General features: G+C 44.7%; 50 protein-coding genes and 1 pseudogene (1 of these 51 running past the window's edge). 30 read left to right on the forward strand and 21 right to left on the reverse strand.

Annotation, left to right across the window (positions count from 1 at the left end):
- Positions 1-316: transposase (locus tag K339_RS0100005; RefSeq protein WP_028521763.1), on the forward strand; the 316-nt coding region annotated here is incomplete at its 5' end.
- Here K339_RS0100005 and K339_RS32155 read toward each other — a convergent pair.
- From K339_RS32155 to K339_RS0100025, 4 genes are all read right to left on the reverse strand, one after another.
- Positions 295-963 carry an IS110 family transposase gene (locus K339_RS32155; protein WP_051397702.1) on the reverse strand — a complete coding sequence of 223 codons (669 nt, stop codon included), beginning with the start codon at positions 961-963 and terminating at the stop codon, positions 295-297. The two genes, K339_RS0100005 and K339_RS32155, sit on opposite strands and share 22 nt — an antisense overlap.
- Positions 964-1,342: 379 nt before the next feature.
- On the reverse strand, positions 1,343-2,050 hold the full coding sequence (locus tag K339_RS0100015) for an NUDIX hydrolase (RefSeq protein ID WP_028521764.1): 708 nt from the start codon (positions 2,048-2,050) through the stop codon (positions 1,343-1,345).
- 50 nt (positions 2,051-2,100) lie between these two features.
- Positions 2,101-3,003 carry a 30S ribosomal protein S6--L-glutamate ligase gene (gene rimK, locus K339_RS0100020; protein WP_028521765.1) on the reverse strand — a complete coding sequence of 301 codons (903 nt, stop codon included), beginning with the start codon at positions 3,001-3,003 and terminating at the stop codon, positions 2,101-2,103.
- 117 nt (positions 3,004-3,120) lie between these two features.
- Positions 3,121-3,591 carry an ATP-dependent zinc protease family protein gene (locus K339_RS0100025; protein ID WP_028521766.1) on the reverse strand — a complete coding sequence of 157 codons (471 nt, stop codon included), beginning with the start codon at positions 3,589-3,591 and terminating at the stop codon, positions 3,121-3,123.
- Positions 3,592-4,109: 518 nt separating this feature from the next.
- Here K339_RS0100025 and K339_RS0100030 point away from each other — a divergent pair.
- From K339_RS0100030 to K339_RS0100065, 7 genes and pseudogenes are all read left to right on the forward strand, one after another.
- The gene (locus K339_RS0100030) at positions 4,110-7,370 is read left to right on the forward strand and encodes a SusC/RagA family TonB-linked outer membrane protein (RefSeq protein ID WP_229598669.1); all 3,261 of its coding nucleotides are present in this window, start codon (positions 4,110-4,112) and stop codon (positions 7,368-7,370) included.
- 19 nt (positions 7,371-7,389) lie between these two features.
- Positions 7,390-9,326 (forward strand): annotated as a pseudogene (locus K339_RS32160) (RagB/SusD family nutrient uptake outer membrane protein).
- Positions 9,327-9,415: 89 nt separating this feature from the next.
- A complete protein-coding gene (locus K339_RS0100040) occupies positions 9,416-10,180 on the forward strand; it encodes a glycosyltransferase family 2 protein (protein WP_028521768.1) in 765 nt (254 codons plus the stop codon).
- 8 nt (positions 10,181-10,188) lie between these two features.
- On the forward strand, positions 10,189-10,890 hold the full coding sequence (locus tag K339_RS0100045; RefSeq protein WP_157607423.1) for a hypothetical protein: 702 nt from the start codon (positions 10,189-10,191) through the stop codon (positions 10,888-10,890).
- Positions 10,891-10,914: 24 nt separating this feature from the next.
- Positions 10,915-14,313 carry a VCBS repeat-containing protein gene (locus K339_RS0100050; RefSeq protein ID WP_051397703.1) on the forward strand — a complete coding sequence of 1,133 codons (3,399 nt, stop codon included), beginning with the start codon at positions 10,915-10,917 and terminating at the stop codon, positions 14,311-14,313.
- Between the two features lie 207 nt (positions 14,314-14,520).
- Entirely contained in the window at positions 14,521-15,171 is a 651-nt protein-coding gene (locus tag K339_RS0100055; protein WP_028521771.1) for a hypothetical protein, read from the forward strand.
- Between the two features lie 283 nt (positions 15,172-15,454).
- Positions 15,455-16,027, forward strand: coding sequence for a hypothetical protein (locus K339_RS0100065; RefSeq protein WP_028521772.1), 573 nt, complete (start codon positions 15,455-15,457; stop codon positions 16,025-16,027).
- 98 nt (positions 16,028-16,125) lie between these two features.
- Here K339_RS0100065 and K339_RS0100070 read toward each other — a convergent pair whose 3' ends face one another.
- Positions 16,126-17,244 (reverse strand): DNA polymerase III subunit, encoded by a 1,119-nt coding sequence (locus K339_RS0100070; RefSeq protein WP_028521773.1) that lies wholly within the window; start codon positions 17,242-17,244, stop codon positions 16,126-16,128.
- 282 nt (positions 17,245-17,526) lie between these two features.
- Here K339_RS0100070 and K339_RS0100075 point away from each other — a divergent pair, with 282 nt between their 5' ends.
- From K339_RS0100075 to K339_RS0100095, 5 genes are all read left to right on the forward strand, one after another.
- Positions 17,527-18,537, forward strand: coding sequence for a bestrophin family protein (locus K339_RS0100075; RefSeq protein WP_028521774.1), 1,011 nt, complete (start codon positions 17,527-17,529; stop codon positions 18,535-18,537).
- Positions 18,538-18,555: 18 nt separating this feature from the next.
- The gene (locus K339_RS0100080; RefSeq protein WP_028521775.1) at positions 18,556-19,302 is read left to right on the forward strand and encodes an LCIB family protein; all 747 of its coding nucleotides are present in this window, start codon (positions 18,556-18,558) and stop codon (positions 19,300-19,302) included.
- Between the two features lie 28 nt (positions 19,303-19,330).
- A complete protein-coding gene (locus tag K339_RS0100085) occupies positions 19,331-19,657 on the forward strand; it encodes a HopJ type III effector protein (RefSeq protein ID WP_028521776.1) in 327 nt (108 codons plus the stop codon).
- A 99-nt stretch (positions 19,658-19,756) separates the two neighbouring features.
- Positions 19,757-20,863 (forward strand): alcohol dehydrogenase catalytic domain-containing protein, encoded by a 1,107-nt coding sequence (locus tag K339_RS0100090; RefSeq protein WP_028521777.1) that lies wholly within the window; start codon positions 19,757-19,759, stop codon positions 20,861-20,863.
- A gap of 12 nt (positions 20,864-20,875) precedes the next feature.
- Complete coding sequence (locus tag K339_RS0100095) at positions 20,876-21,655, forward strand: alpha/beta hydrolase (protein ID WP_028521778.1); 780 nt, start codon at positions 20,876-20,878, stop codon at positions 21,653-21,655.
- A gap of 11 nt (positions 21,656-21,666) precedes the next feature.
- Here K339_RS0100095 and K339_RS0100100 read toward each other — a convergent pair whose 3' ends face one another.
- Entirely contained in the window at positions 21,667-22,014 is a 348-nt protein-coding gene (locus K339_RS0100100; protein WP_028521779.1) for a winged helix-turn-helix transcriptional regulator, read from the reverse strand.
- Positions 22,015-22,405: 391 nt separating this feature from the next.
- Between K339_RS0100100 and K339_RS0100105 the strand changes: the two genes are divergently transcribed.
- Entirely contained in the window at positions 22,406-23,170 is a 765-nt protein-coding gene (locus tag K339_RS0100105) for a type 1 glutamine amidotransferase domain-containing protein (protein ID WP_028521780.1), read from the forward strand.
- Positions 23,171-23,442: 272 nt separating this feature from the next.
- Here the strand turns inward: K339_RS0100105 and K339_RS0100110 are convergent, their stop codons facing one another.
- Positions 23,443-23,820, reverse strand: a complete 378-nt coding sequence (locus tag K339_RS0100110; RefSeq protein ID WP_028521781.1) for a GxxExxY protein — start codon at positions 23,818-23,820, stop codon at positions 23,443-23,445.
- A gap of 151 nt (positions 23,821-23,971) precedes the next feature.
- Between K339_RS0100110 and K339_RS0100115 the strand changes: the two genes are divergently transcribed.
- On the forward strand, positions 23,972-24,910 hold the full coding sequence (locus tag K339_RS0100115) for a bestrophin family protein (RefSeq protein ID WP_028521782.1): 939 nt from the start codon (positions 23,972-23,974) through the stop codon (positions 24,908-24,910).
- 19 nt (positions 24,911-24,929) lie between these two features.
- Positions 24,930-25,550: an NADPH-dependent F420 reductase gene (locus tag K339_RS0100120; protein ID WP_028521783.1), complete on the forward strand. Its 621-nt coding sequence runs from the start codon at positions 24,930-24,932 to the stop codon at positions 25,548-25,550.
- Positions 25,551-25,648: 98 nt separating this feature from the next.
- On the opposite strand, the gene K339_RS0100125 is transcribed toward K339_RS0100120, so the two are convergent.
- The gene (locus tag K339_RS0100125) at positions 25,649-25,876 is read right to left on the reverse strand and encodes a hypothetical protein (protein WP_028521784.1); all 228 of its coding nucleotides are present in this window, start codon (positions 25,874-25,876) and stop codon (positions 25,649-25,651) included.
- 159 nt (positions 25,877-26,035) lie between these two features.
- Here K339_RS0100125 and K339_RS0100130 point away from each other — a divergent pair, with 159 nt between their 5' ends.
- The 3 genes from K339_RS0100130 to K339_RS0100140 are packed head-to-tail and all read left to right on the forward strand — an operon-like array spanning position 26,036 to position 29,228.
- Positions 26,036-27,298 (forward strand): sensor histidine kinase, encoded by a 1,263-nt coding sequence (locus K339_RS0100130; protein WP_028521785.1) that lies wholly within the window; start codon positions 26,036-26,038, stop codon positions 27,296-27,298.
- 18 nt (positions 27,299-27,316) lie between these two features.
- A complete protein-coding gene (locus tag K339_RS32165; RefSeq protein WP_037298749.1) occupies positions 27,317-28,048 on the forward strand; it encodes a response regulator transcription factor in 732 nt (243 codons plus the stop codon).
- Between the two features lie 52 nt (positions 28,049-28,100).
- On the forward strand, positions 28,101-29,228 hold the full coding sequence (locus tag K339_RS0100140) for a DNA alkylation repair protein (RefSeq protein WP_028521786.1): 1,128 nt from the start codon (positions 28,101-28,103) through the stop codon (positions 29,226-29,228).
- 11 nt (positions 29,229-29,239) lie between these two features.
- On the opposite strand, the gene K339_RS0100145 is transcribed toward K339_RS0100140, so the two are convergent.
- The gene (locus K339_RS0100145) at positions 29,240-32,350 is read right to left on the reverse strand and encodes a cyclic nucleotide-binding domain-containing protein (protein WP_028521787.1); all 3,111 of its coding nucleotides are present in this window, start codon (positions 32,348-32,350) and stop codon (positions 29,240-29,242) included.
- 105 nt (positions 32,351-32,455) lie between these two features.
- Here K339_RS0100145 and K339_RS0100150 point away from each other — a divergent pair, with 105 nt between their 5' ends.
- From K339_RS0100150 to K339_RS32175, 4 genes are read left to right on the forward strand one after another with little or no spacing between them, the layout of a single operon-like run.
- Positions 32,456-33,823, forward strand: coding sequence for an ATP-binding protein (locus K339_RS0100150; RefSeq protein ID WP_028521788.1), 1,368 nt, complete (start codon positions 32,456-32,458; stop codon positions 33,821-33,823).
- Positions 33,823-35,943, forward strand: a complete 2,121-nt coding sequence (locus K339_RS37810) for a sensor histidine kinase (RefSeq protein ID WP_037298751.1) — start codon at positions 33,823-33,825, stop codon at positions 35,941-35,943. The genes K339_RS0100150 and K339_RS37810 overlap by 1 nt, the downstream gene beginning before the upstream one ends.
- Before the next feature lie 11 nt (positions 35,944-35,954).
- The gene (locus tag K339_RS37815; RefSeq protein WP_028521790.1) at positions 35,955-38,147 is read left to right on the forward strand and encodes an ATP-binding protein; all 2,193 of its coding nucleotides are present in this window, start codon (positions 35,955-35,957) and stop codon (positions 38,145-38,147) included.
- A gap of 35 nt (positions 38,148-38,182) precedes the next feature.
- Entirely contained in the window at positions 38,183-40,375 is a 2,193-nt protein-coding gene (locus K339_RS32175; protein ID WP_037298754.1) for a sensor histidine kinase, read from the forward strand.
- Positions 40,376-40,434: 59 nt separating this feature from the next.
- On the opposite strand, the gene K339_RS0100170 is transcribed toward K339_RS32175, so the two are convergent.
- Positions 40,435-41,751, reverse strand: coding sequence for a hypothetical protein (locus K339_RS0100170; protein ID WP_028521791.1), 1,317 nt, complete (start codon positions 41,749-41,751; stop codon positions 40,435-40,437).
- Between the two features lie 149 nt (positions 41,752-41,900).
- Here K339_RS0100170 and K339_RS0100175 point away from each other — a divergent pair, with 149 nt between their 5' ends.
- From K339_RS0100175 to K339_RS0100190, 4 genes are all read left to right on the forward strand, one after another.
- Complete coding sequence (locus K339_RS0100175; RefSeq protein ID WP_028521792.1) at positions 41,901-42,629, forward strand: hypothetical protein; 729 nt, start codon at positions 41,901-41,903, stop codon at positions 42,627-42,629.
- Between the two features lie 115 nt (positions 42,630-42,744).
- The gene (locus K339_RS0100180; RefSeq protein WP_028521793.1) at positions 42,745-44,070 is read left to right on the forward strand and encodes a M20/M25/M40 family metallo-hydrolase; all 1,326 of its coding nucleotides are present in this window, start codon (positions 42,745-42,747) and stop codon (positions 44,068-44,070) included.
- Between the two features lie 23 nt (positions 44,071-44,093).
- Positions 44,094-45,116 (forward strand): alpha/beta hydrolase family protein, encoded by a 1,023-nt coding sequence (locus tag K339_RS0100185; protein ID WP_028521794.1) that lies wholly within the window; start codon positions 44,094-44,096, stop codon positions 45,114-45,116.
- Between the two features lie 64 nt (positions 45,117-45,180).
- Entirely contained in the window at positions 45,181-46,269 is a 1,089-nt protein-coding gene (locus K339_RS0100190; RefSeq protein WP_028521795.1) for a hypothetical protein, read from the forward strand.
- Here the strand turns inward: K339_RS0100190 and K339_RS32180 are convergent.
- The 6 genes from K339_RS32180 to K339_RS0100220 all read right to left on the reverse strand — a co-directional run bounded on the left by K339_RS32180 (position 46,262) and on the right by K339_RS0100220 (position 50,076).
- Positions 46,262-46,852 carry a Pycsar system effector family protein gene (locus K339_RS32180; RefSeq protein WP_051397704.1) on the reverse strand — a complete coding sequence of 197 codons (591 nt, stop codon included), beginning with the start codon at positions 46,850-46,852 and terminating at the stop codon, positions 46,262-46,264. The two genes, K339_RS0100190 and K339_RS32180, sit on opposite strands and share 8 nt — an antisense overlap.
- Positions 46,853-46,863: 11 nt before the next feature.
- Complete coding sequence (locus K339_RS0100200) at positions 46,864-47,319, reverse strand: DinB family protein (protein ID WP_028521796.1); 456 nt, start codon at positions 47,317-47,319, stop codon at positions 46,864-46,866.
- Between the two features lie 43 nt (positions 47,320-47,362).
- Positions 47,363-48,364, reverse strand: coding sequence for a 3-oxoacyl-ACP synthase III family protein (locus K339_RS0100205; RefSeq protein WP_028521797.1), 1,002 nt, complete (start codon positions 48,362-48,364; stop codon positions 47,363-47,365).
- Between the two features lie 66 nt (positions 48,365-48,430).
- Entirely contained in the window at positions 48,431-48,682 is a 252-nt protein-coding gene (gene purS / locus K339_RS0100210) for a phosphoribosylformylglycinamidine synthase subunit PurS (RefSeq protein ID WP_028521798.1), read from the reverse strand.
- A gap of 43 nt (positions 48,683-48,725) precedes the next feature.
- On the reverse strand, positions 48,726-49,433 hold the full coding sequence (pssA, locus tag K339_RS0100215) for a CDP-diacylglycerol--serine O-phosphatidyltransferase (protein WP_028521799.1): 708 nt from the start codon (positions 49,431-49,433) through the stop codon (positions 48,726-48,728).
- A gap of 4 nt (positions 49,434-49,437) precedes the next feature.
- Positions 49,438-50,076: an MBL fold metallo-hydrolase gene (locus tag K339_RS0100220; protein WP_028521800.1), complete on the reverse strand. Its 639-nt coding sequence runs from the start codon at positions 50,074-50,076 to the stop codon at positions 49,438-49,440.
- Positions 50,077-50,135: 59 nt separating this feature from the next.
- Between K339_RS0100220 and K339_RS0100225 the strand changes: the two genes are divergently transcribed.
- The 3 genes from K339_RS0100225 (at position 50,136) to K339_RS0100235 (ending at position 53,295) form a co-directional block, all read left to right on the forward strand.
- Entirely contained in the window at positions 50,136-50,885 is a 750-nt protein-coding gene (locus K339_RS0100225; protein ID WP_028521801.1) for an LOG family protein, read from the forward strand.
- A gap of 125 nt (positions 50,886-51,010) precedes the next feature.
- The gene (locus K339_RS0100230; RefSeq protein WP_229598670.1) at positions 51,011-52,096 is read left to right on the forward strand and encodes a GRAS family protein; all 1,086 of its coding nucleotides are present in this window, start codon (positions 51,011-51,013) and stop codon (positions 52,094-52,096) included.
- Positions 52,097-52,164: 68 nt separating this feature from the next.
- Entirely contained in the window at positions 52,165-53,295 is a 1,131-nt protein-coding gene (locus K339_RS0100235; RefSeq protein ID WP_028521803.1) for a pyridoxal phosphate-dependent aminotransferase, read from the forward strand.
- A gap of 16 nt (positions 53,296-53,311) precedes the next feature.
- Here the strand turns inward: K339_RS0100235 and K339_RS0100240 are convergent, their stop codons facing one another.
- The 5 genes from K339_RS0100240 to K339_RS0100260 form a co-directional block, all read right to left on the reverse strand.
- Positions 53,312-53,680, reverse strand: coding sequence for an SxtJ family membrane protein (locus K339_RS0100240; RefSeq protein ID WP_028521804.1), 369 nt, complete (start codon positions 53,678-53,680; stop codon positions 53,312-53,314).
- A 75-nt stretch (positions 53,681-53,755) separates the two neighbouring features.
- On the reverse strand, positions 53,756-53,905 hold the full coding sequence (locus K339_RS37425) for a DUF5989 family protein (RefSeq protein ID WP_169731800.1): 150 nt from the start codon (positions 53,903-53,905) through the stop codon (positions 53,756-53,758).
- A 108-nt stretch (positions 53,906-54,013) separates the two neighbouring features.
- A complete protein-coding gene (locus K339_RS0100250; protein WP_028521805.1) occupies positions 54,014-55,081 on the reverse strand; it encodes a hypothetical protein in 1,068 nt (355 codons plus the stop codon).
- Positions 55,065-56,198: an SGNH/GDSL hydrolase family protein gene (locus tag K339_RS0100255; protein ID WP_028521806.1), complete on the reverse strand. Its 1,134-nt coding sequence runs from the start codon at positions 56,196-56,198 to the stop codon at positions 55,065-55,067. The genes K339_RS0100250 and K339_RS0100255 overlap by 17 nt, the downstream gene beginning before the upstream one ends.
- Before the next feature lie 3 nt (positions 56,199-56,201).
- A protein-coding gene (locus K339_RS0100260) for a carbamoyltransferase family protein (RefSeq protein ID WP_028521807.1) crosses the window boundary here: on the reverse strand, positions 56,202-57,671 show its 3' portion. It continues 393 nt past the right edge of the window; 1,470 of the gene's 1,863 nt are visible here — the last part of the coding sequence; the start codon falls outside the window, past its right edge; the stop codon is at positions 56,202-56,204.

The following is a 57,671-nucleotide window of genomic DNA, read 5'->3' on the forward strand; positions in this document are numbered from 1 at the left end:
CATTACTGATCCCAAAAAATTAGCCTGTCATGCAGGGGTTGCTCCTTTTGAATACCAATCTGGCAGTAGCATTAGAGGAAAAACCAAGGTTAACCATCATGCCCGAAAACGGTTAAAAAGCCTTTTTCATTTAGGAGCTATGTCCGCCATTCGAGTCAAAGGCGAAATTCAAGACTATTATTTGAGAAAGGTCGCCGAAGGCAAGAACAAAATGTCAGTTTTGAATGCCGTTCGCAACAAACTCATTCATCGCATCTGCTCGGTGGTGCATCACCAGCAAAAATATGACAAAAATTATACTCGCACGCTTGCATAAACCATAGAAATCCGTGCGGTGATATTTTCAAATAGAGGCTTCAAATATGGGTCTGAGTCTATGAGTTCTTTAATCTGTTTTTCGAGTGATTGCAAGTCTGTATCGACTCCTTTGAGTGTATGAGCAGAGTACTTTTTAGTGTCTTTTGATAAAGTTTTATTGGCCTCACAAGACTGCTGCTCATTCAAGGCTGTTAAACAAATTTGACGCACTTTTACTAATCTGTCACGAACGTCAAGTAGATTGTCCAATTGGTCAATGATAGCCCTTGGAGGCACATAAAGCTTGATTTCGTCGCGATTTTTGTAAGCATAACGGGCGATACGTTGAGCATCAACAACGTCGTTCTTGCCTCTAACATCGCCCATCGAATATTTGATTTGAGAACCCGACTCCAGCCAAATTGATGCTTTTCGACTTTGTAAGTATTTTAGTAAGCGAGAATGATAAATGCCTGTGTGTTCCATGCAGAAAACGGCGGCTGGAATCTTGAACTTTAACGCTCGCTGTATGCTTAGTATCGTTTTGGTTATGCTCTTTATGTCGTTGCCTGAGACCAGTTCTAACACAATTTTATTGGCACTGCAAACAGCCCAGTTCAAGCTTTCTTTGGAGATGTCGATACCGATAAAATACTGCGTTTCCATGATGATTGATGTTAAGAGTTTGAGTATTTTTACGAACCGTTGTTGAGATTTTATCCGCCATCACCACGCCACGGGGCGCCCCGCTTGGCTAATGGGTTTTACCCAGATTTCTATTTGATGTTTGGATAAAGACAGGATATAGGTCGGAGTGCCGATGCACTTCAATCCCGTGGTGGGTTCTACCCATGCGGCCCCTTAAAGTGCCTATATCCTGCTCAACAACTGGAAAGTAAACTTACCAGTTTCTTGGTTTTGTTCAATCATACAAATCTAAAGGCGGCCCCGTCCGAAGCAAAAATTAAAAAATATCCTTCTTACTACAAATGTTTCGCCTCTACCGAGGCTACTTTGAGTTACTCTAGAACTTTTACTCAACCACTCAAAACTCAGGATTTGAGACAAAATTCAGGAAAGAATTACTGTACGTTTTGTACTTTTCTTCGTTGACTTGATACAGGTACGCTCCTTTTTTAGAAGACTTTTGCTTTTCCTTTAACTTCACCAACAAATGCGTTGAAAGGATTTTACGGCTAAAATTCCGCTTATCGAAGGTCGTTTGAAAGATGGCTTCGTACAGTTTTTGAAGCTGAGGAATTGTAAATTTTTCGGGTAAAAGCTCAAAGCCAAGCGGGTGCAAAGCTGCTTTGTAGCGTAGCTTCTGAATCGCCAAGTCTATCATTTGACGGTGGTCAAACAAAATCTCGTCGGGCATTTGGCTCACTGGAAACCACTGCGCATGATGCACTTCGGAAACGCTCGAATCATAATGTTCGACATTAATCAGGGCAAAATACGCCACCGAAACCGTCCGTGCGATGGGATCACGGTGAATGTCCCCAAAAGTGTATAATTGTTCGAGATAGACCTCCTTCAGTCCCGTAAGTTCGTACAAAATCCGCTCGGCCGACAGTTCGAGATTTTCATTTTCGGCCAGCCACCCTCCCATCAGCGACCAAGTGTCGATGGTAGAATCAGGCCCACGTTTTACCAGAAGGATATTCAGCTGGTTGCCATCAAACCCAAAAATAATGGAGTCAAGCGCAACAAGGTATTTAGTTTGTTTACTGTAGGATGCTATATCGAGCATAGAGTACTTTTTTCATCATAGGTTCAAAGTCGAAAAATAGCACATTTTACCTATACCCCAATCGTATCCCCTTCATCCATCGGTTTTTTTTCTTCAATATACCCAATTATCAAGTCTGCGACATTAATACCTGTTACCTTTTCGATACCCTCTAATCCTGGCGAAGAGTTTACTTCCATAATCATCGGCCCCCGATTCGACCGAATCATATCAACTCCTGCCACCCGCACCCCAAGTGCTTTGGCTGCTTGCAAAGCCGCTTTTTCTTCTTCTGGTGGCAGCAAAATGGCTTCTGCTTTTCCCCCACGGTGAAGGTTTGAACGAAACTCCCCCGTCGTTCCTTGACGTTTCATGGCAGCTACCACCTTGTTACCCACCACAAACGCCCGAATATCGGCTCCGTTTGCTTCCGCAATGTATTCTTGAATCAAAACGTTGGTTTTTAGCCCATAAAAAGCTTCAATCGTCGATTTGGCTGCTTTATTAGATTCCGCCAGCACAACCCCTACGCCTTGGGTACCTTCCAATAACTTAATAATAACAGGCGGACCATCCACCAATTTAATCAGGCTATCAATATCTTTTGCTTGATTGGCAAAAACTGTTTTGGGAATTTGAACCCCAGCTTTAGAAAGAATTTGAAGGCTTCGCAATTTATTTCGCGACCGCATGATGGCCTGCGACTTCACCGTCGTAAAGACTTTCATCATCTCAAACTGTCGCACTATGGCACTTCCATAGTCGGTCACGGATGCGCCGATTCGGGGGATGACGGCGTCGATTCCCTCAATCTCTTTGTTTTTATACAAAATAACAGGCTTTTCTTCTTCGATGAGTACATGGCACAACGCGTGATTAATCACCACAGCCTCGTGGCCGCGTTTCTCGATGGCCTCGACTAGCATTCGAGTAGAATATAACTTAGCATTGGTTGATAAAACCGCAATTTTCATAATTGGAAAGGCAAACAATTGAACTTGCAGCGAGGCTTCCTTTTACCCTAGCATTTTAAGTTCCTACGTGACAAAATTATAAGGAAGTACGTTGAGACAATATTACGTTTTTGTTAACTACGCTTTGGTCCTACTTTTGCGTTGCATAAAATCGTAGGATAAATTTTCGAGAGAGACATCCACCAAAAACCGACTACGCAGCAATTTTCGGCCTAAAAGCACGGGATAACGCATCTGAGAGCGGTCAGCCAGCGAAAACTCGGTTTTGATGATTTTGCCAAACAACAGCACTTTGGTTTTGATGACATACCGCATTTCAGTTTGGCCAAAGGAGTTTTTGATGGCTTTTAGCTCAAATTGGTCGGTGGTAAATTGTTGATGTTTTTCGCTGCGATGAGCAGGCAAGAAAAAAGAAAGTACTCCTTCTTCTACGCTTATTTTAAAACAATGGATAGACGAAGTATAAGCGCCCGTGTCAATTTTAACGCGCACGTTCGTCAACCCCAAGTCAGGGAAATCTATTATGTCGTTACGGCCGATGGCCCGTTTTTCGGTCGGGCTAGGCTTTTTTTTCTTCTTGACTGCCATCGTAACAAAAGTACAGCAAAAAGTTAACTTGTTACAACACGTTTTATCTGTTTTTAATGGTAAAATTCCTTACAATTTTGGTAGTATCTTAACCAAAAATAGGACAAAAACGCTTTTTATTTGCACACTCAAACTAATTTCAACCAAGTGCTAAACTCAAAAAACTTTATTGAACCATATCAACATAAAAGAAAATTACATATTTATCAACTAAGAATAGTTTGCTTAAAAATTATAAAAAAATCGCTTTTTCAGTCAAAATATAGTCAGTATTTGCAAAAAACAGCTAAGTTTTTTGCACTATATCAGTATATATTTGTACATTATATCATGTAAGAGATTTTATCGTCGCCTTACGCCTATCTATCAACCTAAACATGCTTTATGACCCACTGATACTCAGCTTCTTGAGGAGTATTTTTAGGCTGCTACAGCCTCTTCGTCCCAACTCCAAAAATTGATTTTCTCTAATACCGAATTTTTTTATTTTATCTATCAATTCATAATCCCAATTTCTTATGACAAAAGTGAGCTACAAACTCAGTTTGCTAAGAATGCCTCTGGCGATGCTACTCGTGGGTCACACGATTAGCAGTTATGCCCAAGAAGCAACTCGGTGGCAAGCACGTCAAGAAAGCAAATCGGTGGTATTTGCTAAACTCCAACCTGAGCGCAACTCAGGGAACCTGGCGATTACCGTCAAAGGTAAAATCACAGACGAGCAAGGGCAGCCTTTGCCTGGCGTAAGTGTGGTGGTCAAAGGAACCTCGGTGGGTACATCCAGCGACATCAACGGCGCTTACTCTATCAACGTCACGGATGAAAAAAGTGCCACGTTGGTATTCTCCTTTATTGGTTATCTTTCTCAAGAAATCCCAGTAAGCAACCGTTCAAGCGTCAATGTCACTTTGGCAGTTGACGTAAAATCCCTCAATGAAGTTGTAGTTGTAGGTTACGGTGTTCAAAAGAAAGAAACTGTAACAGGGTCAGTTGTGAGCGTAAAAGGGGGTGACTTGGTAAAATCGCCAGCCGTTAACCTTTCACAATCACTCGCAGGACGTTTGCCAGGGGTTGTTGCTACCAACCGTAGCGGTGAGCCAGGGTACGACGGGGCAGGTATTCGTATCCGTGGTTCAAACACCTTAGGAAACAACTCTGCTTTGGTCGTAATCGATGGTATTCCTGGTCGTGAGGGGGGCTTAGACCGTATCAACCCGAATGACATCGAAAGTATCTCCGTTTTGAAAGATGCTTCGGCAGCGATTTACGGAGCGCGTGCGGCGAACGGGGTTATTTTGATCACCACTAAGCGTGGTAAGTCAGGTAAACCAGAGCTTTCGTATTCGTTGAACCAAGGTTGGTCTCAGCCTACGAAACTTCCATCGTTGGCCAATGCGTCTCAGTATGCTGAAATGTTGAACGACTTAGACATTTATGGCTTACCATCATCAGAATGGGCTGCTGCTACGGCTGCTTACAAATCGGCGGGGGTTTATACAACCGCTGCTGGTGCACAACGTAAGGCACCTTATCAGCCTGACGATTTCAAAAAATACAATGACGGCTCTGATCCATGGGGACACCCAGATACTGATTGGTATAGCGCTACGCTCAAAAACTGGTCGCCACAGATACGCCACAACGTACAATTGAATGGTGGCAGCGAAAACGTAAAATACTTAGCATCATTGGGTTATCAAAACCAAACTGGTAACTACATCAACTCTGCAACGGGTTATAAGCAGTACGATTTCCGTATCAACCTTGATGCAAAAGTTAACAAGTTTATCAACGTAAACTTAGGGGTAACGGGCCGCCAAGAATACCGTTTCTTCCCAACGAAAGGTGCTGGCGCCATTTTCCGTATGTTGATGCGTGGTAAGCCAAACCAACCTGCTTACTGGCCAAACGGTCTTCCAGGTCCTGACATCGAAAACGGTGAAAACCCAGTAACAATCACGACCAACGCCACTGGTTACGACCAAGATAAACGTAACTACTTGCAAACCAATGGTCAGTTGGACATCAAAATCCCTGGTGTTGAAGGGTTGAAATTTACAGGAACAGCTTCAATCGACGTTTTGTCAAGAAACCAACGTCGTTGGGAAACACCTTGGACACTCTACGAACGCGGAACTGGCTTTGAAGCAGACGGCGTAACGCCAAAACTCATCGCAAGTAAGCGTGGACCAGCTGAACCACGTTTGACATTGACCAATACCAACCAGCTCAACGTCTTGTTGGGAGGAGTTCTCTCTTACGAGCGTAATTTTGGAGGTCATGGTGTTACTGTTTTGGCGGGTACCAACAAAGAAACTATCCAAGGTGATAACTTCAATGCGTACCGTCGTTATTTCCTTTCTACTGCCCTTGACCAAATCTTTGCGGGTGGTGACTTGGAGAAAAACAACGGTGGTGGCGCTTTCGAGCGCGCTCGTTTGAACTACTTCGGTCGGGTTGCTTACAACTATAAAGAGAAATATTTGGCTGAGTTCTTGTGGCGTTACGACGGTTCAGACATGTTCCCTTCTGCAACACGTTATGGTTTCTTCCCTGGAGCCATGGTGGGCTGGGTGCTTTCTGAAGAGGAGTTCATCAAAAAATCACTTCCAATTTTCAACTATTTGAAACTTCGTGCGTCATACGGACAAATGGGTAACGACCAAGTGTATTTGCCAAATACTGAAACTCTTGCAACTTACCAGTACTTGTCAACCTACGGTTTCCGCAGCTATATTATCAACAACACGGAAACAAAAACGTTGTTCGAAACACGTGTACCTAACAATACCATCACTTGGGAAGTGGCAAACAATGCTGACATTGGTTTGGAAGGTCAGTTGTTGGGCGGCAAAATCAGTTTTGAATTTGACGTATTTTCTAACAAGCGTACCAATATCTTATGGTTTAAAAACGCATCGGTTCCTCAATCAACTGGTTTGACATTGCCAGCTCAAAACATCGGTGAAGTATCAAACAAAGGATGGGAATTCAGCATTGGCTACCGTAGCCAATCTGGGCCGTTCAAGTACAGTGCAAACGTAAATGGTGGTTATGCTCAAAACAAAATCTTGTTCTGGGACGAAGCTCCAGGAGCTCCTGACTGGCAACGTACTACTGGCAAACCTATCAATGCCGTACAAGCTTATGTTTATGACGGCGTATTTAAAGATCAGCAAGAAATCAATGAAAACAAAATTGATTACAAGGCTATCGTAAATACACTCCGCCCTGGTGATATGAAATACCTTGACTACAACGGTGACGGTAAAATCACTCCAGACGACCAAGTACGTACTACGTTCAACAACATTCCTAAATTCCAAGGAGGTATCAGCTTGATGGGTAGCTACAAAGGCTTTGACGTAAACATCTTGTTCCAAGGTTCTACAGGGGCAAAACAATACGTTAGTCCAGGAGAAATGGGTAACATCGGTAACTACTTGTTAAATATGTACACTGACCGTTGGACAGTAGAAAACCCAAGCAGCGTTCACCCTCGTATCGCTAACCGTAGCGACCAGTACTTCTCAGGAGGTAACACCTACTGGTTTAAGAACCGTGACTATATTCGTTTGAAAAACTTTGAAGTAGGTTATACGCTTCCGTTTTCTCTAACAAACAAGGTAGGAATGAATAATTTCCGCTTGTATGTCAATGGTCTTAACTTGTTCACAATCAGCAAATTTAAGGATTTTGACCCAGAATCAGATTCTACAACAGGTCAATACTATCCACAACAACGGATTATCAACGCTGGTTTATCAGTTACATTCTAATTTCTTTGACAGAAACAACATGAAAGGATTCAACTATTTATCTATCACTGCCGTTTCAGCCGCTTTATTTCTTTCTAGCTGCAATGGCGATTTTGTCAATACCAAACCTTTAGATCAGCTTTCTGAATCGACGGTATGGACTGACGCGGCTTTAAGTGAAGCCTTTGTAACCGAAATTTACGCAGGACTAGGACAGGGTGGTTTTAATGAGCAAATGCTCGCCTCTCTAACCGATGAAACCATCTTTACTCACCCTGGTCGTAGCATTACGACCATCACGGAATCTCGTTCTAACCCTGCCGATCCAGGATGGATCAACGGTACCCTTAGCTGGCAGCAAATGTTCATTCGTATTCGTGCTTGTAACTTAGCACTTAGCAAACTTGAAAAGCCTCTATTTACTGACGCAACGCTAGTCGAGCGCTTGAAAGGAGAAGCCAAGTTTTTACGCGCTTACTACAACCACCAATTGGTGCGCTACTACGGAGGTTTTCCAGTAGTAGAGCGTCCAAAGGAGAAGCCAAGTTTTTACGCGCTTACTACAACCACCAATTGGTGCGCTACTACGGAGGTTTTCCAGTAGTAGAGCGTCCATACGAATTGGGCGAGGCAGATTACCTAGCAGAGCGTAGCACATTTGAACAATGTGTAAACGCGATTGTCAAAGATTGTGACGAAGCTGCTACGTTATTGAATGGAAAATCACTTGCGGCTGGCCGTGCCAACCGTGCGGCGGCTTTGGCCCTTAAAGCACGTATCCTTACGTATGCGGCCAGTGATTTGCACGATATGACAAAAGCAAAAGCAAAGTCAACAGTATTGGCAAGCTTCTCAAAACCAGAATTAGTCGGTTATACGAGCGGTAGCCAAGCTGATCGTTGGCAAAAAGCAAAAGATGCTGCCAAAGCAGTATTGGATTTGTCTGGCTATGGCTATGCACTTACACTATCGGCACCAGCTTCAAAAGACGACGGGTTCAACAACTACCATAACATTGCAATGGCAAGAAACGGTGGTGAAAAAGAGCTTTTGATGGCGCGCTATTTTATCAATGCAAAACAAGAAGACGGTGGCCGCCAAGGTCTTTTCAACGGCCCTAACGGTTATCACAACTGGGCAGGAAATACGCCTATTCAGTTGATGGTGGATGACTACGAAATGATGGACGGTAGCAAGTTTGACTGGAGCAAAGCAGAACACGCTGCTAAACCTTACGACAACCGCGACCCACGTTTCTACGCTTCTATTCTTTACGATGGCTCTAACTGGAAACCACGTACGGCCGACGTAGCCGCGAAAGATCCCGTTAACCAAATCCAAACAGGAACGTACGAAATCACAAGTGGTAGCTCTAAAGTACCTGTTTTCGGGCTCGACACTCGTAAATCGTCGGTAGAAGACTGGAACGGTAGCTACACAGGTTATTACGTTCGTAAGTTTGTGGATCCTAACCCAGCGATTGTTGACCAAAATACGTGGCAGCAAATTCCTTGGCCAGTATTGCGCTACACCGAAGCGGTATTCAACTATGCCGAAGCGTGTATTGAACTTGGCCAAGATGCCGAAGCTCGTACATGGCTCAACAAAATCCGTTTCCGTTCGGGTATGCCAGCACTCACTGAGTCTGGAGATGCGCTTCGTCAGCGTTTACGCAACGAAAAACGCGTTGAAATGTACTTGGAAGAGCAACGCTACCACGATACTCGTCGTTGGATGATTGCTCCAACAACCCTCGGACGTAAAGCCAACGGTATCAACGTAACGGGTACGCTCAAAGCAGGTAAAACTGTTACGCTTTATAAGTACGACCCAACTAGCTACGATTACACTTACAAAGTATTTGAAATCGACCCTGGTAAGGAAAACCGTGCTTGGTTGGATAAGATGTATTATTTGCCAATTCACCGCGATGAAATGAACCGTAACAGCAAGTTGGTTCAAAACCCTGGTTACTAGGCCATTTCATAGCAGTTATCTATTTGAAAAAATCTACCTCTGCTTTAGAGGTAGATTTTTTCTTTTATTTTTGAGAAAATGTACGTTTCATGGTGCGGCAATTGTCTATCATTACCATTACTTATAATGCGGAAGCTTTCTTAGAACGAACCCTCAAGAGTATCTCCGCTAACTTGGCTTCCATTGTTGATGAGCAACGCTCCCTTGTCGAATACATCATCATCGACGGTGCTTCCAAAGACAATACATTGGCCATCGCGCAACCGTATCATGCGATGATTAATACACTTGTTTCCGAACCCGACAAAGGCTTATACGATGCCATGAATAAAGGTTTACAGCACGCAACGGGCGAGTATGTTTGGTTCATGAACGCAGGGGATGAAATTCGAGACAGTAAGGTGCTTTCAAAATTATTACCCTTGTTGGCAAAAAAAGCAGATGTGTATTACAGCGATGCCATGTTTGTCAATGACGATGGCACTGAGGTAGGACTACGCTCGCAAGTTACTCCGCATCGGCTTCCACAGCAACTCACTTGGCAAGACATGGCGCTTGGAATGAAAGTTTGTCACCAAGCATTTATTGCCAAAAAAGCCTTGACACCACTGTACGATGTACAAAATCTCAGCGCCGATATTGGCTGGGAAATTGAAATTTTAAAAAAATCAACTCGAAATTATTACCTAGATTTTTTATTGTGCAATTACCTCACGGGAGGAGTATCAGTGCAGAAACATCGTCAATCACTCCAAGATAGGTTTAAAGTACTAGCCAAACACTTTGGTTTTCTTCCGACCCTCTGGAATCACGTTTTGATTGTGCTAAGAAGTATTTTACGAAAAATAAAATAACTATGACCATGAAGGCAGTTAGTTTATTCTTAGTAATGCTGTTCTTCATTCATCCAATGAAGGCACAAGAGTTTTTTAAGGTAAAGGCAGGGGAAGACCCCAAAAAAGCCATTCCCACCGCTGTGCAATACTTTTACCCCCAATTTCAACCAGGAAAGGTTATTTTTTATAATGGGCATACCACAAACGCCCAGCTTAACTATAACTTGCTTTTGGGAGAAATTCATTTCGTAGGGGCACAAAAAGACACGCTGTCACTTGCCAATGAGCAACTGATTAAAATGATTGTTGTAGGGAAACAACCTTTTGTTTTTGCCCCCAAATATGGTTACTTGCTTATCGAAGCCAACGATTCTTCGTCCGTTCGGCTTGGCCGAAAACAGCAATTTAGGTTAGCTAATCTGGAAAAAATTGGGGCATATCAACAATCAACAGGAGTCTCTTCTATACGAACATTTACTGTTTTTTCCAACGGCAATGGCTCTGTCCAAAAGCTTGACCCCAAAGGCGATGTTGTCTTCAGTAAAAACACTACTTATTACTTTGTTGACAAGAACAACAGTTGCTATAAAGCGGCAAAATCATCGCTTTTCAAAATACTCCCTAAGTATAAAAAACAGATTACGAATTACTTACAAGAAAACAGACCCGACTTTAGAAATGAAAAAGACCTAAAAGATATTATTCAATTTTGTCGTCAGTTTCCCTAATTTACCTTCGATTCCTACTTTTTTATGAAGCTAACATCTACTCTTTATATTGCTTGTTTCACCTTTTTTCTTGCCAGCTGTACCAACACGTCCAACGAACAAGGCGAACAAGCATCCAGCGAACCCACACTTTTTACGCAGCTAACCGCCGAACAAACAGGCGTTGATTTTCAAAACGTCATCAACGAAGGCCTCAATACCAACGTGTTGATGTACGAGTATTTCTACAACGGCGGTGGCGTGGCCGTGGGTGACCTCAACGGCGATAAACTAGAAGACCTGTATTTTACGGCCAACATGAGCGATAATAAACTGTACCTCAACCGTGGCAATATGAAATTTGAGGACATTACGCTTCCGTCGGGAGCGGGAGGTCGGCCAGGGCCTTGGAAAACAGGCGTAACCATGGCCGACGTCAACGGCGATGGTCGCTTGGATATTTACGTGTGCCACTCGGGAAACTTAATGCCCGAAAAGAAGGCCAACGAGCTGTTTATCAACCAAGGAAACAATGCCCAAGGTATTCCAACTTTCGTAGAGCAAGCCGCTGAATACGGCCTCAATAGCCTCGCTTCAAGTACCAACGCCTACTTTTTTGACTACGACCGCGATGGCGATTTGGATTTGTTTTTGCTCAACCACAACATCAAATCTTTGCCCGTTCTGAACGAGTCGAACAGTGCGGAATGGATAAAATTAAACGATGACGTAAGCGGCTCGCGGCTTTTTAGAAATGATACTAAAAAATTTACAGACATCACCACTCAATCGGGTATCAATAGTTCGCCCCTTTCGTACGGTTTGGGAGCGGGTATCGCCGACTTTAACCAAGACGGCTGGCCAGATATTTACGTGAGTAATGACTATACCATTCCCGACCGTTTGTACATCAACAATCAAAAGGGAGGATTTACTGACCAACTTGGGCAATCAATTGGGCATATTTCACAGTTTTCGATGGGAAATGACGTAGCCGACATCAACAACGACGCCTTACCTGATATTTTCACCCTCGATATGCTCCCCGAGGAGAACCGCCGTCAAAAATTGCTCATGGCTCCCGACAACTACGAGAAGTTTGACATGACCGTGCGGTCGGGTTTCTATAAGCAGTTTATGCGGAATATGCTGCAACTTAACCTCACCCCCTGTCCCCCTCTCCTTGCAGGAGAAGGGGTATTGAACCCTCGCCTGAAAGGAGAGGGCAGGGTGAGGTTTTCCGAAATCGGCCAAATGGCGGGGATTTCCAACACCGATTGGAGCTGGGCGGCCTTATTTGCTGATTATGACAACGACGGTTGGAAGGACCTTTACATTACGAATGGCTACCTCCGCGACTATACCAACCTCGATTTTCTGAAATACATGAACGAGTTTCAGCAAAATGCGACCAACGTAACCCGCGACGACGTCATGAAGCTCGTGCAACAAATGCCTGCCTCGAACGTGGTCAATTACGCCTATAAAAACAACAAAGACCTGACGTTCAAAAACGTAGGCAGTGCTTGGGGACTAGCGCAAAACTCCAATAGCAACGGAGCCGTTTATGCCGACTTGGACAACGACGGAGATTTGGATTTGGTGGTCAACAACATCAATGCCCCTGCCTTTATTTACCAAAACGATGCCAACAAAAAACTCCAAAACCATTACCTCAAAATCAGTTTGGTTGGCTCCGATAACAACCGATTTGGGATTGGAACAAAAGTGACTATTTTCCAAAAAGGCCAAACTCAATACCTCGAACAAATGCCCATGCGTGGCTACCAGTCGAGCGTATCGGGTATTCTTCATTTTGGGTTGGGGGCGGCTACGACCGTCGATTCGCTACATGTCACTTGGCCCAACGGCAAACAGCAACGCCTTGCCAATCTTAAAGGTGACCAATGGCTGACGCTCAATGAGAAAGACGCGGCGTCGAATCCTTTCAAGGCTACCTCTCCCGCGCCGCTTTTTCAACCTACCTCCTCGCCCATCGCGTACCAACAACCTTCGACGGCTTACAATGACTTCAAACGTCAGATTTTGATGGTCAATCCACAGTCGTACATAGGCCCTTGCCTCACCAAAGGCGACGTTAACGCTGATGGGTTGGAAGATGTTTTTGTAGGCGGGGGCAATGGCCAAGCGGGGGCTTTGTTTATCCAGCAAAAAGGCGGAAGCGGTTCAGCCCCTCAATTTGTCAAAAAAGCCCAACCTGCGTTTGAGGCCGATGCCAAGAGCGACGCTTCCGATGCAGTGTTTTTTGATGCCGATGGCGATAAAGACCTTGATTTGTACGTATGTCACGGTGGCTACGCCAATTTTCAAGCCAATGACCCGCTTCTGCAAGATGCGCTTTATCTGAACGATGGCCAAGGAAACTTCACCAAAAATGTCGCCGCACTTCCTTCTATGCCCGTTAGTAGCAGCTGCGTTCGGGTAGCTGACGTGAACGGTGACGGCAAACCTGATTTGTTTGTGGGTGGGCGAGTAGTGCCAGGAAGTTATCCCGAGACTCCGCAAAGTTATCTCTTACTTAATAGCCCCTCAGGGGGAGTAAAATATTCCCCCGTTGCGGGCTGGGGAACTGGACTTGGCATGGTCACGGATGCTGCTTGGCTTGACCTCAACGGCGATAAAAAGCCTGAGTTAATCGTCGTTGGCGAATGGATGCCAGTGACGGTGTTTGAAAACGTAAATGGTAAATTGGAAGATAAAACGGATAGCTATTTTGCCCAAAAATATAGCGGTTGGTGGAACAAACTACTAGTGGACGATTTCAACGGCGATGGCAAAATGGACTTGGTTGTAGGGAATTTGGGCTTAAACTCGCAAGTGAAAGCCTCGAAAGAACAACCTGCCGAATTGTATTTCAAAGACTTTGACCAAAACGGCCGAATTGATCCTATTTTGTGTACATACATTCAAGGAAAAAGCTACCCGTACATCACGCGTGATGAGTTGATTGGCCAATTGCCAATTATGGGAAAACGCTACACGGACTACAAAACGTACGCCGATGCGACGCTGCAAGATGTTTTTGATTCGTCGGAATTAAGTGGTGCAGGGCATTTGGAAGCCAATCATCTTGCTACTACTTTGTTTATCCGTGGTACCGACGGAAAATTTGCCGTACAAGCCCTTCCGCTCGAAGTCCAAGCGTCGCCCGTTCATGCGTTGGTAGCTTTGGATTACGACAAAGACGGTAAAAAAGACTTATTGTTCTGCGGAAATCAGCTTCATACCCGTCTGCGCTTTGGCCACTACGATGCCAATTTTGGGGTGTTGTTACACAACGATGGCCAAGGCAAATTCAATTATGTACCGCAAGCTCGTTCGGGCTTTATGTTACAAGGCGAAGTACGAAGTGCCATTTCTGTCAACAATTACCTCTTTTTTGGTATTAATCAGCAGGGCGTTGTTTCATATAAAAGCAATTAAGTCACGTCAGAGACGTGAATCCATGTGCGCCCCGAGTCGTAGTTCGGGGCGTGCTTAGATGGCGCGAACGTCCCGTTCGTACTACAGACTCAGAGGCTTCCAGCCTAGCTAGGACAGCAAAATGGCTGGAAGCCTTTCAATAATGAACACGAGGTTGAGACTCGCGCTAGCGGGGTATTTTTTAAGGACCTCTAATACAAATCTATTATGTATAAATTTATTCGGTGGAATCCTGATTCGACTATTAGCGGTGCTGATGTAGGTGGCAAGGCCTTTTTGAAGGCATTGGGTCAAGAAGCTGAGTTCAAGCAATATTATTCTATTGCTGATAAGAATTTTGAGTATATCGAACTTGGCTACCGAGCAAGAGCCAACGATTTTATGGAATTTTATAGAAGCCCTGGTTTTTATTTTAGTCAAAAACTCAATGATTTAATCAGACAGTACCTAATAGCTCCCAATGAGTATATAGACGTAAAATTGGCAAAGAAAGATAAAGAGTTGGGGCAGTATTACTGGTATATTTTTGAGAATCAAAGCCAATTAGTGGATATTAAAAATTCAATTTTCATTTGTCGTGTAAGAAAAGACAATAAACATGAAGTGATTAATGGTTTATCATTTAATTCTTACGAAGGTTTTGTAGAGTTTTTTAGAGATGATGCTAATAAAGTATCAGGAAAACGGCCAACCACCCTTAGTCTTACAAAGGAAGCTACTCAATACGATATACTCTACTTACCAAACATTAAAAGCCTTTGCCTGCTCGTAAGTAATCGTCTGCTTCAAAAAATGGAGGAAAATAAAATAACAGGCTATGAAATTTTTCTCGAAGACTGTCAAATCAATATTAGTTAAACAGCATTTATATATGATTTTACCAAAATGCTTTTTCAACACATTCAATAATTTCTTTTCATTTAGCCATTCACACCCAGTAGCACAAACGTCCCGTTCGTGCTAAGAATTCAGAGGCTTCCAGCCTAGCTAGGACAGCAAAATGGCTGGAAGCCTTTCGATAATAATCACGAGGTTGAGACTCGCGCTAGCGGGAGTAGGATAAATTGATTTGGGTAAAATTGGAGCGTTGAGTTGTTTTAAACGTATCCATTTTATCCAACCATTTATTCCTAAAAAACGCATGAAAACGCCTACTGTTTCTCTCTTTTACTATTTATTCCTGCTCTTTGTGTGTAGTTGTTGTACCCGTTCTTTTACAATTTCGGGGAAAGTGAATGCCCATCGCTGGTACGGGGCAGGGCAAGGAAATATTATTCCTCCCGAAAGATTACCCAATTGCGACGTTCAACGATTTGGTTTCGGAGCTACTACCGATATTCCTTTTGACGGGACTAAGACTTCAAAAATAACGGGCTGCTCCACCAACTGCCATCCCAAACAACACATTGATTTTTATGCAATTCCGCTGAAAGAAGGCAAGTATGATTTAATGATAAATGACGCTTGTTTACCGACCCTCGCTTCAAAAGCAAGGCTTATCCATTTTAAAAGTAACCCCGACGGTGCTCATATCATTAAAGGAGAGAGTGTGAGCGTTATTAATGACTTTGAAACGGTAGGTGACAGCTGGTTACATATCACAAAGTATGACACCACCAACGGTCAGGTTAAAGGTAAGTTTGAGCTACATCTGGTCAATAAAAAAGGCGACCAACTTCATTTTCGTAAAGGGCGTTTCAATGTAAAGTTATGAGCATTGATTATACTGATTATTCAGCATTTTTCTTACTCTCCTCTTCAAACAAGCGCATGGCAAGGAGGCCATTTCCGACTACTAAAAAAGAAGAATCCCTACCCTCTCATACTCCGCGCCGCCGTCAATGAAATATCCAAAAAAAGCACTTTAGCGCGGGCATTTCGCTCAAGGTGGTAATACCCGTCGGTAATTTCTTGAATGAGCAATTCGATGGCGGAAGGTGCCACGGCTTTCCCAAATTTCTGCACAAAACTCAGTTCTTCATCTTGTAGTCTCAATAAATCCTCCACGCCGTTTTGCCACAAAAACAAATCGCGAAATAAATTGAGGGTATAGTCAAAAATACCTTTTTGTTTTTCTTTGCCCAAACCATCAAACTCATCCGCCAACTTAACCAAAGCGGCAAAATCACGCGAGTAGCACTTCCGCATCCAGTTGGCAAACCACGCGTGGCGGTCGTCTTCGGTTTCGTGGGTCAAGCGCACCGCTTCCGACAAGTTGCCTTCGCACAAGTACGCAATTTGCCGCGCACGGCGCTCATCCACACCCTTTTGAGTCAAAAACTGCGTCACTTCGTCGTCGTCAAAGGCCCGAACAGCTACCCGTTGTGTCCGCGAAATGATGGTCGTCAACAATTTATCCGATTGGCTCGACACCAGCAAAAACAGCGTTTTTTCGGGAGGTTCTTCTAAGATTTTCAAAAGTGCATTGGCGGCGGCGATATTGAGCAATTCAGGTTGCCAAAACAACATGATTTTGTACTCTCCCTCAAACGCTTTGAGCGAAAGCTTATTGATAATTCCGCGAGATTCTCGAATGGGAATAATTCCCTGTTGGTTGCCAGTGGCATTGATGTACGCCAACCATTCCGACAGTGTGCGGTAGGGTTGCGCTTCCAAAAAAGATCGCCATTTGGGAGTAAGCTCGGCCAATAAATCTTCACCGTCTTTGGGTGTACGGGGCAGCGGAAAAATATGATACACGTCAGGGTGGACGAGTTTACGCATTTTGACGCACGACGGACAGCGTCCACAAGAATCCTCGGGCTGTCGGTCTTCGCAGTTGACGTAAGTGGCAAAAGCCCACGCCAACGCCACTCCTGCGCCTCCCACAGGCCCATCAAAAAGCTGCGCATGGGCTACGTGGTTGGTTTGTACCGAACGAAGCAGTGCGCGCTTGGTTTCGTCGTGACCGATAATATCTCTAAACAGCAAAACAGAACTAGGTTTGATATTGGCTGTAAAATTAAAGAAAGGCAACTTGTATTAGACATCTATCTGATAATTTCTATAAATCAGGCACGCACCAGGTAACATTTTTCACCGAACGTCGTCTAACTCAATGGGGGCTGTGTGGTGGATTTGATTCATTTTTCTACGAAGATTTAGCTCCTCTGGAGCAATGAACAGCCACTCTATATTTTAATGCGTTCAAACTGAATTTTATTGAAAGGATAAAATAATTTGTACATTCATTCCAAAACCCAACATACACTCATGCACGCAGGAAAAAGATACACAACCGCAGAACTTCTCGTCTGGACTCGTTCCAACATCATCAAATTTTTCTTTTTGGGCGCAATTCCCGTCATTTTATACGAATACTTAGGTTTAGACTGGCTGGCGCTGCCATGGACTGTAGTGGCGTTGTTAGGTACAGCCACTGCGTTTATTGTCGGGTTTAAAAATACCCAAACCTACAACCGAACCTGGGAAGCTCGCCAAATATGGGGTAGCATTTTGAACAGTAGCCGCGCTTGGGGCGTCATGGCGCGCGATTTTTTGGACAACCCCGCCCAAACCCAGCAGCTCGTCTATCGGCATTTTGCGTGGCTAACCGCCCTGCGTTATGCCATGCGCGATAGTCGCTCGTGGGAAGCCCAAGCCCTCCAGCACAACCAAGACTACCAAAACAGCCATTACACTATTCCAGAAAAACAGAGTTCGTTGGACAGCGAGCTGGAAAAATACCTTTCGAAGGAGGAGCTTTCGTATATTATGGGTACCAAAAACAAGGCGGCTCAAGTACTAAGTTTACAAAGCAAAACCATCAAGGAGCTTTACAAAAGCAACCAAATTGACAGCATTCAATTTGTCGAAATGCAACGCGCCATCAAGGATTTATACGACCAGCAAGGCCGAAGCGAGCGCATCAAGAACTTCCCTTACCCACGTCAGTTTGCGACCATCAACACCGTTTTTATTCGCATTTTCTGCATTTTGCTCCCCTACGGAATGCTCAAAGATTTTGACAAACTCAACGAGAGTATTTCAGGAGTGTTACAAGGGCACATGATTTGGTTTGTCGTTCCTTTTAGTATCCTGATTTGCTGGATGTACACCACCCTCGACCAAGTAGGCGAAAGTACCGAAAACCCGTTTGAAGGTAGCCCCAACGATGTTCCTATTTCGCAAATGAGCCGCACGATTGAAATTGACATGCGTGAAATGCTCGGCGAAACCGACCTTCCACCCGCCATTCAACCCCAAAATAATATTGTTTTATAACCCAAATTCGCAAAAATCATGCTTAAGAAAGAGAAATTAAAAATCATTCGTCAGTGGTACCCCAACGCCATTACGACCATCGACAGTGTCAACCGTTTTATTGATTTTATTGAAGAACACCTTGACCTCGAACCCGAGCAAGTAATGCTTGCCGACAGCGTTTGCAGCGACGACGTCAACAGTATTCAGTATCCCGCGCGTACCAAAGAACTGCTCGGCCCCTTCAAAATGGGTGGCCTAGACGGATTTCCTTTTACGGGACTGACGGGCATGGGCGCTTTTGCCAGCCACGTCCCCGACAACGGCGCCGTCTTTATCTACTACGGCCCGCACATCGGGATTACCAAAACGGGAACCATTGGAGAAATTCACCGATTTGGTCAGCACAAAAATAGCGGCTGCTGCGGGGCTGCTAAAGGGGCCTTGGCCAAATTAATGAACGACCAAATTGTGGAAGGGAATGTCACTGATTTGGATTACCAAATGAATACCCTTGAACAGATATTGCTCAAACAAAAAGAACGTATTCTCTCCGCCCCAACTCCGCTGTTTGAGGCTACCGAAGTAATTTACGAAGCCATCGACGCTCGTATTTGCGAACTGGTTTCAAAAACTTCCTACAATTGCAAATACGTGATTTTAATGGGGGCAGTTCTCATTAATAGTGATACCGACATGGGGTCTTATACCTCCGCCAAACGATTTGAGTTAATCAACTTAGAATCGGGTCAAAAACGTGATTTGATGGAATTGCTGACCGTATAATTCCTACCTTTGTGGCAAAAAAAGACCCATGATTTTAGATCAAATTAAAGCCAACGAAGTAAGTTTCCAAGAAGTGATTGCCCACATTGAGGCAAATTTTGACTTTACCCCTACGGCATTCAAGAACGGAGACACCTACAATGCAGCAGGGCAAAACTCAGGTTCGTGCAAAGTTTTTTCTTTTGCCAAATTATCAGGTTTAAGCCAACAAGATACCCTCCACTGCTTTGGTGATTTTTACAAAAAAGACGTCCTCGGCAACCCTGATAGCACCGACCACCAAAACATCCGCAACTTTATCAAGTACGGATGGGACGGAATTCAGTTTGAGGGAGAAGCGTTGAAAGCCCACTAATTCAAGTAAATGAGCATAGTTAATCGCGCTAAGTTTTTGATATTCAATACAGTTAATGATTAACTATGCCTAGCACTTAACATTTATAAGCCTAGACCCATGTTACACTCCAAAGCAGCCGTTGCTGATGGTAACGGACAATTTTCGATTCAAACCATCACCTTAGCCGACCCGCAAGGCGATGAAGTCTTGGTAGAAATCAAAGCCGCAGGCGTATGCCATACCGATTGGGATTCGCAGTCGTGGGGGAAACCACTGGTGATGGGACACGAAGGGGCTGGGATTGTAAAAAAAGTTGGAAATCGGGTCAAATCCCTGCAAGTAGGCGATAAAGTAATGCTCAACTGGGCCATTCCGTGCTACGAATGTTTCCAATGCCAAGAAGGCAACCAACACATCTGCGAACGCAACTCAGCCGTAACGGCGGGCAATAAACTGAGCGAAGGGCACGCCACGTTTAGTTCTACTACCTACAATGGTGTGCCTATTGAACGGGCATTTAGCCTCGGAACCATGTCGGAGTACACCCTTGTACGAGAAGCCGCTTGCGTTAAAATGCACGTTGAAATGCCCTTTTCATCGGCAGCTATCGTTGGTTGTGGGGTGATGACAGGCTACGGTTCGGTCGTCAATGCAGCTAAGGTGAAACCTGGCACCTCGGTGGTCGTATTAGGAACGGGAGGAGTGGGTTTAAACGTCATTCAAGGGGCGCGCATCGCTGGAGCGGGTAAAATCATTGCCGTCGATATCAACCCTTTGCGCCTCGAAATGGCCAAAGAATACGGAGCTACGCACACTGTTTTAGCCGAAAAAACCGACAACGGTTTGCTAAATGCCGCAAAAGTAGTCAAAACCATGACCAACGGGCGAGGCGCCGACTACGCGTTTGAATGTACGGCCATTCCTGCCCTGGGGGCTGCGCCTTTGGCCATGGTTCGCAATGCAGGCATGGCGGTTCAAGTCAGCGGTATCGAGCAGGAGATTGTCATTGACATGAACTTGTTTGAATGGGACAAACTATACATCAACCCGCTGTACGGTAAAACCCGCCCACAAATCGACTTTCCTATTTTACAAGATCTCTACGCCAAAGGCGATTTGATTTTGGATAAAATGGTAACCCGCACGTACCCCCTCAGTAGCTTGTCGCAGGCATTTGCGGATATGCACGCAGGAGTAAATGCCAAAGGAGTGATTGTCTTTTAACCCATCGGCTTTATGAGTTCTTTCTTCACTACCGAACATGCTTTTTTTCAAGGCTTGCACTTCCTAACGGTGAAAAGTAATGCGCTGAAAAAGAGAGCAGACTTGACGGTTTATACCCCCACAATTTCTGAAGGCGTATTGCCCATCGTCATTTTGTTACACGGGGTTTACGGTAGTCATTGGGCGTGGACAATGAAAGGGAAAGTACACGAAACAGCACAAAAGCTCATGGATAGTGGCGAGATCAAACCCATGATTTTGGCCATGCCCTCCGATGGGCTATACGGTGATGGGAGTGGCTATGTACCGCACCAAACCGCCAACTATGAGCGCTGGATTGTCGAAGATGTGATTCAAGTAGTAAAGGAGCAGTTTTCCCAAGCTACCGACGATAGTCCTGTTTTTATCACGGGTCTTTCGATGGGTGGTTTCGGGGCATTGCGTTTGGGGGCAAAGTATCCCTCGTTGTTTCGGGCATTTTCGGGTCTGTCAAGCATTACCCACTTCGATCAAATTGCCGAATTTGTAGCTGATTTCGACCAACTAAAGGCCGATGCCTTGGAGCAAGATGGGGTTGGGGAGTATTTACTTCAAAACAAAGATAGCCTCCCTCCTTTCCGCTTTGATTGTGGCCGCGAAGATGTTCTGATTGAGCACAACCGAGAACTCCACAAAACCCTAACAGACAACAATCTACCGCACATTTACCAAGAATTTGCAGGGCAACATTCGTGGGAGTACTGGGAGGAACACATCGCAGATACGCTGCTATTTTTTAACCAACATCTCTAAGCTAATGCGGGTTATTTGTCGGTAATTCCCATTTCCTTCATCAACTCTAAGCCGTAATTCCGAATCGTATTAACAACCTCGATGGCTCGTAACCCTCTCTCCGAAATCGTGTATTCAGTTTTTGGTGGAACTACTGGATATACTTTGCGAGTAACAAACCCATCTTCTTCCAACTCACGAAGCTGGGTGGTGAGCATCTTCTGCGAAATGTGAGGAATATCTTTCTGCAATTCACTGTACCGCATCACTCGGTCTTTTAAGCGCCACAAAATCGGCATTTTCCACGTCCCGCCAATGCGGTCCATCGCAAACTCTACAGGATTGTAGTACATTTTGCCATTGTATCTAAAATCTCCCATTTTGAAATTGTATCACGTAGTTAGTAAACCTATCTTCAAACAGGTTGAATGTATCAAAATATAGAGTGCTATTCATTGCTCCAGAGGAGCTACATCTTAGTAGAAAAATGAATAAAATCCACCACAAAGCCCCATCGAGGCGGCCGACGTTCGGTGAAAGATGTCACCCCGATGGGGCTTTTGGAGTGTCTCTGTATCTCTTTTTCTACTAAGATTTAGCCTCGCTGAGGCTACCTTTTTAAATGTATTTAACCTGATCTTCAAAGATAAATATACATCCTCGTAATTCTATACATACTTTTTAGTGCGTATCGTACAAAAAAGTGGTACACATGGTTTTGAGTGTTTGAGGAAACAATTTTGCCTCCATAAACAACCAAAACACATCACAATGATTACAGAAATTAACAGCTACGTACATTTCCACGGCGCGCCTACCAAGGGTAAAATTTTAATGGTGGCTAGTTCGCCAAGTGTCTCACAACAAACAGGTTGGCCGATTGGCTTCTGGGTAGCAGAGCTCACCCACCCTCTTCGTGTATTTCAGGAAGCAGGCTACGAAGTAGAATTGGTATCGACCGAAGGTGGCAAATTGGAGATGGATACGTATTCCAATCCAACCGATGCCAGTGGGTATTCTGCTCACGACGTGATTTCGCTCGGCTACATGCAGCAGTCGTGGTTTAATGAAATGCTCACCAACACCAAAAAACTAACCGAAGTAAAAGCAGACGAGTACGATGCTATCTTTTTGGTAGGCGGACAAGGCCCGATATACACCTACCGAGGCAACCACGAACTAGAGAAACTTTTTGCTGATTTCTACGAAGCGGGCAAACCAAGTGCCGCCGTTTGTCACTCGACGACGTTGTTGCTCGAAGCTAAAAAATCGAACGGAGAACTGATTGTCGCAGGAAAAACGTGGACAGGTTTTGCCGATGCTGAAGAAGAATTTGCGGACCAAGCCGTTGGCATGAAAATTCAGCCCTACCGCATCGAGACGGAAGCTCAAAAATTGGCAGGAACGACCTTCAAAGTCGCCGCTCCCTTCTCTTCGTACGCTATCCAAGACGGAAATTTGATTACGGGTCAACAACAAAACAGCGGAGCCGCCGCAGCTGAGTTAGTCGTCAAAGCGTTGGAAAAAAAAGTGTAACCCGCTGATTACGCAGAAGGAATACCCACTGAACCACGCTGAATTTGTCAGCGTATATCTGCGAAAAAATCAGCGTAAGTCTGCGGGCAAAAAAACTTAACCCGCTGATTACGCAGAAGGAATACCCGCTGAACCACGCTGAACCTGTCAACGTATATCTGCGAAAAAATCAGCGTAAGTCTGCGGGCAAAAAAAACTTAACCCGCTGATTACGCAGAAGGAATACCCGCTGAACCACGCAGAACCTGTCAGCGTATATCTGCGAGCTAAGATTACAAACCATTGACTTTTCGAAAAATACTCTTTGAAATTTCATCGGTATTGAAATTCACCAATATACCAAGTTTCATTCCAGAAAGCTTTAAGTAGGTAATAACCTGTTTGTGGTGTACATCCAAAAGATTCTCAACGGATTTGAGTTCGATAATAACCTTATTTTCAACCACAATATCTAAGCGATAAGCAATGTCCACCTTTACGTCTTCATAAATCATTGGAAGAGTCACTTGGTTACTAACCGTCAAACCGTCCTTACGAAGCTCATGTGCTAAAGCGACTTCATACGCACTTTCTAAAAGCCCAGGTCCTAAATTTTTATAGACTTTGAAAATGCAGCCTCGTATTCTATATGAAATATCATTTTCAGTCATTATTGTCAATGTTTTGGTTAGCTTATGACTGGCTTAAAATAAGAAGGTAACTCCGATTAGAAGCGTTGATTCACTTTAACCAAATAGGAAGAAAGAAATTTAGAATCACCCGTAAAACAGGAATTTTCCTACGAATTTAATTTTAAACACCATGATTCTTCGCAAAGTTTTTAATCCCATTGCCGTTGCTCGTTACATGCGTACCGAATTACTTGCTTCGGCGGGTCTTTCTGTCGCTGTTTATTTTTTGTACCACAACCAGCAGCTCGAAAAAGTAGTTTTCCCATTTTCCGTTGCGGCCATTTTAGGAAGTGCCTTGGCCATTTTTTTGGCTTTTCGCAACAACAATTCCTACAGCCGCTGGTGGGAAGCCCGTACGATTTGGGGAAATATTATCAACAATAGCCGCATTTTTGCACGCCAAATCATCGCCAATGCCGACAACGCTGTGGCCATTGGCAAGGCATCTCAGACCTTAGCTGATGACTACAAAAAAGAATTGATTTACCGTCAGATAGCCTTTGCCCATGCGCTGCGTTTACATCTTCGTCGGCAAACTAGCTGGGAAGAGCTTTCATCGTTGCTTTCTCCAAAAGAGATAGAAATCCTTGCCAACAAGTCAAACAAACCCAATTATTTGCTTCAAACTCAGGGCATTCGTATCAAAGAGGGAATGCGTTCAGAGCTTTTGGGGGCTTTTGACAACATTAGTCTCGAACCTACGCTGGCAGGCTTCAACAATTTCCAAGGAGCTTGCGAACGCATTAAAAATACGCCTCTTTTGCGCCAATACCACTTTTTTACCAAATTATTCATGGTGGTATTTATGGCCATTCTTCCGTTTTCTTTGATTGGTGATTTCAACAAAATGGGCATTCCTGAGCTAATGATTCCAGTGAGTATGCTCGTTTCGTTTGTATTTGGGGTAATGGGCAAGGTAGGTGAGGTCAACGAAGACCCGTTTGAAAATCGAATTACGGACGTTCCGATGACCTCTATTTGCAATACGATTGAGCGAGACTTGAAAGAAATGTTAGAAGAACGTAACTTACCCCCTAAGGTTGAGCCAAAAGATGGATTTCTATACTAATGAAACTACTAATTGAAATATGAAAATCGCAATTATCGGTTCGGGCAATGTCGGCGGGGCATTAGCTCAAAAGTTTATCAGCGCGGGTCATACTGTCTTAATGGGTGCCAAATTCCCGTTGAGCGACAAGTCAATTAAGCTCGCCACCAAAATCGGTGAAGGCCATTTTACAAGCATCGAAAGCGCCGTGCAACAATGCGACGTCATTGTGCTTGCCACGCCTGCCCCTTTGGCCGTAGAAGTAGCTCAATCGCTGGGCGATACCACGGGCAAAGTCATCATTGACACCATGAACATCGTGATGGGACGCAGGCCTGCGGGCTTCAACAACACATCCGATGCCATTTTGGCCAACACCACCACCACCGACGTAGTGAAGTGTTTCAATACCACAGGTTCCAACAATATGCTTGACCCGCACTACGGAGAACACGCCATCGACGCATTTGTGGCGGGAGACTCTGAAAAAGGGAAGGCCATCGCTTCTCAATTAGCGCTGGATGCAGGTTTTGGCGCTTGTTATGACGTAGGTGGAAATGATAAATTTCAACTGATGGAACAATTTGCGTTTTTCTGGATCAACCTTGCCATGTTCAAAGGCCAAGGCCGCGAAGTTGGTTTTAAGCTATTGAGGCGATAATAAACATTTCTTTATAACCCAAACGCCATCTTGCGGATCCCCCACAAGATGGCGTTTTTTAAATAAGTGCGAATCAATCCGCGCCATTCAAAGTTAAATTACAACTTCGCGATGGCCTTCGATTTTGCCAATTTTCCTATTTTGGCAGAAGCCGTTTTTGTGCATGAAGTTTGGCATTCTTTGTTTTTAGCTGCCGTTTCTTCTTTGTCGCAGCGGGCAGTTTTGCAACACTTCGACTTATCGCAGCAGTTAGGAGTGGATTGAGCAGCAACTTCTGCCGAGGCTACGGCTACCAAAAACAACGCGGACAAAAGGACTTTTTTCATACTTGAAATACGTTAAAGAGTGATAAATTAATTGGACTGTTTTGACCCTACAAAGGTACGGCAGCCTACCCATTGCTTGGTGTCATCGGGCTGTTACCCACTTGTTATCAAGTTGTTATTTTCAGTCTGTATTCTGGAATTGGGTCGTACATTTGTTGTATGAAAATCCAACGAAACAACATATCCGTCATCCTTATTGCATCGGCGTTGGGGGGCATTGCACTAGTGGTCATCCAATTGATTTGGATGCGGCACTCGTGGCAGCTCGCTGAAGAAATTTTTAACCAACGCGTCTCCATGGCGCTTTGTGCTACCATCGAAACTTATAAAGGCGGGGCATTGTGCGCGGGTAGTCACTGTTCCATTTCAAAAAATTCGGAAACGCTCGTCATGACCAACGTCAGTCACTTACCCGCTGGATTGGTTGATAAACCTGATTTTCGGGCCGAGTTGAACAAAACATTGGCTTTTTATCAAATTGATTTAGACTATCAGTTGAGCCTTTCTTCCACCAAAAAATGCCAGCCCAATATGTATCAAACGGCCGTTTCATTGCCTTCGTTGAATGGCAAAGAAGCTTACTTGCGCATGAGTTTTCCCAACAAAAAAAGCTTCATCCTACGTAGTATGAACGTGATGATGCTCGCCACCGTGGTGATTCTGATTTTTGTGACGGTAGTATTACTACTCGTCAACTGGTCGTTGATGAAGCAAAAACGTTTGTTACAAACCAACGTTGACTTCTTTAATAACATGGCGCACGAGTTCCGAACTCCACTCAGCAATATTGGACTGGCCGTGAGCATGTTATCAAAAAAACACACCGAACTGAAAGACAACCAACTGGTAGAAGTGATTCGTCGTGAAAACAAAAAATTATTGCAAGAAGTGGAGCGTGTGCTCCATTTGGCCAAAGTAGAAAATGGCGACTATGCCCTCGAAAAAGAACAGCTATCGGTCGAACACTTACTCCAAACGGCCGTCGATAGTTTGGTCATGCCCATTACCGAGCGCCAAGCGAATGTGTCGCTAGAAGACATCCCTCACGACTTATACATTTGGGGAGATAAACAGCACTTAACCAGCGTTTTTCGCAATCTTCTCGACAACGCACTCAAGTACACAAAAGAACGCCCGTTGATTCACATTTCGGCTAAAACCGACGAACAAGGCGTCATTGTCGCCATTCAAGACAACGGAATTGGGATTCCGTCCCACCAGCGCGAAATAATTTTCGAGAAATTTCAACGCATCCACCAAGGCGACCAACACTCCGCCAAAGGGTTCGGGTTGGGCCTTGCGTATGTCAAACGCATGATTGAGCTGCACAAAGGTTTTGTACGGGTTAGCAGCGAAGAAAATCGCGGAAGTAAATTTGAAGTCTATCTTCCTACGGTACTAAACACGGGTTTGCCCCTGTAACAACCTAACCGCTTAACCATGGAACAAAAACCCAAAATTTTGTTGGTCGAAGATGATTTAAGCATGGGCTTTTTGCTCACGGAGTTTTTGGAAGACAACGGCTTTGAAGTTAAACTTTGTCGCGATGGCGAAAGTGGTTTTACTGCGCTTCAACGGCATCCGTTTGACCTCTGTATTTTTGACGTTATGATGCCCAAAATGGATGGTTTTACGCTGGCACAGCACTGTCAACTTCAAGATAGCCAAACGCCGTTTTTGTTTTTAACGGCTCGTTCACTCAAAGATGACAAATTGAAGGGGTTTGCCCTTGGTGCCGAAGATTTCATTACCAAGCCTTTTGACGAAGACGAATTGTTGTGCCGCATCAAAGTGCTTTTACGGCGTCAACTAACCACTGTGCCTCCAGCGACGACCTCCCTTCAACGCTTTGAACTTGGTCTTTACCTGTTTGATTATTCGCGCCAAGAACTTACCTACCAAAACGAAACGTGGCGCCTCACCGAAACCGAAAATGAAGTATTAAAACTGCTCTGTCAGCATAAGAATCAAATCCTCCGCCGCGAAGATGCCGTCGAAAAGATTTACGGTAAAAAAGATTATTTCTTGGGGCGTAGCTTTGATGTTTTTATCTCAAAATTGCGCAAAATGCTCCAGCATGACCCCCGCATTAGCATCGACAATGTCTTTCGGGTAGGTTTTATTTTAAATGTACAAACCGACGCTATTTCGCCCATTTCTTCCGAGGTTTAGCGCTTCTATTTGTATCTTTGTAGGTCAACAGCCTTACAAAAACAAATTGCTCATGGAAGAAAGATTTTCCCTCAAAGACCACCTATTCAACCCTTCGAAGGTGGCGTTTTTGGCCCGTTCCATCGCCAACGTACATCCTGCTTTTGAGCAAGAAAAATTCCAAAAAGAGGTCGTTCAGGCTTTTCCCCAGCTAGAGTTAAAAGAGCGAATTGCCCACATTCGTCAATGCCTTCGCCACTTTTTACCTGCTGATTATCAAGAAGCTACTGCCGTCTTATTGCAAGCGCTTCCTACTCCTTTGAACGAGGAGCTCACCGACAATGATTTTGGGGATTTTATCTACGCCCCGTTTAGCGATTTTGTAGCCAACTACGGCTGTTCCCGCGAACACCTTGCTTTTTCATTGGAAGCCATCAAAGAAATCACGAAACGGTTCTCTGCCGAATACGCCATTCGGTTCTTTATCAACGCGTTTCCTGAAGAAACGATGGCTACGTTGCTCCAATGGGCTAACGATAGCAACTACCACGTTCGGCGGCTATGCAGCGAAGGAAGTCGCCCCAAGCTGCCTTGGGCGCAAAAAATCCATACTTCGGCCAACGACGCCCTGCCGATTCTCCACCAACTTTACGCCGACAACACCCGTTTTGTGACGCGCAGTGTGGCCAATCACCTCAATGATATTGCTAAAATTGAGCCTGAATTGGTACTGGAAACGTTAAAAAATTGGCAAGCCTCGGATCGCCAGTCGGAAGTGGAAATGAGCTTTATCACCAAACATTCGTTACGAACGTTGATAAAAATGGGCCATCCCGAAGCACTTCGTATGTTGGGTTTTGGCAACAGTGCCAATATTCACCTCAGTGCATTGCAGTTTAACACACGCGCAAAAGTAGGCGATACGCTCTCGTTTTCATTTGAACTTAGCAGCAACGAAACCAAAACCGTTGCGGTGGACTATATCCTGTATTTTCAGAACAAGCAAGGGTTGATGACCAGCAAAAAAGTCTTTAAATTACAAACCCTTGTGCTCTCGCCTAGCGCTCCCCAAACACTGTCGAAACGCCACGTTTTTCGTCCCAACATGACTACGCGGCAACTATACGCAGGAATCCATCAGATTGATATTCAAGTCAATGGAACAGTGTTGAACTCGTTTCAGTTTGAGCTGGAAGTGTAGAAAAGTGAGATTTACTTTGTCGAAAGCTGGCGCAACTTGGTATTTTGGGTACGAATCCGTTGGCAAAGAATTTTGATGATGTTCCGAAGCACCTCCCCACGTTCGTCCATCAAATCGTAAAAATCACCTTGGTCGATGCGGAACAATTGAACATCCGATAGCGCCACTACGCCTGCCGAACGTGGTTCCGCATCCAACAAGGCCAATTCCCCAAATACATCGCCCCGTCCAAAGCGGGCCAATTGTACTTTTCCGTCGTAAATGCCCACTTCGCCGTCGTAAATTACAAACATACTGGTACCCAAATCGCCTTTTTCGAAGATGGTTTGTCCTTCGTGGTAGCTCACTTCACGCATGATGGGAGCAATGCTACTCAACACATTTTCGGGAGTTTCGGCAAAAAGCTCCGTGTTTTTCAAAACCATAACTCGTTCCGTGATAGAAACGGTAGCAGTAGCAGAAGAATGACTCATAAGGCGTAAATCGGGGTATTGAAATAAGGTTTCGGGCGGAACTCCTCGCAATGCCAACCGAATTGTCCAGTCGGTAAAATAGCGCGCTCCGTGCCGCAAAATATATTCTTTGATGGGTTCTTTGGCGGTATAAGCTCCTACATGAACGTCAATAAGGCGGATTTTATCGGCCTCCGTAATGTTGTCAAGCAAGGTATGCAAACTTGCGTACACCTGACGTGGAACGACATTTTGGAGTAGTTCGAGTGAGTTGGCACGGCGCTCTTTCGAACTGTGCAATAAGCTTGTCTGCGTACTTACAATCGCCTCTTGGTCATATTGCTGCATGAGCAACCCAAAAATACGCTGAATAAGTACCTCTTGTTCGTAGTTAAGACTGTTTTTAAATTCAACGCTTACCTCCTCGCTCGTCGAGTGAAGGAGCCGTTGTGCCAATAAAAATTCTTCTTTCAATAGTTGTTCAAAAACTGCCGTTTTCCCTTTTGCATTGGGATAATTGCGCAGTGCCTGCAAAGCCGAAGTTCGGATAGCCACGTCGGGGCGTTGAACCAACTCCACCAACAACGCATGGGCCTCTGCCGACTGCATTAGTCCCGCCGTCACAATGACGCGCTGGGTTATTGCCAACGATTTAGCCGAGGTTTCTAAAGCAGCCAGTACAGATATAGCTTCTAATTTGGCCAAGCTTCGTGCTGCTTGTCGCCAGTATTTTTTTTCATTTAATAATCCCGCCACTTGTTCGGTCAGCGCTGGATCGTTCAACCTGCCTGCTGTCTCAATAGCTGCCATGACTACTGCGGATTCAGGCTGTTTTAGTGCGTTACCTATCAGTTTACAGTGGGTTGACAAGCCCAATTCTTTTACAATTTCGAGGGCGGCCAACTGACTTTTCACCTGCTCACTTTGCAGCATCGCTTTGAGTGCCGTCTGCCCTTGTACTTGTTCAGGATGGGTGGTCAATAACCCAAGCAATGCCCCTTTTCTAACCACCAAATCGTCGTGGTACAAAAACTCTACCGCCGCCGATTCGGAATCTTTACTCAATACATACGCAGCCTTCTCCCGAACACTCGCTTCTACGTCGTGCAAAATCATCATTCGAAGCTGGGCTGGTTTGAGCTTTACTTTAAGCTGATCGGCAATGTCAAGGGCTTTCACCCGAATACGTTCGTTGGAATGTCCAACCAACTCAGTCACGTACCGATACAGGCGATCTGATGACACACTTTTGGGGCGATTGGCCACCAACCACTCAATCGCGTTGATAACTTCCTTAGGTTTATCACTTTGTAAGTTTTTCAACACCGCATGAACGGCCTCATCGGGGACGGCCAAATCTTCCGCCGCCATAAAACGTTTGCTCAACGCCTCTTGCAACGTAAGCACGTATTGGCGGTACGTTCTCCTCAAAAACCACAAGGAAAACAAAGCCCCAATCACAATTTCCTCTACCAAAAACCAGTCGCCTCCTTGCCACAAATGATGGCTCAAGTACAGCATCAATCCCCCAATTCCTAGTCCCAACGGCTCATAAAACCCCTTGGCCAGGGTATGTCCGCGCAGGCGTTGGTGGGTAGAAAGAGGTTGAAAAAGTACCAAAAAAACGGGATCAAAAAGCGCCCGACGCACGACCTCAAAGCCCAAATAAACAAAGCAATAAGCCACCAATTGCACCGACACGTCGGCCTCCGTGAAGAAAATCACGCCTAATGCCATCGACACCAACAACCCTCCCACGGGCAGTAAGGCCAACATTCGGTTGATACCAAAGTATTCAACCGTTTGGCGAGACACAATCAGTTTGACGAACGTTGCCAGTAAATACGTGAGAGCCAACACAATACCGAGGTATTTCATTACATCGGCTTGGCTGTGAAGTTTGTATTTAACATTAATAAAAAAGGCGTATTCAACCCCCGTAGCCATGATGGCTACTGCCGTCAGGCTCAAGCACATCGCAAAAATCAACTCGCTTCCTCCAAACAACTGCGCAATGAGTCGCGGCAATTGGGTGCGGCGGACGGGAGCGTGGCCGTGTTCGGTAGCGACTTTGTGCGACCGAAACGTTTGCACAGCGGTGTACATGGCTGCCCAAAAGAAGCCAAATGCCAACAAAAGCAGCACCAACAACTCGGTATGCCCGTGAATCAATACTGCCAACACCCCGCCGAGGGCTTTGGCGGGCATATCTCCCGCACTGATGACCCCAAACAGGCGTTTGCTTTGACGCACATCAAACACAACCGCCGAAACACCCCAAAATTCAAGATTTGTTAATAAATAAATCGCTCGAAAGCCCACCATAATGGCCACCGCTGCTACCACCGAATGACCAAAATAAACCAAGGCCAAAATAACTGCGGTCAGTGCCAACACTGCCCAAAGCACCCGAATCACGAGGCGGTCGAGCAGCAAGTGGTGTTCAAAATAACTGTATATTTTTCCCACGAGCATCATTCCTACGGCCGAAGCCATGTACGCCAGCGGCAAGCTCGTTTCTGGGTGATTTTCAAGGAGAATGACGTTGGCCGATACGTAAATAAGCATCGTCCCAAAGCCTAAAAAAAAGTGGTGCAAGAAAAACAATCCGACGGTTCGGACTTCTTCAGCCCTGATGCCTAACGAACGATATAGTGGGTAAAAAGACATAGCGAGTAAGCAATATTGGACAAAAATACAGATATTGGACAAAAAACAACTTATTGCGACCTTTGATATAACTTATTCCTAACAAAACCTCGTTCGGTCACAGTTATGAGCTTTATCCTCCCTTTTCTGGTGGCTTTCTTTTTGCTGCCTTTTGTTCAAAAGTTTTTACAAACCGCCGAACGACTCCCTGAGTGGCATCAACGTATCCGCATTGGGCGGCTTATTGCCTTTGGTTTATTGTTGGTGGAGGTTGTGACCGACAGCGAAAAGCTTTCACCTCCCGTCTTTTTTGGTCTGCTTATTTTGGTGGCAGGGCCTGCCTATATTTTAAAAGAAGAAGTTCCGAATGCCCGTTTACTGTTTTGGATGATAGTACCGCTGGGTGTTGTTTTCTTAATTGACAACTTGGCCGAATACTGGATGCCCAATTTCTACGAAAGTTACGATTTCTTCTTTCAAACGGCCAAATCCATCGTTTTTGTGCTCAGTTTTGTGCTTGCTATTATTGCCCGAAACCAACAAAGGGAATTTAAAAAGCAACAACAAAAACTCGTCCAAGAAGAAGAAAACAACCGAATACTGGAGGCCAAAAAACTGGATTTGGAATACCAAGTAGCCGAGCGTACCGCCGAAATTACCAAACAAAAAGAGGAACTTCAACAAGCCCTTGAGCACCTAAAAGCGACCCAAGAGCAACTGATTCAATCGGAAAAACTGGCAAGTTTGGGGGAACTCACGGCAGGTATCGCCCACGAAATTCAAAATCCGCTCAACTTTGTCAACAACTTCTCCGAAGTCTCCGTGGAGCTGTTGGACGAACTCAAAGCCGAGCGAGCCAAAGCCAAAGAAGAGCGCGACGAAGAGTTGGAAGAAGAGATTTTGGAGGATATTTTTCAAAATTTAGAAAAAATAAATCACCACGGAAAGCGGGCTTCGAGCATTGTTACGGGAATGTTGCAGCACTCGCGGGCCAGTACGGGCAAGAAAGAACCCGTCAACCTCAATGCCCTCGCCGACGAATATTTACGCCTAAGTTACCACGGATTACGCGCCAAAGACAAATCATTTAATGCTAAAATGAACACCTTTTTTGACGAGTCTTTGCCCAAAGTCAACGTCATTCCACAGGATTTTGGACGGGTATTGCTCAACCTTATCAACAACGCGTTTTATGCCGTACAAGCCCGAAGCAACACCCAGCCCGAAAACTATATGCCTACCGTGACAGTTAGTACCCAAAAAACTGACCTTGGAATCATCATTAAAGTAGGCGACAACGGAACGGGTATTCCAGAAGAACTCAAATCCAAAATTTTCCAACCTTTTTTTACCACCAAACCTACTGGACAAGGCACGGGGCTGGGATTGAGTCTAGCCTATGACATCGTCACCAAAGGCCACGGTGGCACCATCGAACTCGACAGTGTTGAAGGAGAAGGAACAACGTTTACCATTACTTTACCCGCTCATTGATGAAGTACTATTTATTCATTTTTCTTTTTTGGATTACCACACGCGTCGATGCGCAGATTTCTTCTCTCCAAGTGGATTCTCTGCCAGCAACTGGTGTCCCCTTTGATAAAGGCTGGAGCTGGCGGCCAGAAAATGCCAAAGATACCGTTTGGAAACCCATCGACGTGTCCTTGCCTTTTTCAGAAAACCCTAATTTTGCTTCCTCAAAAGTCAGTTGGTTGCGGCTTATCCTGACAATAGATTCCAGCTTGTGTCAACGCCCGCTTGCCCTCCTCACTCGCCAGACGGGAGCTTCCGAGATTTACTTAAACGGAAAGCTCATTCGTCAGCTGGGAAAAGTAAGCGAAGACCCTACCTCCGAAATCACATCTTCGACGGCCTTGGGCAGTATTTCCTACCTTGTTTTTCCCAAAACAGGAACTTATACCCTCACCGTTCGGCATTCGTACACCAGCAGTCCAACGTTTTTTCAAAAGTTATTTCCTTCAAAAAAGGTGATGTTTGAAGCTACACTGATTGAGCCAACGGGGCGTTTTGAAAAAGCCTTCCAATCGGGTAGATACGTCGCTTGGTATAATTGGTCATTGGCGGGATTGTTTCTGGTCATGGCGGTTTTGCATTTTATCCTTTATCTTTACAATACAACCAAAAGCTACAACCGCACCTTTGCCCTGTGTCTTTTGTTTGCCACCCTGCATTTTGTGGTAGGCGATGGCTTATTTGGCATCAGCCATCCTTTTACCGCCTCACTTCTCACTTTTGCTTACAGTCTCTTTATTTCACTTTATATACTCATCCTTTGCTACACCATTATCAGCTACTTACAGCAGCCAATTTCTTGGTTTTTTAAGGTGTTAGGCGTAGTTTTTCTAACCGTTACTTCGGTAAGCATTCTTACCCCCGACGCTCCGCTTACCCAATACATCTATTATGGAAGTATCCTTGGATTGTTGGTAGAAGTCGTCCGAAAAGTTGTACTTGCCCGTAAATCCAATCAACGCGACTCCCGTTCTCTGATTCTTTCTTTTGTCTTAATGATTGTTTTTTTGAGCGCTCGTTTGCTCATCATTTCGGGAACAATTCAGGTCGGTTCGGTGCAAAACTGGGCCAATTTCTTAATGATTGCTTTTTATGCCTGTACTCCGCTGACGCTTTCCATGTTGATTGCGCGTAGCATTTCAACCACCGAAAAAGAATTGCAATCAAAGCTAAAAGAGGTAGAAGAATTATCTTTGGAAAAACAACGCATTCTTTCTCAGCAAAATGACTTGCTTGAAAAACAAGTAGCCGAACGAACCTCTGCCCTCACCCAATCGCTAAAACACCTAAAAGCCACCCAACAACAACTGATTCAGTCGGAAAAACTGGCGAGTTTGGGCGAACTTACGGCGGGTATCGCCCACGAAATCCAGAACCCGCTTAACTTTGTCAATAACTTTTCGGAAGTATCGGTAGAACTGCTCGACGAGCTCAAATCGGAACGTACAAAAAAAGAGCGCGACGAAGAACTTGAGAATGAGATTTTGGACGATATTTTCCAAAACCTAGAAAAAATAAATTACCACGGGAAACGCGCATCGAGCATTGTCACGGGGATGCTCCAGCACTCGCGGGCGAGCACGGGCAAAAAAGAACCGATTAATCTCAACACCCTCGCCGACGAATATTTGCGCCTGAGTTACCACGGATTACGCGCCAAAGACAAGTCGTTTAATGCCAAAATGAATACCTTTCTTGATGAATCTTTGCCGAAAGTAAATGTCATTCCGCAGGATTTTGGACGGGTCTTGCTCAACCTCATCAACAACGCATTTTATGCGGTGCAAGCCAAAGGAAAATTAGAAATCAAGGACTATTCCCCCACGGTTTCGGTACATACTCAAGCCACCGAGCAAGGAATTGTCATCAAAGTAGAAGACAACGGAACAGGTATTCCAGAAGAACTCAAATCCAAAATTTTCCAACCCTTTTTTACCACCAAACCCACAGGACAAGGCACGGGTTTGGGGCTAAGTTTGGCCTACGACATCGTCACCAAAGGCCACGGAGGAACCATCGAACTCGACAGCATTGAAGGAGAAGGAACGACGTTTATCATTACTTTGCCAAATCCTTCTTAACCTCATTTTTTATGAAGCATTTATTTAAAGTTTTTCTTTTCATTTTAATCAGTTGTCAGGCATGGTCTCAAAGCCGCGCCCCTATCAAAAGCATTTCTGCTGACGGTAACTCTCTATCTAAATTTTGGAAATGGAAAGAAGGCGACAACGCGGAGTGGGCAGCTCCGTCGTTCAATGACTCTACGTGGAAAGATGCCCCCGTTTTGTACAAAAATATCAGCCATTTTCCCGAACTGCGCAAAGCCCAAATTGGCTGGTTCCGCAAGCCTCTTCGCGTTGATTCGAGCCTTGCAAAAAAGACGTTGTTCCTAAACATTGAGCAAATGGGTGCCTCGGAGATTTACCTTGATGGAAAATTACTCCACAAGATTGGGATCGTCAGCACCGACCCTGCCGTAGAAAAAACCAAAGTACTTGCCGAATTGCTGCCCATCACGCTTCCAGACACGCTACCGCACGTTTTGGCCGTTCGTTACTCGTTTACGAAGCGCAATTTTTATTTTCCAGGCACAGGCCAAGAGATTTTTAAAATCAGACTTCATGACATTAATCGCTGGGGAGGTTCTTTTTATCGGGATAACCTAGAAATGAGTCGAGCGCTGGCATTTTGCATTGGCGTTTTCTTTATTTTTAGCTTATTGCACTTTCTTTTTTATTCAACCAATCGCCAGCAAAAGGTTAGCTTATCGCTGGGATTTACGTTATTATTCTTTGGTATTTCGTTCTTCGCTGACTTTCTCGACGACCATATTACCACCATTAGTGGCCACGAAATCAATGAGTTAATCACGCTGATTACGCTTTACCTTGGCCTTCTTCTCATCAATGTCTCGCTGTATCTCTACCTCGATCAGCCCTTCAAGTATTTCTTTTACCTTCAAGCAGGGCTCATGGTATTGGCCTTGACATCCACGATTTTTGACATCACGTTCCCTTTTGAAACTCAAACTTGGCCTTTCTTCGTTTTGTTATTTGTTGATTTTATTCGGGTCAGTATCCTTGCCGACCGCCGACGCCACCCCAACGCCAAAGTGCCCGTCAATACCCTCATTGCGATGGCGGTTTGTATCGTGGTGTTCTTTGCGGTCTCCATTCTTTTTGGGATGTTGGCTTACAGCATTGACTCAATTCAATCTACTAGCGAATATTTCTTGGTCGTTTTAGGCATTTTAGCCCTCATATTTGTATTGAGTATTCCCGTTGGGCTTTCTTTGTCGTTGGTAAAAGAATACACCCGAACCCACCGTTCATTGCTCAAAAAAATCACCGAAATCGAAGAACTTTCAGCGCGTAACTTAGCCCAAGAACAAGAAAAGCAGCACCTCTTGAGTACCCAAAACGAGTTGCTCGAAAAACAAGTAGCCACGCGTACGTCGGAGCTCAAAAAGTCATTGCTAAGTCTCAAAGCCGCGCAAGCACAGTTAGTTCAGTCAGAAAAATTGGCTTCATTGGGAGAATTGACGGCAGGCATTGCCCACGAGATTCAGAATCCGTTGAATTTTGTCAATAATTTCTCAGAAGTATCGACCGAATTAATCGACGAAATGAAAGAAGAGCTTGAGCGCGGCGATACCGAGGAAGTCAAGGCAATTGCGGATGATTTGCAGCAAAACCTTCAAAAGATTGTCCACCACGGCAAGCGTGCCAGCAGTATTGTCAAAGGAATGCTGGAGCATTCGAGGATGGGTACAGGTGAGCGCCAACTCACTGACATCAATGCCTTGTGCGACGAATACCTGCGCCTTTCTTACCACGGAATGCGCGCCAAAGACAAAAGCTTTAACGCTGAATTTGAGCTCATTACCGAACCTGACCTTCCCCGAATCAGCGTAGTTTCTCAAGACGTTGGACGTGTCCTGCTTAACCTTATCAACAATGCCTTTTATGCCGTCAATGTAACGCGGGCATCTAACCCATCTTTCAAACCCAAGGTAAGTGTGCTCACCGAAAAAAACGACAACCAGCTCATTATCAAAGTCAAAGACAACGGCGCGGGGATGAGTGACAAAGTCAAAGCCAAAATTTTCCAACCCTTTTTTACCACCAAGCCTACTGGCCAAGGCACTGGTTTAGGGTTGTCGTTGGCGTATGACATCATTACCAAAGGCCACGGTGGCAAAATCGAAGTAGAATCGGCTGAGGGTAACGGTACCACGTTTACGATTCGGCTTCCCATAACAACCGCGCCCATTGCTGTTTCCTAGCATTTCCAAACCATTCTTTTCAATACAGCCTTTCCATGAAAAACCCAATTTTAATCCTTTTCTTTTTGCTGTTTTGGGTCGGGACCCAAGGCCAGAATGTAAACACCATCGACAGTATTCCGTCCAAAGGGTTGGTTTTGACCAACGGATGGAAATGGCACGAGGGAGATAACCACGAATGGGCTGACCCCGAATTTGACGACAGCGACTGGAAAATAATTGACCCTACGCAAGACGTCAACGCCATTCCCCAACTCTCTCGAAAGGGATACGGCTGGTTCCGCACCACGATTGAGTTTTCGCCGCTGGTTGCCCAAAAATTAACCACCCTCCAAATCAGCCAAAGTGTAGCTTCTGAGGTATATATCAACGGTATTTTGGCCCGAAAAATCGGTAACATTGACGCCAAACGAGGCATTATACAAGCGGCCAATATTTTCCACAACAACTCCATCGGATTACCTTATTCGGTCAGTTATCCGTTTGTACAAATCGCAGTACGGGTAGCATATGAGCGAAATTCTTTTTATAACCGTGTGGGTTTCAACAAGAACCATTGCTTCCGAGCCACTTTGATTGAAACCGAAAACGCCCCCAAAAGCCAAGCTTACCAGCGCCAACAAAGCGATTACGGTTGGTTTCAGGTCGGGGTCTTTTTTATTCTCACCTTTTTGCACTTATCCTTTTTCTCCCTCTACCGAACCCAGCGCGCCAACCTCTATTTTTCGGGAACAACCTTGGCGCTAGGAATTGCTTTTTTTTGCATTCCCCTTTCTTTTGAGTTTGTCGAAACCCTTTCGCTTTATTTCATTGTCGAGTTTATTCAAACCCTTTCTTTCCCCATTGCGTACCTGTTTTTGATACGTGCCATTTATGAAATTTATCACCAAAAAACAGGGATACTCTTTTGGCTCATTGTCGTTTTTGGGGCGGTCATTATGTTAAGCCTTTTTACCCCCTACTCATTAGGCTCCATTTGGGCCGAGCTCGGCACCGAACTACTGATGACGGCCGAGGTGATTCGGGTGACGGTGGTGGCTTTGCGGAAGCATCTCCCAGGGGCTCGCCTCATCATGATTGGCATGGGGATTTCGTTGGTGATGTTTATGCTGTTTTATTTTGACCTTCTCCTTGCATACTACGGTTTTTCGCCCTTGTTTCCTCAAGGATTTGGAGGTATTTTAACCTACCAAATCGCCGTTCTGTGCGTACCGCTGTCGATTTCGCTCTATTTGGCCATCAGTTTTTCTCAAACCAATAAAGTGCTGATTGAGAAGCTGCAAGAAAACAATACCCTTACCCAAAAAACGCTACAGCAAGAACAAGAAAGACAGCAACTACTTGAAGCTCAGAACGAAACGCTTGAACGACAAGTACGTGAACGAACGTCGCAGCTTGAGCAATCATTGGAGGAATTGAAGGCGGCGCAAAATCAATTGATTCAAAAAGAAAAGATGGCCAGCCTCGGCGAGCTCACGGCAGGCATCGCTCATGAGATTCAGAATCCGTTGAACTTTGTCAATAACTTCGCCGAATTGTCCGTCGAACTTATTGATGAACTCAAAGAAGAAACCCACATTGAAGGGGTGGGAGCAGAAATATTGGCTGATATTTCACAAAATCTTGGAAAAATAAACCACCACGGTAAGCGTGCCTCAAGCATCGTTAAAGGGATGCTGGAGCACTCGCGCATGGGTACAGGTGAACGCCAACCCACCGACATCAACGCCCTTTGCGATGAATATTTACGACTCTCCTTCCACGGAATGCGGGCAAAAGATAAAGCTTTTAATGCTGATTTTCAGATTCATCTTGACCCTACCCTCTCCAAAATCAACGTTGTCCCGCAAGACCTTGGCCGTGTCTTGTTGAATTTGTTTAACAACGCCTTTTATGCCGTCCATCAACGAAACACCGTAGAGACGTTGCATGCAACGTCTCTACAACCCGCAGGTTTCAAACCAACCGTATCGGTACAGACCAAACGCCTTGCAAACGCGGTCGAAATACAAGTCAGCGACAACGGTGGCGGTATTCCGAATGATATTTTACCCAAAATCTTCCAGCCCTTTTTTACCACCAAACCCACAGGCGAAGGCACGGGACTGGGTTTGTCGCTGAGTTATGACATCATCACCAAAGGGCACGATGGAACGTTGGCAGTAGAAAGTATGGAAGGCCAAGGAACGACGTTTACAATAAAACTACCGTTAGATAAGTCATCATAAAAGCCATGATTTGAGTATAACAACCAGTCCCAAAAACGGAAGCATTTGTATTTAATTCATTATTGCAATACCACGATTCGTTCAAAAGGTTCGCTTTGCTGTACTACTTCTTTTGTGGCAGGATTTATTTCCTGAATTATAGCTTTGTAACGTCCCGCAGGAACATCGGCGGGAATGGTAAAGTGAGGTGCCGCTTCATTGGGAATCGTAATCGGAAAACGAAAAACAGATTCAGGTTTTGATTCGTCTGCGTAAGTCATTACATATTTGTCGGTTACGCCATAAATTCCGTAAGGCACTACAGCATTAAAATGCACAGAAATACGCTGATTACGGGCCAAAACCATCGGTTCAGCACTGGGATAGTTACGAAAGGGTAAATTGTTCAAGGCCATAATCATGGTTTGTACTTCGTTTTTTAAAATACTCAATCGGTAGCTGATACCCAAAGGCCGATTGTCTCGAAGAACCTCAACTCCATAATAGCCAGGAGATAAAAGCGAAGGCATAGACAACGTAGCCGCTCGTCCATTTAAGGAATAATTGGCTTGCAACGGAACCGTTGTCCCGTTGGGATAATGTAATCGAAAAGTAACCGTGTTTTCAAACAGATTGATTCCACCAACTGCCAAATCTTTGCCTGCCACTCTATTCATGCTACTCCCAGCACTCATATTTAGGCTAGGTTTACCTTGCAGTATCCTGACCCTAGGCCCTACTTTTAGTTCGGCTCCATCCGCCATCAGGAAAGAAATATCATAATCACCTAATTCAAAGGGAAGGGAAGCCGCAGAGAGTCTTAAAGTATTATGAATGAGTCCAATCGACCCAATTGAATTAAAATTTAACGTGTGTTCAGTCCCAGATTTCTTATTCCTAAAGATAGCCATTTGAGGGACTGCATTGCCAGCAGTATTTTCAGCATCTATGTTGATATAAGAAGAATCTCCAATAACAAAATCGACGAGAGGCTCTGATTGAGTAATTTTGAGCGGAGCACTAGGTGTTGTCTTTATCGTGTATGTTATTTTTCTGTTTGATGTTTTACTTTTAATTCGTACACTCAAGTCTTGTTCGTTGGGGTATTTCATTCTATAGACCCTGCTCAACTCAGTAAGCTCAGAAGAATCATACAGTTGCGCTTCATCTGAAAGTTCTAAAGTTGGAATAAAATGGGTCGCGCTTAAAGCCGCAGGAATTTTGACATGGATAGTCCATTTAAGAGGGTCAATTGTTACATTTTCATCTGGAATGCCAGGGAAATGAATAGCCTTGATTTGTAACTCAGGATAAACACTGGGTTGAGGGCTTTCATTTTTATCTCGGCAACTGCCAAGTACATACAAAAACGATACAAACAGCAGAAAGTTTTTCATAGCAGCCAAGAAGAAATGTGTGGTTAATGTATTGATTTACAAGTACAATTATAAAAATTTTAATAGTATTTTGCAAATATCCAAAAGAGAATCAACTATTTACTAAATCATATTCGCTCAATCTATTTCCCTAAAAAACACGCTTAACGATGAAACTCGAAACCACGCTATTTAAAAGGAGTCACTTCTATTTTATTGGATTTTTTCTGCTGATGGTCATTGGCTTTTGGTTCAGTTATTTTTCCCGATTGCTAGACCAAGCCAATTATCGAATGCACACCCACGGCATCAGTCTGATTTTGTGGTGCGCCATGCTGGTTGTCCAACCCTACCTCATTCGCCAAAAGAAAACGGCGTTACACCGCCAAATCGGGAAGGCTTCTTACGTATTAGTCCCATTGGTCATTCTCACTACCTTGGATTTGCTCAAATTCCAAATTGGCAAAAGCCAGGCGTTAGGCACAATGGAGTATTTCTTTATCGCACTGGTAATCAACGCACTCGTTGCCTTCCTGATTTTATACGGTTTGGGCATTTATTACAAAAAGAAAGCGACCATTCACGCACGGTACTTGGTTTGTAGTGCTTTTCCAATGGTTACGCCCATTACCGACAGACTCATTGGCCATTTTGCGCCTGGGATTCGGGCTTATTTGCCCTTGTTGGAAGGCTGGCCTATTACGCCCGTGGCAGGGTTTATATTGACCGATTTGCTGTTGATAGCGCTTTGTATTTGGGATTGGCGGTCGCACAAACGGCTAAATGTATTTCCGCTTGCCCTGGGGATTCTTTTAATCTATCATTACTCTGTCCTCAATTTTTACAAGTTTCCTTTTTGGCAAACGTTCTGTCAGTGGTTTTTTGAGTTGCGTTTTTGACGTCCCTCCCAAAAAGTCACGTTTGAAAAAATTGAGCCTGCAAAAAATAGCATCTAACAGCCAAACATGTGTAGATTGCGGTAAAATTAGCGTACCATCTTTTTATTTCATCAATATGCTAAATCGTACCTCTACCTTCACATTGTTTACCTTGTTGAGTTGTTTTGTCTTTCTTCCAAAACCTGTGAATGCCCAAGAAAACGGCGAAGGAAAAAGCGGAAAAGTAGAAAGCTCTTATTTGAAAGAAATAGAGCAATTGGCCAAAACCAAACAATTACAAGCCGCGTTTCAGTCCATTCTAGGGCAAACCCAGCGCAACCGAAGCGAGCTTATCATGCTCACCGAAATCCCAGCGCCACCGTTTATGGAAACCAAGCGTGGCGAAAAGTTTGCCACTATGCTCAAAGAAGCGGGTGCTGATTCGGTTTGGACGGATAAGGAAGGAAACGTCCTCGCACTTCGTAAGGGGAAAAAACGCACGCGTACGATTGCTTTTGACGCCCATTTAGACACCGTTTTTCCAATCGAAACCAAGATTAAAGTAAGCAACAATGCCGATACCCTCTTTGCGCCAGGCATTGCCGACAATACCCGTGGCTTGGTTTTATTGTTGTCCGTAGTTAGGGCTTTGGAAGAAGCTAAGGTAGAGACCGAAGCAGATGTACTGTTTGTGGGTTCGGTGGGCGAAGAAGGCTTGGGAGATTTGCGCGGCACCAAGTTTCTATTTACTGACCAAAGTCGCCGCATCGACTCTTGGATTGCCATCGACGGCGGCGATACAGGCACACTTATCAACATGGGTCTAGGTTCGTTTCGTTACCGTGTCACATTTCGTGGGCCAGGCGGTCACTCGTGGGGCGCTTTTGGGTTGGCCAATCCCCAACACGCACTCGGATCAGCGATTCACTATTTTTCCAAAGCGGCGGATAAGTTTACCCGTTCGGGCGCTCGCACGAGCTACAACGTAGGGCGCATTGGCGGAGGAACGTCGGTCAATTCGATTGCGTTCGAGTCCTGGATGGAAATCGATATGCGTTCTGAAATTCCCGAAAACCTCAACATGGTCGATTCGTTACTAAAAGCCTCCATTCAACAAGCCTTGGTCGAGCACAATGCCATGAAGCGCATGGGGCCTGCCTTGACGGTAGAAATCAAAAAAATCGGCGACCGTCCTTCGGGCGAACTTCCCGAAAGTCTTCCGCTCATTCAACGCGCCATGGCCGCTACTACCTATTTTGGGGTGTCGCCTCGACTGACCCGTGGCTCGACCAACTCCAACGTGCCTATTTCCAAAGGAATACCAGCCATCACGCTCGGGCAAGGTGGAAAAACGGGCAATAACCACGCCCTCAACGAGTGGTGGTACGACGAAAAAGACAGCTATAAAGCCATTCAACTTGCCTTGCTCACACTTGTATCGGAAGCAGGTTTGGCCAAATAAATCTACCTAAACGCCAATTCATCATGAGAAAACTCTATTTTGTTTGTTTATTGTTCTTGACAAAGTGGTCATTTGGACAAAGTTCCGACTTAAACGAACGCGTAAAAGCGTTGGAAGACAAGCTCTTATTTATGGAGCAAGGCTTGACCAAGACCATCGACGACCTGCTTTGGTACGAAAAACTGGGCGATGTCGCTATCATCGACAAAGTTCGGTACGCCAGCAAGCCTCCACACGTGGTACGCAACCCCACTGGGCAAGGTGCCTACAATCCCGTGGTTATTCCTGCTTATACTTTTATTCCAAAAAAATACGCTGAGTCGAAAAAATTGCCGTTGATTGTGCTCATTCACGGCGGTGTTCACGGCGATTTTAATACATTTTATGCCCACATTGTCCGCGAAATGGTTGAGCAAGGGTACATCATCATCGCCCCCGAATACCGAGGAAGCACGGGCTACGGAAGCACTTTTTACCGCCAAATCGACTACGGTGCCTATGAAAACGACGATGTGTTGGCAGGAAAACGCTGGGCCGTTGAAAACATGCCGCAAGTCGATGCCGAACGCGTGGGTATTATGGGATGGAGCCACGGCGGGATGATTACGCTCATGAATATTTTTGATCATCCCGAAGATTACCGCGTTGCCTACGCTGGCGTGCCTGTGAGTGACTTGATTGCGCGCATGGGCTACAAAACCCAAAGCTATCGCAACGAGTTTTCATCGCCCAATCACATTGGGAAAGATGCTGCCGAAAACGTGGCCGAATACCGCCGCCGCTCGCCGCTTTGGAATGCTCAAAAACTAAAAACCCCACTTCTTATTCACACCAATACCAACGACGAGGACGTCAATGTACTGGAAGTAGAAGGTCTTATCAATGCGCTGAAAGCCAACGGCAAAAAATTTGAGTATAAAATTTACCAAGAAGCCCCAGGCGGACACACGTTTAACCGCATTGATACAAAATTGGCCAAAGAGTCGCGGCAAGAAATTTATCGTTTTTTAGCCCCCCACCTCACGCCTCCAAACCCCATCAAATAGCCCATTATATTATTTCTCTCATATCTCATCACTCCTCTCTCATATCTCAAATTCAGCCATTGCTATGAAACGCTACATCTGCCTATTCGCTTTTTGTACTTGGGTATGCGCGCACGTACACGGCCACGGTGGTGTTCCTTCCGACACCGCAAAAGTGGAAAAAAAGGCCAATTTTGGCCCGCTCTTTAAAAACGATGACGTCATCAAACTGCGAATTGTCACCAACATTAAAGCCCTCCAAAAAGACCGAGGCGCTTCTCCTTCTAACCACTGGGCAGAACTGTACTATGCCCGCAAGAAGAAAGGTGACTTAAAAATTCCTATTAAGCTCAAAGTACGTGGCAACTTCCGCAAAGCGTCCAAAAACTGTATTTTTCCGCCGTTGCTGTTGGATTTACCGCAAAAGAAAGACAAAAACTCCATCTTTGAGCGCCAAAACCGCCTTAAACTCGTCACCCATTGCCAGAGCGAAGAATACATTTTCAACGAATACTTGGTGTATCGAATGTACAACCTGATTACGAATTACAGTTTTCGGGCGCGAATTGCTCAGGTGACGTACGAAGACTCGGCGGGGCTTCAAAAACCCGTAATAAGTTATGCGTTTTTGCTTGAAGATGAAGACGATATGGCCAAACGCAATAAAGCCAAAGATTATAACATCAAACAAATTCCAATGACCCGCATTGATTCTCTTCAAATGGCGACGGTTGCGGTGTTTGAATACATGATTGGCAACACCGACTGGTCGGTGCCTTATTTGCACAATATCAAACTATTAGCACCCAAAGGAGGAAAGTATCCGATTCCTGTCCCTTATGATTTTGACCATTCGGGCATTGTAGAAGCCAAATACGCCCAACCCGCCGAACAATTGGAACTTGCCTCGGTACGAGAGCGCCTTTTCCGAGGATTGACCTACCCACCCGCGCTGCTTCAGCAAGTTTTTGCACGGTTTAAAGCCGCCAAACCCGAAATCTATGCTTTGTATCAAAACAACCCGAATCTCAAATCAGGCTACATTAAGCGCACTCTTCGCTATTTGGATGATTTTTATTCGATTATCGACAATCCCAAAGATGTAAAGCGCTTGCTGATTTATGGTGGGGGAAAACCACAGGCAGCTGGTGTTGTTATCAAAGGACTTAACTAACCCCAAATAACACCACCAAAAAGCTAAGAAGAACCAACGGAAAACCAATCATAAACACCAAGTAGGTGATTTTCAACAGACGATATTTACGTTCAATGACAAACCCTTGGGCGTAAATATTGTCGATCATCGTCTCTTTCACTCGCTCTTCTTCCGTTACCAGTAGTTTCATTGCTTCCTTATACTCATCGCGCGATAGCGCCAAATAATCACCAAAAAACAACAAGTCAATTTTGGATTTATCTAACGTCAGACGCTCCGCTTTTGAGCGCACCGACGGGCGGGTAGAAAGCAACGCCAAAGTGATAGTCACAAGGCAAACGAGTACCAATAGAGTCATCGGTAGCAATAACCGAGGGTTGGACTCTACTTCACTTACCAAAAAAGTGATAACCACCGAAATGATGATAGAATTAATAGAAATCATCAAGCCCGCTTTTTGGTCGGCCATAGCACTGAGCTGAAGATGGCTTGCCAAAGTCGTCCGAAACATCGTTTCTGCGCTACGGCCTTCTTTTTTTTTCTTCTTCTTTTTATCTTTCTTCGACTTGTCTTTTTCTTTGGGTTGTTCAAACTCTTCCATTGGTCTATTTTTTAAGATTGACGCGCCCAAAGTATAAAGTCAGTCGATGGTACTTGCGACAATTCGGGTTTCAAAATGCTGATGATTTGTCCACGATGATAGGCCGCGTGGTGGCTCAGGTGCGTTAAAATATCCCCTAACGACGACTGAAAAGTAGCACCAGTGGTGGTTTGGTACGTAATAATTTTATCAAAATCAGCTTCGTCGGTATCCTTCACAAAGCTTGACCATTTTTGGTAACTGTGTTCCAATGTTTCGGAAAGCCAAGCAACTGGCAAGACGTCCCACACTCCCACCACCAAATGATCATTGGCAACGCGTGTAAACCAGACCATTTGGGCATTGAGTACGTGGCTCATCAGCGACAAAGCTTTGTCGGGAGGAGTTTCGAGCGATTCAATGGAAGCGACCAATTGGGCGTTGGCCCAACGTTCATAATCAAGAAGTCGGAGAAAATGCGTTTTCATGGAAACAAAGGCTATGATTACTTCGACAATATGTCCAGTACGATTACCATTTAATCAGTGCAGACGCCCACGTAAAGCCGCTACCAAAAGCAGCTAGGCAAACGAGGTCACCTTCTTTGACGCGTCCTTCTTCCCAAGCTTCGGTGAGGGCAATCGGAATGGAGGCGGCGGTGGTATTTCCGTATTTGTGAATGTTGTTATAGACTTGGTCTTCGCGCAGGCCCATCTGCTGACGAATGTACTCGCTGATACGAATATTCGCTTGGTGAGGTACCAGCAGCGAAATATCTTCGGGCTTGTAGCCATTGGCATCCAAAGCTTCGTTGATGGCTTCGGCAAAACGAACAACGGCGTGTTTGAAGACCGCGTTTCCGTTCATAATGACTTCAAATCCTCCCTCATCCACCATCTCTTTGGTAGCCGAGCGAACTGGGCGACTACTGCCTGGGTCTTTCACAAACAAATCTTCCGCAAAACGACCGTCGGCGTGTAAGTGCGTAGAAAGCACGCGATGGGTGGGGTCTTCGGTGGCTTGCACCACGGCAGCCCCTGCGCCATCCCCAAAAATGACGGCTACGTTGCGGCCTTTATTGCTTTTATCCGTCCACGTCGATTGAATTTCAGCTCCAATGACCAAAATCGTTTTGTACGTACTGGTTTTGATAAACTGATCGGCAATCGAAAGCGCATACACAAAACCCGAACATTGTTCCCGAATGTCAATCACAGGAATGCCAATGAGGTCGAGTTCGCGCTGCATCAAAAACGCCGAACCTGGGAAAAAATAGTCGGGCGTAATGGTGGCATACACAATCATGTCAACATCCGATGGCTGCAAACCCGCCCGCTCCAATGCCTGACGGGCCGCCGCAGTAGCCATGCTCGCGTTGGTATCTTTGCCGTAGGTAAAGTAACGACGTTCTTGAATGCCTGTCCGCTCACGAATCCACTGGTCAGAGGTATCCATCAGTTTGCTCAAGTCATCATTGGTTACTACGTTTTCGGGTACGTAAAAACCCAAACCTGTAATTTTGGAATATGGCATGATTGTAGGAATATTAAATAACAAAAGGCAGAACTTCCTTCCGAATGCTCTGCCTTTTTTGCTTCACTAAGCTTCTTTCAACGTGTAAGTATAGTCTTCCATAATCAAATTGGCCAACAATTTACTGCAAGCCGTTTCGACGAGTTGTTGGGCAGCAGCCTCTGAATCAGCGTCTAAACTCAAAGTGATGTGTTTGCCAATACGGACATCAGATACGTCGTCGATACCCAAATTATGAAGCCCGAGTTTAACGGCTTTCCCTTGTGGATCAAGGATTTCTTTTTGGGGCATGACGTTGATTTCGGCGATGAATTTCATAGAACTTAAAGCCCCCCACCCCCAATGGGGGAGATTTTGATTGTTAAGCCCCTTTTGGGGATTTGGGGGCTATGAATGAGAGTAAAATGTAAATACCGACTATCAGCGGAACAGCTGCAAATTTCAGCAAAATCAATAAAACCACCGACACCCCAAGGAAAATATATTTGAGTTGATTTTCTTTCCAACCAAAACTTTTGAATTTAAAGGCCAACAAAGGTACTTCCATAATCATCAAAAACGACATCACGAGCGTGTAGCCTATCAATACCGTTGGATTAACAATGATGGATTGAGACTCAGGATACATCCTAAGAATAAAAGGAAGTGAGGCCACTACAATGGCATTGGCGGGGGTGGGTACGCCAATAAACGAATCAGCTTGACGGGTATCAATATTGAATTTGGCTAAACGCAAGGCCGAAAAAACCGCCAGCAAAAACGCTACGAAGGACACCAACATACCCTCAATTTCGATGGAATCATTGGTACGTTCGAGGTATTGAAATACAATCATGGAAGGCAAAACACCGAACGTCACCATGTCGGCCAATGAATCTAATTCTTTGCCAATGGGCGAGGATTGATTTAAAAGCCGCGCGGCAAAGCCATCAAAAAAGTCAAGCACTGCGGCCAAAAAAATCAAAGCTCCCGCTAATAATAAATCACCCCGAAAGCTGAACACAATACCTAAGCAGCCACAAAGTAGATTGCCGCAGGTCATTAAATTGGGAATCGTAAAAAGGCGCATACGTTTATTTCAAAAAGGGGTTATAACGGCGTTCGTACCCAATGGTAGTGGGCTCCATGTGCCCTGCATATACTTGATAGTCGTCGTCGAGCGTAAAAAACTTTGTACGAATGCTATTCAGGAGAGCAGCATGGTCGCACAAAGGGAAATCGGTACGGCCTACACTTCCTTTAAACAACACATCGCCACCGATGACAAATTTTTGCGGATGACAAATAAAGGCAATGTGGCCTGGCGCGTGGCCTGGCACAAATACCACATCCAACAACGACTGTCCAAACGTCACTTTGTCTCCTTCTTCCAAAAACGCATCGGCCTCTACGGGTTCAAAACCAGGGATTCCCCATAACTTACAGCGACTTTCGACTGCCTCCAATACAGGCAATTCTTTTTTGTGCATGTACATTTTTACGCCATATTTACGCTTCACAAATGCACTCCCAAAGACATGGTCCAAATGCGCATGAGTTTGGAGTAAAGCTGTCACTTTTAATCCTTTTTCTGAAATAAAATTAGCGAGTGTTTCTTTTTCCGACTGCATCAAACAACCTGGGTCGATGATGACCGCTTCCTTGGTCTCGTCATAAAGAATGTAGGTATTTTCTGAAAAAGGAGAAAAAACAAAAGAAGTGATTTGAATCATAGTAGTTAAGCTATTCTGCCGCTAAGTTACTAAAGTATTTCCGAAACCAGACGAGTTCTATGCCCAATCCACCTTTCCCCCCGCCCTTCCTCGACCAACGCACGGGCGACTACTATTTAGAAGGCCCCAAAAGCCGTCGATTTGAGTTTTTGTTTGTTCTCGAAGTTTTTTGGGAATTTCTGAAAGGAATCCGTGCCCTGCACTTTGTTGGCCCTTGTGTCACTGTTTTTGGGTCGGCAAGGTTCAAAGAAGGAAGCGAACACTACGAACAAGCCCGCGAAATGGGTCGGCGCATTGCCCAAGAACTTGGACTTACGGTGATGACAGGCGGTGGGCCTGGCATCATGGAAGCCGCCAACCGTGGGGCGTTTGAAGCGGGTGGACGTTCGGTAGGTTGTAATATCATTCTTCCGCACGAACAAAGCGAAAACCCTTACATGCACAAATGGGTAAAAATCAAGTACTTTTTCATCCGTAAGGTACTTTTGGTCAAATATTCCTACGCATTTGTGATTATGCCAGGCGGCGTAGGCACTATGGACGAACTGTTTGAAACCCTAACGCTTATTCAAACGGGGACGATTCAAAACTTTCCGATGGTATTGATTGGTAAAGCTTACTATGAACCATTGATTGAAATGCTCCAAAAGATGATTGACAAAGGAACAATTTCTCCTGATGACCTCAATTTGCTCAAAATCACCGATGACCTGGAAGAAGCGACCCAGCACATCCAAAGTTATTTGAAGGCAAATTTTAAAATCCAACGCCGCCGTCGCCCTATCTGGTGGTTGTTTGAAAAAGGTTAGCGGTTCGCGTTCTTTTTTTTCCTATTCAATGGCAAATATCAACGCCTTGGTAACTCAGTTTTGAACCTTGGGAGGCGTTGGTTGTAGCTTTGAACCATCAAACAAAAACATAACCGCGCTCGACAATGGACTTTCTCGCAACTACCGCCTTGACTTCTTTACATGACCTAGCTAGTCGGATGCCTCATTCGCTCACCGAAGCTGATAATCAGACGCTTAGTGACATTCATTATGAGTCAGTCGAAGATTTAGAAAACCCTGAGTCATTGTTTCATTATACGCTTACGAAAGCCATGCGTAAGCATACCACAGGAGCACAGAGCCAAGAACATATTTATTTACAACGTTTTGAAATTCCCCAAATTCGTTTGTTTGAATTATTAATTCAACAATTTCCATTGGCAAATTTAAGCCAACATTGTACCAACACTTTATTAATTGGCGCCCTCGCCCAGCACACGCATCCCGTCTTGATGGACATCGGCATTGGGACTGGTTTTCAAGTGGCAAACATCATTGAAGGGTTGTCTAAGAAAGAAAACAGCAGTGTCAAACACCTAACCGTCGTTGGTATTGAGCCTTTTGCCGATGCCGTGACGACTGCCCACGAAAATGTAAAACGCATAAGTACCCAAGCGCCTTTCACGGTTGAGTTGGTGACGGAAGTCGCATTTATCGAGAACTATACCTTGGAAACGCTGCAAGCACTTCTCCCCTCTCAACACGACGGAATTTATGCCAACGCATCGTTTGCCTTACACCATATTCAACACGCTTCGCAACGTAAAACGGTGTTTGAATTACTAAAAACGCTCGGCATTAAAGCGTTGGCTCTGAGCGAACCCAATTCAAATCACTATGAGCCAAACTACCAGCGTCGTTTCCAAAATTGCGTCAATCACTACGGCGCGTTGTTCAGAATTATTGATACCCTCAACATAACCAGTACGGAAAAAGCAGCGTTGAAACTATTCTTTAGCCGCGAAATCGACGATGTTCTTGGCAATTCGGAGGAAGTTCGCGTAGAGAAGCACTACGCCACTAAGCAATGGGAACAACTGCTGACCGAAACTGGATTCCAACTTGAAAAACGTGAGGCGCAGTTCCAATACACCCACCTCAACGGAACAGATTTACAAACCGACCTTCCCAATCGCTACGCCACGGTTTTTGAAGGAGAAGAAATTACAAGTCTTTTCTGGGCTATTTAACACCTTCATTTTATAAATATACCACAATTACTTCAAAAGATTTTCTCTGAACCTTTTCTAACAGAACCATGAACTCAATTGCACAACTGGCGGTACCCCGCGAGATACGGAAATCATTTGCCTTTACTCCCCAAGCCATCTCAGTCGAAATGCCCGAAAATGTGGCTCGGCTTCACTGCAACGAAACTCCTTTCGATTTACCCGAAGCATTAAAGCAGCAGTTGACCGCCAAAATGGCATCATTGGCATGGAATCAATATCCCGATTTTCACAATACCGAACTCAAAGCGCTCATTGCCCAACAAGCCAATGTTAGCCCTGAAAATATACTCTTGGGAAATGGCTCTTCACAACTTATCCAACAAATCGTCAGCTGCTTTTCGAAGGTATTTTCAGTCGCTATTCTCGAAAGCCCTACGTTTACGTTTTACCACCAAGTATGTCAAAACGAACGGATGAGCTATAAAGAGTGGATATTGTCACCCAATACGGGTTTTGACCTTGCATCTTTTCCTCAAGCGACGGAGCCTGCTTTGGTGGTGTTAACTTCTCCCAACAACCCGACGGGCGCAACACTTCCATTGGCACACCTTCAAACATTGCTAGAAAAACACCCAGAATGTGTCTTTGTGATTGATGAAGCTTATGGTGATTTTGGGGGAGAAACAGCGCTTTCGTTGGTACAACGCTATGCCAACTTACTCGTACTCCGTACATTTTCAAAAGGGTATGGTTTGCCTAGTGTTCGTTTCGGTTATGCCGCTGGCAACGCAGCGCTTATCCAATTAGTGAAGAAATATACGATTCCTTTTACGGTCAATTGTTTTACGGAAGTTGTTGTTTCAGAAGCACTTACCAACGCAGAATTTATCAAATTCCAACAAGCCAATATCCAACGTATCAACAACTTACGCGATTTTGTTTATCAGCTTCTCGACGAAGTGGCTGCTCCTCATACGTTTTCGGTTCAGCCTTCATCGGCCAACTTTTTGTTGCTCCGTTTCCACGACGAGGATTTATATAATAACCTCAAACTTGCCCTCCAAGCCAACCGTATTTTGGTAGGTTATCCGCTCCAAAACTGCCTCCGCCTTACCATCGGTACCGAAGTGGAAATGCACCGAGTGGTACGTCTCCTTAAAAAAACGATGGCGCAGCATAAAAGCCGCGCCATCGAAACAAATGTTGTCTGTAAATAAGCAAAAGGGAGATTAACTACCAAATTTGCTCCAAATCTTTGGGTGTATAAGTATGATTTCTTTCTGCATACACCGTATTTGAATCTGGGCGTTTTACGTTCATTGGGTTTTTGGTAGAAAGGCGATAAAGTGTCGCAATCGGCCACAAAAACACATAAAAGAGAACCGTCAAAATAACGCGTGAGTTAAACCAGCCAAGTCCTTCCGCAATTTTAAACCAGATTTTAACGATAAAATCGCCAACGATTGGGATAAAAATACTGATAAGTCCCACTGCCCCTGCCGCATACAAAAGATACGTAGCTGCATTTTTGAAAATAAACGAAAACACCACCAGCCCAGTAACAATCACCAACTGGGCTTTACTTTTTTCTGCTTCTGACATTTCGAGGAGATAAGTTATCTGTTATCTATTACTGGTTATCAGAATTAAAAATAACCAGTAACAGATAACATTCAATTAAAACAATGTATAAATGAAAGGTGCTACGGCAGAGCCACCACCAATCACGATGATGATACCAATCAATAACAAAAGGATGATCATTGGAGCTAACCACCATTTTTTACGTTCTTTCAAGAACGCCAACAAGTCTTTTAGAAAATCCATTTTTTAAAAACGTTTTATTATAGTGCAAATTTAATCGTTGTTACTAGCCGAGGTTATAAGTAACCTCTAACACTCGCAAAATTAATCGTTATTGCTCGCCTAACCAACTCAATATGAGCTGCGAATCATATTGTTTTTCAAAACATAGGAGGCCACATTATTGGCAAACACCCGACAACCATCGTCCGTCAAATGGCAAATATCACAGAAATTTCGACCTTCGCGTGGCAAAAGAGGCATCATATCCATGTAATATACGCCTTTGTTCTCGTTCGCAATTTGTTGCATCATGGCGCGGTGGGTCAAAATCCCTTTCTCCACTGCCAAGGGTGTTCCCCACGTCCGAATAGGTGATGATAAATCACAGCCCGCATAATCCCATTCTTGGTCTTTAAAATTTGACTTGCGCCATTTTTCGGGAATGTAATAGGTAAAGTTTACCAAAATAAGTGGCTCTTTCCGCGCCTGCGCTGTTGCTACAATCTGACTCAGATTTTTTCGATAAGTAGGGGCGGTTTTAACATCAAACGCTTCCGAATAAAAGCGTTCATCGGGTGTATCGTTGACAAAATACCGTTTTCCCACAAGCGTAGATGCGTAATTTAAGAACAAGTGAAACGTAAACGGAATCACTGTATAGCGCATCTCGGGGTGTTGTTTTATCAAAGCGATGTCGTGGTACCAGCGCACGTGGGTATAATCAGAGCGAAACAGCGATGCAGGTATATTGTTGAAACGAGTCTCGTTAATTCCTTCATAAAAAACCACCAAATCGAAGCGTTTGTCTCCCAACATCTTGTATTTATACAAGTTATCGTTGGTATTATGACCCAAATTGGCTAAGTTAAAGTACCGAACTTTAGACGTATTCAGTCCTTTTCGTAGCGAATCTTGCAGATAGCGAGCTACTTTACTCCTCCATTCATCAGCCACAACCGACCCACCCAAAATAAGCACATCCAACGAATCATTATCCGTTGAAATAGTCGAATTTTGAACAAGTTTCAATTCCTTATAAAAGTGTTCCTCAACGGCTAAGTCAGGTCTAACAAAAGGAATTTCTTTACTGATTTTTAGAGTGAGACGAAAAGCTAGTTCGCAAAAAAGTCCAATCAATACGATGGTAATTAACGCAAACAAACCTTTCTGCCTCGCACTGTTACGGGGTGCTTGCATGAATCTGTTTATATAATAAGTCGGCAATCAACGCATTTACTTTGGCGCTTGCATGACCATCGTTTTTACCCACAATTCGTTCCTTTGGGGGAATACTGCCCAAATAATCACTAAGGCGAACGACTGGAATCTTCTGATTTATGAAAAAGTCTTCAATGGGTTTGGTATAACCATTGCTTTTTTCAACGTTCTGTAAAAACGGCACCATCACCACGTACATTGGAGCGTTGTTTTGGCGCGCATAGTCCACAATTTTTTGCAAATCGCGCAAGTGCGGGTTCAGAATTGTTGTATCGGTATATGATTTTTGAACAAAATCGGTAATCGACGCAGGAGGCATGTGCGGAAACTGCCAATAAAGGTAGTTGGGAAAATAAAAACGCATCACCAACGAGCCCGCTCCTGGGATTGTAATATCATCGTAAGGTTGGAATTGTGCCAAAGTCAACTTAGCATCCCGCGCTGCTTTTTCAATATCGTTCGGGAAATATTCCAACACCAATACTTCGGGCTTTACGGGAAACTTCTGCAAACGCTGAAACTCATCACGCGTGTCTGAACCTGAAACGCCCAAATTGTACACGGCATATTTATCTGTGCCCAATTTTTGTTCTAGCTGATCAGAAAAACGGTCTTCCGTATTTTCCAAGCCGTGGCCTGCCGCAAACGAGTCACCCAAAACCAGTACCTTCTTTTTCTTTTCGGCATTTGTTTTAGGAAAATCGCGGTAACCCTCAGATGTGATGGGACGCCAATATTTGGCAAACCAAATCTGAGAGGCTTTGCTAAGGTCACCTTCGTGGCTCTGCGAAATAAACATGAAGGTGATTTCCAACAATCCCACCAACCAGACCACCATAATCCCCAAGGTGGCAATATTAGCGACCAGTTTGTTGCTCTTTTCGTTTTTGATTACCCCGTAATAAAACATGCGGAGCAATTCTACCAACACCAAAAGCAAAGTCATGGCCTTGGCAAGACGAATGTAGAAGTTATCAACTAACCCTGCGTAGGGGTAGTCAAATTTGATATTCCATTTGTCAGGGAAAAACAACAAGACAAATGGAATACCAAGCAATAAAAGTCTAAAAACAGACGTGACGAGTTTTGAAGCCATTGTTTAATCGAGGACAAACTCTTCTTTCCAGTTATCGGTATCTTGCCATTCGGGCTGCTGACGTTTGTCAAACAAATAGTTACCTACCGCCAAGTAGTCCATCTCGGTACGCATGAAACAGCGATAGGCATCATTTGGCGTGCTAACGATAGGCTCCCCACGTACGTTGAAACTGGTGTTCACGATTACTCCGTAGCCTGTCAACTTCTCAAAATCGCTGATAAGCTGGTAGTAGCGTGGATTGGTATCTTGGTGAACGGTCTGAATCCGTGCCGAGAAGTCGATGTGGGTAATAGAGGGCAAATCAGAGCGCAAATAATACAACTTGTTACGTAAGTCGAATCCATCAAAGTCTTTTGGCAAAGGTTTGCGACGCGAATCTTTGACGGGGTGAACCAGCAACATGTACGGTGAGATTCCCTCGTAGTCAAAATAATCGCCTACTTTTTCCGCCAACACCGAAGGCGCAAACGGACGGAACGACTCGCGGTATTTGATTTTTACGTTGAGTTTTTTCTGCATTTCGGCATTGCGTGGGTCACCCAAAATACTGCGCGCTCCCAATGCCCGTGGCCCAAATTCCATACGGCCTTGCACCCAACCTACTACATTTCCATCTGCCAAAATCTGAGCAACCTCTTTGGTTAGGTCATCCAATTTGTCAAAATGTTTGTAAGAGGCTTTGTATTTTTTCGCGACAAGCTCCACGTCGATATCCGAGAAAGTAGGCCCTAAATAAGAACCTTTCATGGCATCACGAGTATAGTTAATGACGCGTTTTTGGTCAAAATAAATATAATAACCCGTCAAAGCAGCTCCTAACGCCCCACCCGCATCACCTGCGGCGGGTTGGATATATACTTCTTTGAAAACGTTCGATTTTTGTAATTTTCCGTTCGATACGCAGTTGAGCGCTACCCCACCAGCCAAACATAAATAATCAGCACCAGTGAGGCGTTTGGCTTCTTGCGCCATTTTCACTACCACTTCTTCGGTCACGCGCTGAATCGCCAACCCAAGGTTACAGTGATGGGCTTCGAGCGGATCTTCAGGACGGCGGGTTTTCATGCCAAACATGCGCTCCCACTCACCTTCGTTTACCATTTTTAAGCCTGTTGCATAGTCAAAGTAGCGTTGGTCTAACCAAATAGAACCGTCTTCTTTGATTTCAATCAGTTCTTTTTTGATGGTCTCGATGTATTTATCAACTTCGGGAGCAGTGGGGTTGCCATAAGGCGCCAATCCCATCAATTTGTACTCTCCCGAGTTTACTCTAAACCCTAAGAAATAGGTAAAAGCAGAATACAATAACCCCAACGAGTGCGGAAACCTCAATTCTTTGAGAATTGACATCTTGTTTCCTTCACCCAAACAGATAGAAGCGGTAGCCCACTCACCCACCCCGTCGATGGTCAAGACTGCTGCCTTTTCGTAGGGAGATGGATAGTAAGCACTTGCTGCGTGCGATAAGTG

This window comes from Runella limosa DSM 17973 (assembly GCF_000482465.1).
GTDB lineage: Bacteria > Bacteroidota > Bacteroidia > Cytophagales > Spirosomataceae > Runella > Runella limosa.

Bases quoted from the DNA above. Each gene is read 5' to 3' on its own strand.
- K339_RS32155 (WP_051397702.1), bottom strand. From the start codon at position 963: ATGGAAACGCAGTATTTTATCGGTATCGACATCTCCAAAGAAAGCTTG.
- K339_RS0100015 (WP_028521764.1), bottom strand. From the start codon at position 2,050: ATGCTCGATATAGCATCCTACAGTAAACAAACTAAATACCTTGTTGCG.
- rimK (WP_028521765.1), bottom strand. From the start codon at position 3,003: ATGAAAATTGCGGTTTTATCAACCAATGCTAAGTTATATTCTACTCGA.
- K339_RS0100025 (WP_028521766.1), bottom strand. From the start codon at position 3,591: ATGGCAGTCAAGAAGAAAAAAAAGCCTAGCCCGACCGAAAAACGGGCC.
- K339_RS0100030 (WP_229598669.1), top strand. From the start codon at position 4,110: ATGACAAAAGTGAGCTACAAACTCAGTTTGCTAAGAATGCCTCTGGCG.
- K339_RS0100040 (WP_028521768.1), top strand. From the start codon at position 9,416: ATGGTGCGGCAATTGTCTATCATTACCATTACTTATAATGCGGAAGCT.
- K339_RS0100045 (WP_157607423.1), top strand. From the start codon at position 10,189: ATGAAGGCAGTTAGTTTATTCTTAGTAATGCTGTTCTTCATTCATCCA.
- K339_RS0100050 (WP_051397703.1), top strand. From the start codon at position 10,915: ATGAAGCTAACATCTACTCTTTATATTGCTTGTTTCACCTTTTTTCTT.
- K339_RS0100055 (WP_028521771.1), top strand. From the start codon at position 14,521: ATGTATAAATTTATTCGGTGGAATCCTGATTCGACTATTAGCGGTGCT.
- K339_RS0100065 (WP_028521772.1), top strand. From the start codon at position 15,455: ATGAAAACGCCTACTGTTTCTCTCTTTTACTATTTATTCCTGCTCTTT.
- K339_RS0100075 (WP_028521774.1), top strand. From the start codon at position 17,527: ATGCACGCAGGAAAAAGATACACAACCGCAGAACTTCTCGTCTGGACT.
- K339_RS0100080 (WP_028521775.1), top strand. From the start codon at position 18,556: ATGCTTAAGAAAGAGAAATTAAAAATCATTCGTCAGTGGTACCCCAAC.
- K339_RS0100085 (WP_028521776.1), top strand. From the start codon at position 19,331: ATGATTTTAGATCAAATTAAAGCCAACGAAGTAAGTTTCCAAGAAGTG.
- K339_RS0100090 (WP_028521777.1), top strand. From the start codon at position 19,757: ATGTTACACTCCAAAGCAGCCGTTGCTGATGGTAACGGACAATTTTCG.
- K339_RS0100095 (WP_028521778.1), top strand. From the start codon at position 20,876: ATGAGTTCTTTCTTCACTACCGAACATGCTTTTTTTCAAGGCTTGCAC.
- K339_RS0100100 (WP_028521779.1), bottom strand. From the start codon at position 22,014: ATGGGAGATTTTAGATACAATGGCAAAATGTACTACAATCCTGTAGAG.
- K339_RS0100105 (WP_028521780.1), top strand. From the start codon at position 22,406: ATGATTACAGAAATTAACAGCTACGTACATTTCCACGGCGCGCCTACC.
- K339_RS0100110 (WP_028521781.1), bottom strand. From the start codon at position 23,820: ATGACTGAAAATGATATTTCATATAGAATACGAGGCTGCATTTTCAAA.
- K339_RS0100115 (WP_028521782.1), top strand. From the start codon at position 23,972: ATGATTCTTCGCAAAGTTTTTAATCCCATTGCCGTTGCTCGTTACATG.
- K339_RS0100120 (WP_028521783.1), top strand. From the start codon at position 24,930: ATGAAAATCGCAATTATCGGTTCGGGCAATGTCGGCGGGGCATTAGCT.
- K339_RS0100125 (WP_028521784.1), bottom strand. From the start codon at position 25,876: ATGAAAAAAGTCCTTTTGTCCGCGTTGTTTTTGGTAGCCGTAGCCTCG.
- K339_RS0100130 (WP_028521785.1), top strand. From the start codon at position 26,036: ATGAAAATCCAACGAAACAACATATCCGTCATCCTTATTGCATCGGCG.
- K339_RS32165 (WP_037298749.1), top strand. From the start codon at position 27,317: ATGGAACAAAAACCCAAAATTTTGTTGGTCGAAGATGATTTAAGCATG.
- K339_RS0100140 (WP_028521786.1), top strand. From the start codon at position 28,101: ATGGAAGAAAGATTTTCCCTCAAAGACCACCTATTCAACCCTTCGAAG.
- K339_RS0100145 (WP_028521787.1), bottom strand. From the start codon at position 32,350: ATGTCTTTTTACCCACTATATCGTTCGTTAGGCATCAGGGCTGAAGAA.
- K339_RS0100150 (WP_028521788.1), top strand. From the start codon at position 32,456: ATGAGCTTTATCCTCCCTTTTCTGGTGGCTTTCTTTTTGCTGCCTTTT.
- K339_RS37810 (WP_037298751.1), top strand. From the start codon at position 33,823: ATGAAGTACTATTTATTCATTTTTCTTTTTTGGATTACCACACGCGTC.
- K339_RS37815 (WP_028521790.1), top strand. From the start codon at position 35,955: ATGAAGCATTTATTTAAAGTTTTTCTTTTCATTTTAATCAGTTGTCAG.
- K339_RS32175 (WP_037298754.1), top strand. From the start codon at position 38,183: ATGAAAAACCCAATTTTAATCCTTTTCTTTTTGCTGTTTTGGGTCGGG.
- K339_RS0100170 (WP_028521791.1), bottom strand. From the start codon at position 41,751: ATGAAAAACTTTCTGCTGTTTGTATCGTTTTTGTATGTACTTGGCAGT.
- K339_RS0100175 (WP_028521792.1), top strand. From the start codon at position 41,901: ATGAAACTCGAAACCACGCTATTTAAAAGGAGTCACTTCTATTTTATT.
- K339_RS0100180 (WP_028521793.1), top strand. From the start codon at position 42,745: ATGCTAAATCGTACCTCTACCTTCACATTGTTTACCTTGTTGAGTTGT.
- K339_RS0100185 (WP_028521794.1), top strand. From the start codon at position 44,094: ATGAGAAAACTCTATTTTGTTTGTTTATTGTTCTTGACAAAGTGGTCA.
- K339_RS0100190 (WP_028521795.1), top strand. From the start codon at position 45,181: ATGAAACGCTACATCTGCCTATTCGCTTTTTGTACTTGGGTATGCGCG.
- K339_RS32180 (WP_051397704.1), bottom strand. From the start codon at position 46,852: ATGGAAGAGTTTGAACAACCCAAAGAAAAAGACAAGTCGAAGAAAGAT.
- K339_RS0100200 (WP_028521796.1), bottom strand. From the start codon at position 47,319: ATGAAAACGCATTTTCTCCGACTTCTTGATTATGAACGTTGGGCCAAC.
- K339_RS0100205 (WP_028521797.1), bottom strand. From the start codon at position 48,364: ATGCCATATTCCAAAATTACAGGTTTGGGTTTTTACGTACCCGAAAAC.
- purS (WP_028521798.1), bottom strand. From the start codon at position 48,682: ATGAAATTCATCGCCGAAATCAACGTCATGCCCCAAAAAGAAATCCTT.
- pssA (WP_028521799.1), bottom strand. From the start codon at position 49,433: ATGCGCCTTTTTACGATTCCCAATTTAATGACCTGCGGCAATCTACTT.
- K339_RS0100220 (WP_028521800.1), bottom strand. From the start codon at position 50,076: ATGATTCAAATCACTTCTTTTGTTTTTTCTCCTTTTTCAGAAAATACC.
- K339_RS0100225 (WP_028521801.1), top strand. From the start codon at position 50,136: ATGCCCAATCCACCTTTCCCCCCGCCCTTCCTCGACCAACGCACGGGC.
- K339_RS0100230 (WP_229598670.1), top strand. From the start codon at position 51,011: ATGGACTTTCTCGCAACTACCGCCTTGACTTCTTTACATGACCTAGCT.
- K339_RS0100235 (WP_028521803.1), top strand. From the start codon at position 52,165: ATGAACTCAATTGCACAACTGGCGGTACCCCGCGAGATACGGAAATCA.
- K339_RS0100240 (WP_028521804.1), bottom strand. From the start codon at position 53,680: ATGTCAGAAGCAGAAAAAAGTAAAGCCCAGTTGGTGATTGTTACTGGG.
- K339_RS37425 (WP_169731800.1), bottom strand. From the start codon at position 53,905: ATGGATTTTCTAAAAGACTTGTTGGCGTTCTTGAAAGAACGTAAAAAA.
- K339_RS0100250 (WP_028521805.1), bottom strand. From the start codon at position 55,081: ATGCAAGCACCCCGTAACAGTGCGAGGCAGAAAGGTTTGTTTGCGTTA.
- K339_RS0100255 (WP_028521806.1), bottom strand. From the start codon at position 56,198: ATGGCTTCAAAACTCGTCACGTCTGTTTTTAGACTTTTATTGCTTGGT.